This is a genomic window from Bacteroides sp. NSJ-39 (genome assembly GCF_014287315.1).
In the GTDB taxonomy this organism is placed as follows: Bacteria; Bacteroidota; Bacteroidia; order Bacteroidales; family Bacteroidaceae; genus Bacteroides; species Bacteroides finegoldii.
Window position 1 is genome coordinate 1 of record NZ_JACOOB010000020.1, and the last position, 57,671, is coordinate 57,671.

At 43.1% G+C, this 57,671-nt stretch carries 44 protein-coding genes, 1 tRNA gene, 2 pseudogenes and 1 riboswitch (1 of these 48 running past the window's edge); of the genes and pseudogenes, 22 read left to right on the forward strand and 25 right to left on the reverse strand.

The genetic code is table 11. The annotated features are described in order from the left end of the window. Window positions 1–405 precede the first annotated feature (405 nt). The 4 genes and pseudogenes from H8S63_RS17080 to H8S63_RS17095 all read left to right on the forward strand — a co-directional run bounded on the left by H8S63_RS17080 (window position 406) and on the right by H8S63_RS17095 (window position 7,401). Window positions 406–1,722 (forward strand): hypothetical protein, encoded by a 1,317-nt coding sequence (locus H8S63_RS17080; RefSeq protein WP_186927458.1) that lies wholly within the window; start codon window positions 406–408, stop codon window positions 1,720–1,722. A 207-nt stretch (window positions 1,723–1,929) separates the two neighbouring features. Next, window positions 1,930–3,016: pseudogene (locus H8S63_RS17085) on the forward strand (efflux RND transporter periplasmic adaptor subunit). Between the two features lie 12 nt (window positions 3,017–3,028). Then, on the forward strand, window positions 3,029–6,061 hold the full coding sequence (locus H8S63_RS17090) for an efflux RND transporter permease subunit (protein ID WP_022275263.1): 3,033 nt from the start codon (window positions 3,029–3,031) through the stop codon (window positions 6,059–6,061). Then, the gene (locus H8S63_RS17095; protein WP_022275264.1) at window positions 6,058–7,401 is read left to right on the forward strand and encodes a TolC family protein; all 1,344 of its coding nucleotides are present in this window, start codon (window positions 6,058–6,060) and stop codon (window positions 7,399–7,401) included. Before H8S63_RS17090 ends, H8S63_RS17095 begins: the two co-directional genes overlap by 4 nt. A gap of 9 nt (window positions 7,402–7,410) precedes the next feature. Here the strand turns inward: H8S63_RS17095 and H8S63_RS17100 are convergent, their stop codons facing one another. From H8S63_RS17100 to hflX, 4 genes are all read right to left on the reverse strand, one after another. Continuing rightward, a complete protein-coding gene (locus H8S63_RS17100) occupies window positions 7,411–8,571 on the reverse strand; it encodes an acyltransferase (RefSeq protein ID WP_186927459.1) in 1,161 nt (386 codons plus the stop codon). Between the two features lie 102 nt (window positions 8,572–8,673). Then, window positions 8,674–10,311 (reverse strand): fumarate hydratase, encoded by a 1,638-nt coding sequence (locus H8S63_RS17105; RefSeq protein ID WP_007767197.1) that lies wholly within the window; start codon window positions 10,309–10,311, stop codon window positions 8,674–8,676. A 114-nt stretch (window positions 10,312–10,425) separates the two neighbouring features. Continuing rightward, window positions 10,426–12,417 carry a DUF4954 family protein gene (locus tag H8S63_RS17110; RefSeq protein WP_022275266.1) on the reverse strand — a complete coding sequence of 664 codons (1,992 nt, stop codon included), beginning with the start codon at window positions 12,415–12,417 and terminating at the stop codon, window positions 10,426–10,428. A 16-nt stretch (window positions 12,418–12,433) separates the two neighbouring features. Continuing rightward, on the reverse strand, window positions 12,434–13,690 hold the full coding sequence (hflX, locus tag H8S63_RS17115) for a GTPase HflX (RefSeq protein WP_007757909.1): 1,257 nt from the start codon (window positions 13,688–13,690) through the stop codon (window positions 12,434–12,436). Window positions 13,691–13,826: 136 nt separating this feature from the next. On the opposite strand from hflX, the gene H8S63_RS17120 reads away from it, so the two are divergent. Beyond that, window positions 13,827–15,002, forward strand: a complete 1,176-nt coding sequence (locus H8S63_RS17120; RefSeq protein ID WP_007757910.1) for a site-specific integrase — start codon at window positions 13,827–13,829, stop codon at window positions 15,000–15,002. 176 nt (window positions 15,003–15,178) lie between these two features. Here the strand turns inward: H8S63_RS17120 and H8S63_RS17125 are convergent, their stop codons facing one another. From H8S63_RS17125 to H8S63_RS17140, 4 genes are all read right to left on the reverse strand, one after another. Beyond that, complete coding sequence (locus H8S63_RS17125; RefSeq protein ID WP_007757911.1) at window positions 15,179–15,871, reverse strand: YjjG family noncanonical pyrimidine nucleotidase; 693 nt, start codon at window positions 15,869–15,871, stop codon at window positions 15,179–15,181. 99 nt (window positions 15,872–15,970) lie between these two features. Next, complete coding sequence (locus tag H8S63_RS17130) at window positions 15,971–16,828, reverse strand: hypothetical protein (protein ID WP_186927460.1); 858 nt, start codon at window positions 16,826–16,828, stop codon at window positions 15,971–15,973. Between the two features lie 36 nt (window positions 16,829–16,864). After that, window positions 16,865–17,539, reverse strand: coding sequence for a 16S rRNA (cytidine(1402)-2'-O)-methyltransferase (gene rsmI / locus H8S63_RS17135; protein WP_007757915.1), 675 nt, complete (start codon window positions 17,537–17,539; stop codon window positions 16,865–16,867). Between the two features lie 7 nt (window positions 17,540–17,546). After that, window positions 17,547–18,083: a hypothetical protein gene (locus H8S63_RS17140; RefSeq protein ID WP_186927461.1), complete on the reverse strand. Its 537-nt coding sequence runs from the start codon at window positions 18,081–18,083 to the stop codon at window positions 17,547–17,549. A 139-nt stretch (window positions 18,084–18,222) separates the two neighbouring features. Here H8S63_RS17140 and H8S63_RS17145 point away from each other — a divergent pair, with 139 nt between their 5' ends. From H8S63_RS17145 to H8S63_RS17155, 3 genes are all read left to right on the forward strand, one after another. Next, a complete protein-coding gene (locus H8S63_RS17145) occupies window positions 18,223–18,822 on the forward strand; it encodes a thymidine kinase (RefSeq protein ID WP_143865256.1) in 600 nt (199 codons plus the stop codon). Between the two features lie 22 nt (window positions 18,823–18,844). Next, complete coding sequence (locus H8S63_RS17150) at window positions 18,845–19,978, forward strand: AI-2E family transporter (protein WP_186927462.1); 1,134 nt, start codon at window positions 18,845–18,847, stop codon at window positions 19,976–19,978. A gap of 93 nt (window positions 19,979–20,071) precedes the next feature. Next, window positions 20,072–20,144, forward strand: a tRNA-Lys gene (locus tag H8S63_RS17155). A gap of 64 nt (window positions 20,145–20,208) precedes the next feature. Here H8S63_RS17155 and H8S63_RS17160 read toward each other — a convergent pair. The 3 genes from H8S63_RS17160 to H8S63_RS17170 all read right to left on the reverse strand — a co-directional run bounded on the left by H8S63_RS17160 (window position 20,209) and on the right by H8S63_RS17170 (window position 22,924). Then, a complete protein-coding gene (locus tag H8S63_RS17160; RefSeq protein ID WP_186927463.1) occupies window positions 20,209–20,484 on the reverse strand; it encodes a hypothetical protein in 276 nt (91 codons plus the stop codon). Window positions 20,485–20,660: 176 nt separating this feature from the next. After that, window positions 20,661–20,828: a hypothetical protein gene (locus H8S63_RS17165; protein WP_186927464.1), complete on the reverse strand. Its 168-nt coding sequence runs from the start codon at window positions 20,826–20,828 to the stop codon at window positions 20,661–20,663. After that, window positions 20,828–22,924 (reverse strand): BT4734/BF3469 family protein, encoded by a 2,097-nt coding sequence (locus H8S63_RS17170; RefSeq protein ID WP_186927465.1) that lies wholly within the window; start codon window positions 22,922–22,924, stop codon window positions 20,828–20,830. Before H8S63_RS17170 ends, H8S63_RS17165 begins: the two co-directional genes overlap by 1 nt. Window positions 22,925–23,256: 332 nt before the next feature. Here H8S63_RS17170 and H8S63_RS17175 point away from each other — a divergent pair, with 332 nt between their 5' ends. Beyond that, window positions 23,257–23,880 (forward strand): HU family DNA-binding protein, encoded by a 624-nt coding sequence (locus H8S63_RS17175; protein WP_186927466.1) that lies wholly within the window; start codon window positions 23,257–23,259, stop codon window positions 23,878–23,880. Window positions 23,881–24,062: 182 nt separating this feature from the next. Here H8S63_RS17175 and H8S63_RS17180 read toward each other — a convergent pair whose 3' ends face one another. Continuing rightward, a complete protein-coding gene (locus H8S63_RS17180) occupies window positions 24,063–24,686 on the reverse strand; it encodes a hypothetical protein (protein ID WP_007756945.1) in 624 nt (207 codons plus the stop codon). 141 nt (window positions 24,687–24,827) lie between these two features. On the opposite strand from H8S63_RS17180, the gene H8S63_RS17185 reads away from it, so the two are divergent. Beyond that, window positions 24,828–26,960 (forward strand): cation:proton antiporter, encoded by a 2,133-nt coding sequence (locus tag H8S63_RS17185; RefSeq protein ID WP_186927467.1) that lies wholly within the window; start codon window positions 24,828–24,830, stop codon window positions 26,958–26,960. 162 nt (window positions 26,961–27,122) lie between these two features. Here the strand turns inward: H8S63_RS17185 and H8S63_RS17190 are convergent, their stop codons facing one another. The 3 genes and pseudogenes from H8S63_RS17190 to H8S63_RS17195 form a co-directional block, all read right to left on the reverse strand. Then, complete coding sequence (locus H8S63_RS17190) at window positions 27,123–28,496, reverse strand: MATE family efflux transporter (RefSeq protein ID WP_007756950.1); 1,374 nt, start codon at window positions 28,494–28,496, stop codon at window positions 27,123–27,125. A gap of 79 nt (window positions 28,497–28,575) precedes the next feature. Further along, window positions 28,576–28,761: pseudogene (locus H8S63_RS20405) on the reverse strand (alpha/beta hydrolase); the annotation flags it as partial. 32 nt (window positions 28,762–28,793) lie between these two features. Beyond that, window positions 28,794–29,264, reverse strand: a complete 471-nt coding sequence (locus H8S63_RS17195; protein WP_004299136.1) for an Lrp/AsnC family transcriptional regulator — start codon at window positions 29,262–29,264, stop codon at window positions 28,794–28,796. A gap of 177 nt (window positions 29,265–29,441) precedes the next feature. On the opposite strand from H8S63_RS17195, the gene H8S63_RS17200 reads away from it, so the two are divergent. Continuing rightward, a complete protein-coding gene (locus H8S63_RS17200; protein WP_007756953.1) occupies window positions 29,442–30,728 on the forward strand; it encodes an O-acetylhomoserine aminocarboxypropyltransferase/cysteine synthase family protein in 1,287 nt (428 codons plus the stop codon). Between the two features lie 68 nt (window positions 30,729–30,796). Beyond that, the gene (locus H8S63_RS17205) at window positions 30,797–31,036 is read left to right on the forward strand and encodes a hypothetical protein (RefSeq protein ID WP_032839875.1); all 240 of its coding nucleotides are present in this window, start codon (window positions 30,797–30,799) and stop codon (window positions 31,034–31,036) included. A gap of 101 nt (window positions 31,037–31,137) precedes the next feature. On the opposite strand, the gene H8S63_RS17210 is transcribed toward H8S63_RS17205, so the two are convergent. Continuing rightward, the gene (locus H8S63_RS17210) at window positions 31,138–32,040 is read right to left on the reverse strand and encodes a mechanosensitive ion channel family protein (RefSeq protein ID WP_007756958.1); all 903 of its coding nucleotides are present in this window, start codon (window positions 32,038–32,040) and stop codon (window positions 31,138–31,140) included. A gap of 127 nt (window positions 32,041–32,167) precedes the next feature. Continuing rightward, a riboswitch (TPP riboswitch) is annotated at window positions 32,168–32,264 on the forward strand. Between H8S63_RS17210 and H8S63_RS17215 the strand changes: the two genes are divergently transcribed. The 3 genes from H8S63_RS17215 to H8S63_RS17225 are packed head-to-tail and all read left to right on the forward strand — an operon-like array spanning window position 32,265 to window position 35,802. Next, on the forward strand, window positions 32,265–34,553 hold the full coding sequence (locus tag H8S63_RS17215; protein WP_186927468.1) for a TonB-dependent receptor: 2,289 nt from the start codon (window positions 32,265–32,267) through the stop codon (window positions 34,551–34,553). It abuts the riboswitch before it with no gap. Between the two features lie 20 nt (window positions 34,554–34,573). Beyond that, the gene (gene pnuC, locus H8S63_RS17220; RefSeq protein WP_032839886.1) at window positions 34,574–35,182 is read left to right on the forward strand and encodes a nicotinamide riboside transporter PnuC; all 609 of its coding nucleotides are present in this window, start codon (window positions 34,574–34,576) and stop codon (window positions 35,180–35,182) included. Further along, window positions 35,179–35,802 (forward strand): thiamine diphosphokinase, encoded by a 624-nt coding sequence (locus tag H8S63_RS17225; protein ID WP_186927482.1) that lies wholly within the window; start codon window positions 35,179–35,181, stop codon window positions 35,800–35,802. The genes pnuC and H8S63_RS17225 overlap by 4 nt, the downstream gene beginning before the upstream one ends. Window positions 35,803–36,016: 214 nt before the next feature. On the opposite strand, the gene thrC is transcribed toward H8S63_RS17225, so the two are convergent. The 3 genes from thrC to thrA form a co-directional block, all read right to left on the reverse strand. Continuing rightward, window positions 36,017–37,318, reverse strand: coding sequence for a threonine synthase (gene thrC, locus H8S63_RS17230; RefSeq protein WP_186927469.1), 1,302 nt, complete (start codon window positions 37,316–37,318; stop codon window positions 36,017–36,019). 72 nt (window positions 37,319–37,390) lie between these two features. Then, window positions 37,391–38,626 (reverse strand): cofactor-independent phosphoglycerate mutase, encoded by a 1,236-nt coding sequence (locus tag H8S63_RS17235; protein ID WP_186927470.1) that lies wholly within the window; start codon window positions 38,624–38,626, stop codon window positions 37,391–37,393. Between the two features lie 27 nt (window positions 38,627–38,653). Then, window positions 38,654–41,089 (reverse strand): bifunctional aspartate kinase/homoserine dehydrogenase I, encoded by a 2,436-nt coding sequence (gene thrA, locus H8S63_RS17240; RefSeq protein WP_186927471.1) that lies wholly within the window; start codon window positions 41,087–41,089, stop codon window positions 38,654–38,656. Between the two features lie 403 nt (window positions 41,090–41,492). Here thrA and H8S63_RS17245 point away from each other — a divergent pair, with 403 nt between their 5' ends. The 6 genes from H8S63_RS17245 (at window position 41,493) to H8S63_RS17270 (ending at window position 49,324) form a co-directional block, all read left to right on the forward strand. Then, window positions 41,493–42,530, forward strand: a complete 1,038-nt coding sequence (locus H8S63_RS17245) for an asparaginase (protein ID WP_186927472.1) — start codon at window positions 41,493–41,495, stop codon at window positions 42,528–42,530. Between the two features lie 88 nt (window positions 42,531–42,618). After that, on the forward strand, window positions 42,619–43,986 hold the full coding sequence (radA, locus tag H8S63_RS17250) for a DNA repair protein RadA (RefSeq protein WP_007756975.1): 1,368 nt from the start codon (window positions 42,619–42,621) through the stop codon (window positions 43,984–43,986). A 59-nt stretch (window positions 43,987–44,045) separates the two neighbouring features. Then, complete coding sequence (locus H8S63_RS17255; RefSeq protein ID WP_032839887.1) at window positions 44,046–44,420, forward strand: GxxExxY protein; 375 nt, start codon at window positions 44,046–44,048, stop codon at window positions 44,418–44,420. 44 nt (window positions 44,421–44,464) lie between these two features. Next, window positions 44,465–46,114 carry an NAD(P)/FAD-dependent oxidoreductase gene (locus H8S63_RS17260; RefSeq protein ID WP_007756977.1) on the forward strand — a complete coding sequence of 550 codons (1,650 nt, stop codon included), beginning with the start codon at window positions 44,465–44,467 and terminating at the stop codon, window positions 46,112–46,114. An 18-nt stretch (window positions 46,115–46,132) separates the two neighbouring features. Beyond that, on the forward strand, window positions 46,133–46,735 hold the full coding sequence (locus H8S63_RS17265) for a LuxR C-terminal-related transcriptional regulator (protein ID WP_007756979.1): 603 nt from the start codon (window positions 46,133–46,135) through the stop codon (window positions 46,733–46,735). 153 nt (window positions 46,736–46,888) lie between these two features. After that, complete coding sequence (locus H8S63_RS17270) at window positions 46,889–49,324, forward strand: TonB-dependent receptor (protein ID WP_186927473.1); 2,436 nt, start codon at window positions 46,889–46,891, stop codon at window positions 49,322–49,324. Window positions 49,325–49,804: 480 nt separating this feature from the next. Here H8S63_RS17270 and H8S63_RS17275 read toward each other — a convergent pair whose 3' ends face one another. Genes H8S63_RS17275 through metA form a run of 3 tightly spaced genes read right to left on the reverse strand, consistent with a single transcriptional unit; the run spans window position 49,805 to window position 53,669 of the window. Continuing rightward, window positions 49,805–50,929, reverse strand: a complete 1,125-nt coding sequence (locus tag H8S63_RS17275) for a zinc ribbon domain-containing protein (RefSeq protein WP_186927474.1) — start codon at window positions 50,927–50,929, stop codon at window positions 49,805–49,807. Beyond that, on the reverse strand, window positions 50,926–52,755 hold the full coding sequence (locus H8S63_RS17280; protein ID WP_186927475.1) for a U32 family peptidase: 1,830 nt from the start codon (window positions 52,753–52,755) through the stop codon (window positions 50,926–50,928). Before H8S63_RS17280 ends, H8S63_RS17275 begins: the two co-directional genes overlap by 4 nt. Next, window positions 52,752–53,669, reverse strand: a complete 918-nt coding sequence (metA, locus tag H8S63_RS17285; RefSeq protein ID WP_007756985.1) for a homoserine O-succinyltransferase — start codon at window positions 53,667–53,669, stop codon at window positions 52,752–52,754. Before metA ends, H8S63_RS17280 begins: the two co-directional genes overlap by 4 nt. A 181-nt stretch (window positions 53,670–53,850) precedes the next feature. Here metA and H8S63_RS17290 point away from each other — a divergent pair, with 181 nt between their 5' ends. Continuing rightward, window positions 53,851–54,021: a DUF362 domain-containing protein gene (locus H8S63_RS17290; protein ID WP_002559159.1), complete on the forward strand. Its 171-nt coding sequence runs from the start codon at window positions 53,851–53,853 to the stop codon at window positions 54,019–54,021. A 242-nt stretch (window positions 54,022–54,263) separates the two neighbouring features. Here the strand turns inward: H8S63_RS17290 and H8S63_RS17295 are convergent, their stop codons facing one another. The 3 genes from H8S63_RS17295 to H8S63_RS17305 all read right to left on the reverse strand — a co-directional run. After that, a complete protein-coding gene (locus H8S63_RS17295) occupies window positions 54,264–55,457 on the reverse strand; it encodes a pyridoxal phosphate-dependent aminotransferase (protein ID WP_032839876.1) in 1,194 nt (397 codons plus the stop codon). Between the two features lie 82 nt (window positions 55,458–55,539). Continuing rightward, window positions 55,540–56,754 (reverse strand): bifunctional 3,4-dihydroxy-2-butanone-4-phosphate synthase/GTP cyclohydrolase II, encoded by a 1,215-nt coding sequence (locus H8S63_RS17300; RefSeq protein ID WP_007756988.1) that lies wholly within the window; start codon window positions 56,752–56,754, stop codon window positions 55,540–55,542. Window positions 56,755–56,759: 5 nt separating this feature from the next. After that, window positions 56,760–57,671: the final stretch of an LptF/LptG family permease gene (locus tag H8S63_RS17305; protein ID WP_186927476.1), read on the reverse strand. 987 nt of this gene lie beyond the right edge of the window; only the last 912 of its 1,899 coding nucleotides appear in the window; its start codon lies beyond the right edge, outside the window; its stop codon occupies window positions 56,760–56,762.

Here is a 57,671-nt window from a genome sequence, read left to right on the forward strand (position 1 = left end):
TATTCTACAAAAAAGATAGAAGACTGGGAGAGTTGAACGAAAAAATCAAGAGAAAAGCTCACGTAAAGCAAAGCTTTTCTCTTGATTTTTTAGAAAGAGGAACATTTACTGAATATCCCAAATGTACTGACAACGTCTGCATTATTCGTCGGTGGATTCATTCTAAATTCCGAAGAACAAGAATCCGACAAACAAAATTCAACAGAATCCTCACCATCCAAAGATAGTTTATCACCCAAAGATAATTTATCATACTTAAAAGATGAAACACACTTTGTTGCCCAAGAAAAACAAAAAGGAAAACTTAAGACAGATGTCACCTATTATTTAGCAGAGAAAGGATATACACTTTCAAAAAATACAGAAATAACGGTTATTTGCCAAACAGACGAACAAAACACGTTAATGGAAGATAAGGATGGAAATCGCTTTACCATACCAAGTAGAAGCGTGGAAACACAGCGTCCCCTTAAAATGATTAATCCTAATTATCATTATTATATGGGTGGTACTTGGCTCCACACTTTCGATCCTTATAAACGCCCCATTACAGAAATCATATCCAAATGGGGAGACTATACATTATGCAATAAGCAAGAAGGCTCTTACACATTTCCATATCTGACTCATGTTTCAGGAATCAGTAGAGGACACTCTGTCACTCTGCTCACAGATGAAAAAGGAATTGTCACCGGAAGCCGATGTTCCAATGAGAGTTCGAACCTTTTCGGTTTTTTGTTCTTCTACTCTGATATTCTTTCACTAAATGTATATGAGCCACAAGGCACATTACTAATAGAACCAGGAACCGATACTGACAACAGTGGATCTATCATCGAAGGAATTTATATGTATGTGTTATATACAATACCAGCAGCAATACTATTGTTCGTAATTCTTTGGGGTATGATGATTGTCCGGATTGTCCCTAACAATATTATCAACTTCACACTTCGCGCAGGAACATTTCTTATTATATATGTTCTTTCCATCATCTTCTTAGAACACTATCATAGTGTGTGGCTGATTCTTTTCCCATGTTATATGGGAGTGGGATATATGCTAATTAGAGGATTAAAAAATTACTTAAATTTAGAAGCGCGCTGCACACGCTGCCATGCCATCAACAGCATTAACCGCCATAAGGAAGAAACCGGACGGGAAAGAACTATAAGAAAATGTAACATTCATTTCCATTTAGAAGCCAATGGAGATATTACACATAGCGCCTATGTATATAACGAAACAACCGTACATTATCATCACAAAGATGTGTGTGAAAAGTGTAAATATACACAGGAATATAACAGTGACACAGTATTAAAAAAAAGTATAGAAGAATGCCCGCATTGTGGTAGCACAGACATCAGTAAAGAAATGGATATCGACAACATTAAATATAAAGGAGGGAAAATAACCTTTGACTATGCATATCAAGAGTACTGTACCCTATGCAACGAATCGATATGGGAAGGAAATGGATCGTATTATTTCAATGCCCCAAAACCTGCAAATACACCAAAGAGACGCACTCCAGTTTCTAACGCAACTCCTCAGTCTCAAGATAATACTTTTAGACACGGATATGAATGTCGTTACTTTGATAGTGGACTTTCTAATCAAATGGGCACAGGAATATGTATCAAAACAGGGTGTGACCAAAATGGAGATAAATGTAACAAAGAAGGAGGTTACTGCCCATGGTTTGAATTACGAAATTAAACATATTTAGACCTAATAAGGTATTGCAAAAAATTATCAGTCAGAGGATGTCTGAGAATAAACTATCCCCAGAAAGTCGGACATCCTCTAATTAATAAAAGAGGGAAGATTACTTCTATTTTGTCATTATTCAATTAAACCTTTTCTATCAAAAACAATCTAACCTACTGAAGATACAATGTAATATGCTATATACTATACTAAACCATGAATAAGAAGACTAAATGGGGGATTATCATCCTTGTTGGTACCGGAATTATCGGTGGAGGAATTTATTCACAATTACCCAAAAAGAACGACGAACTAACAGCTGCCGACAAAATAATGAGCGGCAAATCTAAAAAAGGGAGACAAGTTTTAAATGTAAACGCCAAAATTATAAAACCGCAATCCCTGACAGACGAATTTACAACTACCGGTGTATTGCTACCCGATGAAGAAGTAGATTTATCTTTTGAAACTTCCGGAAAGATTGTTGAAATCAATTTCGAAGAAGGAACATCGGTGAAAAAAAGGACAGTTGCTTGCCAAAGTAAACGACCGACAGTTGCAGGCACAACTACAACGCCTCGTCTCACAGTTGAAACTGGCAGAAGACCGTGTATTCCGTCAAGACGCATTGCTGAAGCGAGATGCTGTCAGTAAAGAAGCGTATGAACAAGTAAAAACAGATTTGGCAACCTTGAATGCCGATATCGAAATTATAAAAGCAAATATTGAACTGACCGAACTGCGCGCTCCGTTCGACGGAGTTATCGGACTTCGCCAAGTCAGTATCGGTACTTATGCTTCACCGACAACAGTGGTTGCCAAACTAACCAAAATCGCTCCGCTAAAAGTCGAATTTTCCGTACCGGAACGTTACGCCAAGCAAATAAAGAAAGGAACAAACCTGAATTTCAGTGTTGAAGGCAATCTGGACGCTTTCGGTGCGCAGGTATATGCCGTTGAATCAGCTATTGACCCTAATCTGCACCAATTTACAGCACGTGCACTCTATCCGAATGTGAAGCATATTTTATTACCCGGCCGCTATGCGAGTGTATTATTGAAGAAAGACGAGATTGAAAACGCAATCGCTATCCCCACAGAAGCAATTGTACCGGAAATGGGTAAAGATAAGGTCTATTTATATAAATCGGGAAAAGCCGAACCGGTGGATATCATAACCGGTATTCGTACCGCATCCGAAGTACAAGTAATAAGGGGATTGCACATGGGAGATACCATCATCACCTCAGGAACACTGCAACTCCGTACCGGACTTGCCGTAACGCTTGACAAAATTGATTAATACCTGCGCCCTATGAACATATCCGAATTAAGCATACGCCGCCCGGTATTAGCCACCGTACTAACCATCATTATCTTACTTTTCGGATTTATCGGATATAACTATCTGGGTGTCCGTGAATATCCGTCAGTGGATAATCCGATCATCTCTGTCAGTTGCTCTTATCCGGGAGCAAACGCCGACGTTATCGAGAACCAGATTACCGAGCCGTTGGAACAGAATATTAACGGTATTCCGGGTATCCGCTCTTTATCCAGTGTCAGCCAACAAGGACAGAGCCGTATCACTGTAGAATTTGAATTGTCCGTCGATCTGGAAACCGCTGCAAACGACGTGCGTGATAAGGTATCACGTGCACAACGGTATTTACCGCGTGACTGTGACCCTCCTACCGTATCAAAAGCTGATGCGGATGCACAACCTATCTTAATGGTTGCTTTACAGAGCGACAAACGCTCGCTATTGGAGTTAAGCGAAATCGCAGACCTGACAGTCAAGGAGCAGTTGCAGACCATCTCCGATGTAAGTAGCGTTTCTATCTGGGGAGAGAAACGTTATTCCATGCGCCTTTGGCTGGATCCGGTAAAAATGGCCGGTTATGGCATCAGCCCTATTGACGTAAAAAATGCGGTAGACAATGAGAACGTGGAACTTCCGTCAGGTAGTATCGAGGGAAATACCACCGAACTGACAATCCGAACACTTGGATTGATGCATACAGCTGATGAATTTAACGACTTGATTATCAAGGAATCGGATAACCGCATCGTACGTTTCAGTGACATAGGTCGGGCTGAACTAGGTCCTGCCGACATCAAAAGTTACATGAAGATGAATGGCGTACCAATGGTAGGTGTCGTAGTCATTCCGCAACCGGGTGCCAACCATATCGAAATTGCCGACGCAGTATATCAGCGTATGGAGCAAATGAAAAAGGATTTGCCGGAAGATGTACATTATAATTACGGATTCGACAACACTAAATTTATCCGTGCATCTATCAATGAAGTAAAGTCCACCGTATATGAAGCTTTCGTACTCGTTATCATCATTATCTTCCTCTTCCTGCGCGATTGGCGTGTTACGCTGGTACCTTGTATTGTGATTCCCGTCTCCCTTATCGGTGCATTCTTCGTCATGTACCTGGCCGGTTTCTCCATCAACGTACTTTCTATGCTTGCCATCGTATTGTCTGTGGGATTGGTGGTGGATGACGCTATCGTAATGACGGAAAACATCTATATCCGGATAGAAAAAGGAATGAGCCCGAAAGAGGCGGGAATAGAAGGAGCTAAAGAAATTTTCTTTGCTGTCATCTCGACAACCATTACACTGGTTGCCGTATTCTTCCCCATCGTCTTTATGGATGGTATGACCGGACGATTATTCCGTGAATTCAGTATTGTGATTTCCGGTTCGGTTATCATTTCTTCATTTGCCGCACTGACTTTCACGCCTATGCTGGCAACCAAATTACTGATAAAACGAGAGAAACAGAGTTGGTTCTATGCGAAAACAGAACCTTTCTTTGAGGGTATGAACCGTCTGTATAGCCGTTCATTGGCTGCTTTCCTTCGCAAACGCTGGATTGCCCTTCCTTTCACGGTCATCACTATATGTCTCATCGGAATTCTGTGGAATATAGTACCGGCCGAAATGGCTCCTTTGGAAGACCGTTCACAAATCAGCATCAACACTCGTGGTGCAGAAGGTGTGACTTATGAATATATCCGGGATTACACAGAAGATATCAACCAACTTGTCGATTCCATTCTTCCTGACGCCGAAGCCGTGACTGCACGTGTTTCCAGTGGTAGCGGTAACGTGCGTATTACTTTGAAAGATATGCAGGACCGTAACTACACCCAGATGGAAGTAGCCGAGAAAATATCGAAAGCGGTACAGAAAAAGACGATGGCACGTTCGTTTGTGCAGCAACAGTCTTCTTTCGGCGGTCGTCGCGGAAGTATGCCGGTTCAATACGTTCTTCAAGCTACCAATCTGGAAAAACTGGAAGAGGTATTGCCCAAATTCATGACAAAAGTGTATGAAAACCCGGTCTTTCAGATGGCAGACGTTGACTTGAAGTTCAGTAAACCGGAAGCCCGTATTCAAATCAACCGTGATAAAGCCAGCATTATGGGAGTAAGTACTAAAAACATTGCCCAAACTTTGCAGTATGGATTAAGCGGACAACGTATGGGGTATTTCTATATGAATGGAAAACAATACGAGATCTTGGGAGAAATCAACCGGCAACAGCGAAATAAGCCGGCCGATCTGAAAGCGATCTATATCCGCAGCAATAATGGAGACATGATACAGCTAGACAACCTGATCGAATTGGAAGATGGTATTGCTCCTCCTAAATTGTACCGTTACAATCGTTTTGTGTCGGCTACCATTTCTGCAGGCTTAGCCGATGGAAAAACAATCGGTCAAGGTTTGGACGAAATGGACAAGATAGCAAAAGAAACATTGGATGATACTTTCCGTACAGCTCTGTCCGGAGACTCAAAGGAATACCGTGAAAGTTCTTCCAGTCTGATGTTTGCCTTTATCCTGGCTATTCTCCTAATTTACCTGATTCTGGCAGCACAGTTCGAAAGTTTCAAAGACCCGTTGGTTATCATGCTGACAGTGCCTTTAGCCATTGCCGGAGCATTAGTATTCATGTATTTCAGTGGTATCACAATGAATATATTTAGTCAGATCGGTATCATCATGTTGATTGGTCTAGTAGCTAAAAACGGTATCCTCATTGTAGAATTTGCCAATCAGAAACAGGAAACCGGAGAAGATAAAATGACTGCAATCAAGGATGCGGCCTTACAACGTCTCCGTCCGATCCTAATGACAAGCGCTTCTACAGTTTTGGGACTTATCCCGCTTGCCTTTGCCACCGGAGAAGGTTGTAACCAACGTATTGCTATGGGTACGGCAGTAGTAGGAGGTATGGTAGTCTCTACTCTTCTCACGATGTACATCGTACCGGCCATTTACAGTTATATTTCGACTAACCGAATCAAAAAACTAAAAGAATGAAACCGAAAGATATTTGTATGAAACGTATCGTATATATAATCACTGCATGTGCCTTTTCCGTTTCTGCAGTCAAAGCACAGCAAGTACTTACTTTAAAGGAGTGTCTGGAGGAAGGATTGCAGAACAATTACTCTTTGCGTATTGTCCACAACGAGGAACAGATCAGCAAAAATAATGCGACGCCAGGTAATGCAGGCTACTTACCTACTTTGGACTTCTCTGCCGGTTATGTAGGGAATCTGGACAATATTGAAAGCAAAGCACGTGAAACCGGAGAAATAACCAAAAACAAGGGTGTCTACGATCAGACTGTCAACGTAGGCCTCAACCTGAATTGGACTATTTTCGACGGATTCAATATCAGCACGACTTACAAACAACTTAAAGAGTTGGAACGACAAGGGGAAACGAATACCCGTATTGCCATCGAGGACTTTATAGCCGACTTGACAGCCGAGTACTACAACTTTATCCAACAAAAGATTCGTCTGAAAAACTTCCATTATGCAATGTCGCTCTCAAAAGAACGCCTGCGTATAGCAGAAGCGAGCCATCTTGTCGGTAAGTTTTCAGGGTTGGATTACCAGCAAGCAAAAGTGGACTTCAATGCGGATAGCGCTCAATACATCAAACAACAGGAATTACTGCACTCATCACGTATCCAATTGAATGAGTTAATGGCTAATAACGATGTCAATCAAATTGTTATTATCAAAGATTCCACTATCGAAGTGCATAGCGACCTGAGATTTGAAGATCTATGGAGTTCTACGTTGGCAACCAATGCTTCTTTATTGAAAGCTGACCAGAATACGACTTTAGCCCAATTGGACTACAAGAAAGTGAATTCACGCAACTATCCATATCTCAAATTAAATACCGGATATGGCTATACTTTCAATAAGTATGACATCAATGCCACTAGTAGAAGAGGAAATCTGGGATTTAACGCAGGAGTAACTGTCGGCTTCAACATATTCGACGGTAATCGCCGCCGTGAAAAGCGGAATGCAACTCTTACTTTTAAGAACCGTCAACTGGAACGACAGAATCTTGAATTAGCACTACGTTCCGACCTCAGTAATTTATGGCAAGCTTATCGTAACAATCTTCAGTTATTGAATCTGGAACGACAGAATCTTATAACAGCTAAAGACAATCACGATATTGCAATGGATCGTTATATACAGGGAGACCTTTCCGGTTTTGAGGTACGTGAAGCACAAAAAAGTTTGTTGGATGCGGAAGAACGTATCCTTTCCGCTGAATATAACACCAAAATCTGCGAGATCTCATTGTTACAAATCAGCGGAAAGATAACAAAATATTTAGAGGAATAAGAGAGGGATTTATCCCATTATGTATTTTGCCGGTTTACCAATACGGTGTACCAGACTCACAATCAACCAGGAGACAGCAAATGCCATTACTGCCGCTACCGGTATTTGCAAAGGAATGGGTATACCAATAGCCCGCGTCAACATTACAGCCGGTCCGGTAAAGAAATAATGAATCATATAAACTCCGAAACCACATACGGTAAGGTTTGCTAATGCCTTCCGTATTCTTTCTGAACGGATATTGACTTTTTTTGCCAGCATAAATACAGGAATGGTCATCATTACCACATTAAGGGAACAATAGGTAAAGAACAGCTCTAACATCTCATCCGTATAATCCGGTAAAGCTGTCATATGGCGGAAGCCGAAGAACGTCACAACGTATCCGATCACAAACATCGGGATACCGGTTGCCAATGTCTTTTTCATGCTCCAATCAAGATTCTTCAAATAGTGGCCTAACAGCAGATATCCGTTGAATCCGGCAAAGGCATATAACATTCCAAATGAGTTCCATGAGCAAGTTCCCCATAAATAACCGTCAACAAACTGATAATAGTAAGGCAACAGCAAGGTGACTCCCCAAGCTAGCAGAAACATCTGTTTGGCACGTTCCGAAGCCTTCTCTACCCATGCCGAAAATATAGGCAAATAAAGATAAAGTCCGATAAGCAGATAAATATACCACATATGTACTGCCAATATAGAAAAGTTGAATGGGATATTCAAGATATATTTGACAGCAACCGAGAAAGATTGCCTCATTACTTCTTCACCGGCATAAGGAAAGAAATCAAGAATAATCTGGGGACTGAATCCTAGCCAGCCCGTTATCCAGGGAAAAAGATTATAAATAACAGACCAGATAAAGAACGGATACAGGACACGGGCAATCCGTTTCTTGTAAAAAGCGGAAGTATCACCTCGCACAGGTAAAAGCAAAGCTCCTGTTATCATCACAAACAACGGCACACATGGACGAAGGACAGATCCGTATATAGCCCCCCATAATTTAATCTCTCCGATATTGGGAGCAGTGCCCGGATAAAAATTAAAAGGATCGGCGCAATGGCAGCAAACGACTGTAAACATTGCGATAAAACGTACAACGTCCAGCCATACAATATGCCGGTTCTTCTGATTAGGTAGTTCAACTGTCGATGTTTTCATTATGGCTAGTAATAGAAAAGGAAATTAGTAAAAAAGGGATACCTATACGAAACAGACAGGTATCCCTCCAATAATGGTTTATATAAAAGAATTATAGACTAATTATTTAGTACAATTCCAAGGTTTCAGTTGCTTAAAGAAGTCATTCCCCTTATCATCTACCAGAATGAATGCCGGGAAATCTTCCACTTCAATTTTCCAGATCGCTTCCATTCCCAATTCTGGATATTCCACGCACTCAATGCTCTTGATATTATTCTGAGCGAGAATAGCCGCAGGACCTCCGATAGAACCAAGATAGAAACCACCGTACTTCTTACAAGCATCTGTCACCTGCTGGCTACGGTTACCTTTTGCCAACATAATCATGCTGCCGCCATGACTTTGGAACAAGTCAACATATGGGTCCATACGTCCGGCAGTAGTCGGTCCCATAGAACCACATGCCATACCTTCCGGTGTTTTTGCCGGACCGGCATAGTAAATAGGATGATCTTTGATATACTGAGGCAAATCTTCTCCACGATCCAAACGCTCTTTCAGTTTGGCGTGAGCGATATCACGGCCCACAATAATAGTCCCATTCAATGACAGACGGGTAGCCACCGGATACTTAGTCAGTTCCTTCAAGATTTCAGGCATCGGACGGTTCAGGTCGATTTTAACCACATCACCTTCTCCTGCCTTACGCAATTCTGCAGGAATCAGTTCGCCCGGATTTGAATCCAGTTTCTCAATCCAAATACCATCTTTATTGATTTTACACTTGATATTACGGTCGGCTGAACAAGAAACGCCCAAACCTACCGGACAAGAAGCACCGTGACGGGGCAGACGGATGATACGCACATCGTGGGCCAAATACTTACCGCCAAACTGCGCACCCAGACCAATCTTATGCGCTTCTGCCAATACTTCTTTTTCCAGTTCAATATCACGGAACGCACGGCCATATTCGTTTCCTGTTGTCGGCAAGTTATCATAAAAATGAGTAGAAGCCAATTTCACAGTCAGCAGATTCTTCTCTGCAGAAGTACCGCCAATTACGAAAGCGATATGATAAGGAGGACAAGCAGCTGTCCCCAATGTTTTCATCTTTTCAACCAAGAACGGAACCAGTGTGCCGGGATTCAAGATAGCTTTAGTCTCTTGATAGAGATAAGTTTTATTGGCTGAGCCACCACCTTTGGTCACACAAAGGAATTCATATTCCATACCTTCGGTAGCTTCGATATCAATCTGTGCAGGCAGGTTACATTTCGTATTCACCTCATCATACATATTCAGAGGCGCATTCTGAGAATAACGCAGATTCTCTTCGGTATATGTTTTATAGACTCCCAATGACAGAGCTTCTTCGTCAGAATAGCCCGTCCACACCTGTTGTCCTTTTTCTCCATGAATGATGGCAGTACCGGTATCCTGGCAGAATGGAAGAACTCCCTTTGAAGCAACTTCCGCATTGCGCAGGAAAGTCAATGCCACATACTTATCATTCTCACTTGCTTCCGGATCACTCAGAATCTTAGCAACTTGTTCGTTGTGCGAACGACGAAGCATGAATGATACATCACGAAAAGCCGCATTAGCCATCGCAGTCAAACCTTCTTTCTCAATTTTCAGGATAGGATGTCCTTCAAACTCGCCTACCGACACATAATCTTTGGTAAGCAGATAATACTCAGTTGTATCTTTTCCCTTTTCAAACATGGGCTGATACTTAAACGGAGGTGTTGCCATAAGTTTCTTATTTTATTACGTAATGTTAGTTAGTGTTGCAAAGGTAGCAATTAAGAATGAAGAATGGCGAATGATGAATAAAGAATTAAGAATGAATAACGGAGAATATTTCGATTATTCTACGATAGTCTCAATTCGCTTGATAAGCTCATTCCCCAAGGCTGTCTTCTCCTCAATATGTTTCAACACAGCCGTCACAAATGTATTGCTTTCAAAATCCCCGCGCACCTGTTCGAAATCTTGTCGCATCTCGTCGTGCGAGCCATCCGCACCAAATCCGGTCATAGAAGAGAGCGAGAATTCCTTCTTTGCATCTTCATACACCATTTTATCCAGTCCCACTACGGATTCCTGCCAGGATTTTACAATACGAATCACATCCTGAGCAGTGATGATTTCCGGATTTATACCATAAAATTCCTGAATCTTATTGTAAGCCCATGTCCATTCGTAGGTGTAATAATTCTCGTGCATCTCCGCAAAGCAGGCATTGATGGATTTCAAACGGTTGACAGTACCATTCTCAATTCCATCCAACAGACGGTCTATCTCACTCTTCGGAGCAATGAGTCCGGAAACGTCCACCCATTCTCCCACTCCGATTTCCGTATCGGGCTTCAAACGTTGACGAATTTCCTCATTGCTTTGGAAATTGATACCCTCCAATCGTTTAATAATCGAATTACCCAAGAACTTATGAATGGCTATCTCATAAAAACGGATACCGTTATTTAAAGAAGTGTTTTTGATCTTGGCACTCTGATAAGAGTAAATCTCTGAAGTTTCACCGGACACCCGTCGCAATTCTTTCAAAATGGAACGTCCCTTAAACATCTTTTGGATGGTATAAGGGCTCAAAAGGTTATAATTGATATAATCCAGACGATTCGGGTCTTGTCGTTTATCACGTCTCGGCCATTTCTGCGCATCACGGATAGTACCGACACTTCTCAAATTGACACCCGGAACCAAATAGGTCGTATTTCTCTGCTCTATCAGATAAGAGAAGGGAAGATTGGAAGTATCGGCATGATTGACATGGCGTCCCATCACCAAAGAAAAAGCCCCGACACGAGCCGGCCACAAGATATAGGAATCAGAAGTCGTTTTGGCTCCTCTCTCCATTGTTCCTTGATGAATCGGACCGAGTTTATACATATGATTGCTCTGATTGGAACCCGATCCTGCATTCATAAATGAGAACATTCCGGCAATCAGCAAGGTAGATTTGTGATGTGTCACCGTGAAAGGACCTGCAAAGATGGCACAGGCCTCACCGTTCTCTCCTTGGCAATTACTAAAGAATAAAGAATCGGAAGCAGAATAGTTATGTCCCAATTTACAGGACTGCCCTACAAAGCAACGGCTCAACATAGTGCCGTCATCCACTTTAGAACCGGAGGAGATGATGAAATCATCACAAATCACTCCGTGTCCGATATGTACGGGAGCTGTCACATTGCTGTTTATACTACCATTAGACAAACGGCACGTTCCGCAAATATGACAATAGTCGCCAATCCGGACATTCTTAATAGACCCCGTATTGAGAATCATAACATGCTCTCCGATACTCCCGGTAGCGGAAGCATGCTTGTTGGAATAATAATCCGCAATCGACTTCATGCGGTTTATCAACTCAGGACGATGGCGGTACAATGCCAGTATATAAGCTTGATGCGCAGACAATTTATCATTAATCAGCACCTCACGTCCCCCTGTTTCATTAAGAACCGCTACTTCTACCCCGTTGCCGAAAGTCGTCAACTTGTCCACCAGAATAATATCTACATTTTCGATGAAGGTATCACTGCCAATTTCGTAATTAGCTATATAATTCTGGATATTTTCAATGCAGCAGTTATCCCCCACTGTTACATTGTGCAGTGTCACATGGCGCAATCCCGAATGTTTTTTGATACCTCCCGGCAATGTAAACTCAGACTCGAATACGCCCAACTTCACTTCTCCCGAAAAGCGGGTATGGTGAACGAACTCACAATTAAAGCCTTCGGCAACCAAAACATTTCCCCAATCATCAGCCAAACACGATTGGCTCTTCAACTGAAGTACCTCATCTTCAGTCAATCTACGATAGTCTTTCATATAAATAAAGTGTTATTTATTCTTCCTCTTCGTAGGTCTGATAAAGAAAATCGTTATAAGGGTATTTCTGAACGTGCAATTCTTTCACTCGTTGATAAACTACATTTTTCAGTTCGTCCATATTGATTCGCTCGCGGGCGGAAATAAAGAGGCAATTATCCTCCATCTTTGCCATCCACGTCTTCATCAGCTCTTCGAGTGTCAAGTTTTCTTTTGTTCGGGGGGTAAGGTCGTCCGATGCTTTCTCTATGTAAGTGTAAGCATCTATTTTATTAAATACAAGTATCATGGGTTTGCCACCGCCGCCAATCTCGGCCAGTGTCTTATTTACCACTTCAATCTGTTCTTCAAATCCGGGATGGGAAATATCCACTACATGCACCAACAGGTCGGCTTCGCGCACCTCATCCAATGTTGATTTGAAAGAGTCCACCAAATCGGTAGGTAACTTACGGATAAATCCGACCGTATCTGACAAAAGGAACGGTAGATTCTCGATAATTACCTTACGGACAGTGGTATCCAGCGTTGCAAACAACTTATTCTCCGCAAATACCTCGCTCTTGGACAGGAGGTTCATAATGGTCGATTTACCAACATTGGTATAACCTACTAAAGCAACACGAATCATGCGTCCGCGATTTTTACGCTGGGTAGCCTTCTGCTTATCAATGTCTGCCAGACGTTCTTTCAGCAACGACATACGGTTCAGGATAATACGACGGTCCATTTCAAGCTGTGTTTCACCCGGACCACGAAGTCCCACTGAGCCCTTACCGCCACCTGCACCGGAGCCACCTCCCTGGCGCTCCAAGTGAGTCCAAAGGCGTTGCAAGCGTGGCAGCATATATTTATATTGCGCCAATTCCACCTGTGTTTTAGCATTGGCAGTCTGGGCACGCATGGCAAATATATCAAGAATCAGCGAAGTACGGTCAAGTATCTTCACCTTCAATTCGGCTTCGATATTACGGATTTGTTTCGCGGAAAGCTCATCATCAAAGATAACCATTCCCACTTCACGTTCTTCCTCCTCTTCGTTACGGATATATGTTCTTATCTCTTCCAGTTTTCCTTTCCCTACATAAGTCACCGAGTTAGCCGTCGGCAACTTTTGTGTAAATCGTTTCACTACTTCCGCCCCAGCCGTCTCGGCAAGGAATGCCAATTCATCCAGATACTCGTTCGTTTTGCGCTCATCCTGCGTCTGAGTGATGAGTCCGACCAGTATTGCTGTCTCTACTTTGGCTTCGGATATTACAAATTCTTTCATTCTTTATTTTTAATAATAATATGGGTGCAAATATAGCAAAAAAAGATAATCTTTTTAGAGATATTAATGCATATTCATCACCGATGTAGCACAGAACTACATCTAAATTGTTCTAACATCAATAAAAAACAGAAGTATGGAAAAGATTAGTTACAACCTTGTGTTTAACAGAAAAAAGAATTTGAATAAGAGAGGAATGGCATTAATACAAGTGGAAGCTTACCTTAATAAGAAAAAAATGTATCTCTCCACTAAAATCTATATTAAACCAAACCAATGGGACGACAAACGGAAAATGGTAAAGAACCATCCTAATGCAGACATCCTAAACTGTATGTTATACGAATATATATCTACAATAGAGCAAACAGAACTCGGATTGTGGCAACAGGGAAAAGAGATTTCATTGAGTTTATTAAAGAACTTACTTAAGAAACCTGTAAGCAACGAAAAGTCTTTTTTAGATTTCTATAAAGAAGAACTAGCAACCTCTTCTTTGAAAGAAAGTACCAAGCACAATCATCTTTCCACCCTCGAGTTACTTCAAGCGTTCAAGAAAGAGATCTTCTTTACAGACCTCACATTTGAATTTGTTTCTTCATTCGATTCTTACCTGCAATCTCGTGGATATCATCTTAATACAATTGCCAAGCACATGAAACATCTAAAACGTTATGTCAATATTGCTATTAATAAAGAATATATGGATATACAGAAATATGCCTTCAGAAAATATAGAATCAAAAGTGTAGAAGGCAGACATACCCATTTGTCTCCCGAAGAATTGCATAAACTGGAAGAAGTTCAACTCACAGAGAAGTTTGCAAAATTACAAAAGCCCAAAGATGCCTTTTTATTTTGTTGTTACGCAGGGTTACGATATTCTGATTTCACTCACCTGACCTCCGAGAATATCATTGAGTTTCATAAGGAATTTTGGCTTATCTATAAATCTGTCAAAACAGGCACTGAGGTACGCCTTCCACTATACCTGTTATTCGAGGGCAAAGGTATTCATATACTCCACCGCTACAAGAATGACCTCAATAGTTTTTTCAAGTTAAAAGATAATTCCAATCTTAACAAGGAACTGAATGTACTAGCCAAATTGGCAGGAATCAGCAAACACATTTCTTTCCACACAGCCCGCCACACGAATGCTACCTTATTAATATATAACGGTGCAAATATAACTACCGTACAAAAATTGTTGGGACACAAAAGTGTAAAAACCACTCAGGTATATGCCAATATAATGGACATCACAATCGTACGTGACCTCGAAAAAGCTGCTTCACAAAAGAATGAGTGACACTACCCACACACAAACATAGCATAATTCACCACATTACCACAGATTACACGGATTAACACAGATGATAAATGCAGATTATCAATGCACGGATTTTAATCTGTGTTAATCCGTATAATCTGTGGTGAAAAACGAGTTCTGGCACAAATCATGAAGTATAGTTCACACTAACAAGCCTATAGCAAAGTCATTAATTCCTTCAAAGAGTGGATGTGGTAAGTAGGAAGAAAAGGGAAAGTAGTCCGCTCCGTCACATTGTAGAAAACCTGATGCATTCCAACTCCATAAGCTCCGGTAATATCAGCTTCCCAGCTGTCACCAATCATTAATGATTCCCGCAACTCAGACTGAGTGGCCGACAGAGCAAAATTAAATATTTCAGGGTAAGGCTTCAACACCCCGAGATCTTCCGAAAGAATCACCTTCTTAAAATAACCATCCACACCTGCCGAACGCATCTTGCGTGATTGCAATTCACGAAAACCGTTGGAAAGTATATAAAGATTATACTTCGGAGCAAGATATTCCAACACCTCTTTTGCGTATGGCATTAAGCCTCTTTTAGTAGGAATAATAGAAAAGAAATCTTTCGAAAATTGTTCCGCCAATGCTTCATCCTCCACCCCTACCGACATCAAAGGATAAAAAAAACGTTGGCGGTTCAATTCATCTTTCGTGATCTTTCCTTCACCATATTCAACCCAGAGTTCAGTATTTCTCTTTTGATAAATTGCATAAAAATGATCGAACGAATCAAAATAGCGTTCGTATGAATATTTCTGGTACACTTCTTCAAAAGTGTCACGGGCATTTTGAGAAAAGGCCCAAATAGTATCGTCAAGATCAAAAAAAAGATTTTTATATTTCATCAGTAGTTAGTGAGTATATAATAAGAAACAAAAAAGCCAATGTGCCGATTTCTTAAATTCAGGAATCAGCACACCGGCCATTCAAAAGTGATATCTACTCTATTTTACCTGGATGACCAAGTATCTGGATACACTCCAGAATTCAGTAGGATTAGTAATTTTCAATGTCAACTGACCTTTATCGTCTTTCACCAATTCGTATGAACCTGCCGGATGAGTAGTCAACAGTTCGGCACGCTTAGAGTACAACTTAATTTCTTTAGTTGTACGGATATCGATTTGAGTGAAATAATCCTTGTTGAAATCAGCACTTTTCAGCACATCTCCGCTTTGAAGAATCTTCTGAGCTTTCAACTCTGATTTTGTACCGAATACAAACCATGCGGCGTTCAGGCTCTTTTCCTGTTCGGCAACGGTTTTAGCTTTTGCCTCGTTTTCGGCAGTCAATGTTTCTTTTTCTGCAGAAAGATCGCTAACGGCAGCATCCAACTCCTGAATACGTATATTCTTAGAAGCCAATTCAGTCTGGAGTTCTTCAATACGCTGTTGTTTTGCATTTAACTCAGCTGTCAAAGCCTCAACCGCTTTCTTCAGTTGAGTAGAATTATACTTACTATTCTTCAGTTGAGCCTGCAACTTGGCAATCTGTGCTTTGTTCTCTTCCATCTGTTTAGATATAAACTCGATGTCGGAAGCAATCTGCTGTTTCGCACTGGCTGAATTCTCAGTGATCGTTCCGCGTTGTAAATCCACACGGCTTTCGGCAGCGTTGATCTTACGGAACCCTTCCTGTACTTCATTGAAAGTCCCCATCATATCATCCAGTTCAGCATTGCGTTGGGTAAGTTCCATCAAAAGAGAATCATTTTCAGCCTTCAAGTCTTTATTTCCACCTTTAAAGCTATCACACGAAGCCAACATGGCTGCGCACACAAATAAAACTGTTAACTTTTTCATACGTCTACGTTTTACGTTTTTTTTAATGAAGTTATTTTAATCGTCTATTCCTGCTAATACTATCACAATCTCGCCACGCGGTTCGGTAGCGGTAAAGTGTTCTATCAATTCAGCCAAACTACCCCGAACTGTTTCTTCATGGAGTTTGGATATTTCTCGCGACACGGTTGCCTGACGCTCCATACCGAAATATTCGGCAAACTGCGTCAACGTCTTCAACAGACGGTGGGGCGATTCATAAAACACCATAGTACGGCGTTCTTCCGCCAATGCCTTCAATCGTGTCTGTCGTCCTTTCTTCTGAGGAAGGAATCCCTCAAAACAGAACTTCTCATTCGGCAATCCCGATGCAACAAGCGCCGGAACAAAAGCGGTCGCTCCCGGCAGGCACTGCACTTCAATGCCGTTGCGCACGCATTCACGAACAACCAAAAATCCGGGATCTGAGATTCCGGGTGTTCCGGCGTCCGAAATTAATGCCACCGTTTCACCTGCCTTTATTCTATTAACAACACTTTCCACCGTTTTATGTTCATTAAATTTATGGTGGGATTGCATTGCGTTCTTTATTTCAAAATGTTTCAGCAAGATTCCGGAAGTGCGTGTGTCTTCCGCCAAAATCAGATCGACCTCTTTCAAGACTTTGACAGCCCGAAAGGTCATGTCTTCCAGATTCCCTACCGGCGTCGGCACTACATATAGCTTTCCCATTCTTCTCTTATGCTGATTGGTTAAAATACTTCTTTAATAACTCAAGGAAGTCACTTAATGTTTCGTTTTCCTCGTTGAAATTAACTTTTGAAGAAAGGAATGCAACGGCTGTTTTATAAGAGCTCATAGCTGACAGTTGCTCCACAACACGATTCATCAACTCAACATCCCCTCCGAATAATTCACGTGAGAAACGAAAAGAGTCATTCAGACTGATAGAATGACGCAAGCCGACAGAGGTCTTTATACTTTCGCCCAATACAGAAGAAGGCTTAACTTCCTCCGTCTCAGTATCGGCCGACACTTTTGTCTCTACTATCTCCTCTTCCACCACAGGTTCAGAAGCATTCTCGCAAGGAACAGAAGCATTTTCCCGAACAGGTTCCAATTCCTGCAATACCTCATCCAAACATCCCTGCATATGAAGAATGTTCTGTTTCAACAGTTCCAACACAGCCTTAGCCGGTTCTTTAGAATATAAATCCATCAGATACTTCAACCCATGAACATCCAACTCAATATCCGTTAACAACTTCTGTTTCATGCTAGTCTATTGTTAATATGATGCGAATGTAGGAATAAATTATGCAATAACTTAAAATAATGGATAATTTAACAGTTCTTGCACATTGAATTGCTTACCTTTGTCCGCATATTATTTAATCAAGAAAACACAAAATTACATGGTATTATTTTCAGAAGACCACATACAGGAGACGAGAAGAAGAGGTAGAATCGAAGTAATCTGCGGCTCCATGTTCTCCGGAAAGACAGAGGAGTTAATCCGTAGAATGAAAAGAGCAAAGTTTGCCAAACAACGTGTAGAGATATTCAAACCGGCTATCGATACACGTTACTCGGAAGAAGACGTAGTCTCTCACGACAGTCATTCCATCGCCTCCACTCCTATTGATTCATCAGCCAGTATCCTGCTGTTTACTTCCGAGATAGATGTAGTAGGTATCGATGAAGCACAATTTTTCGACAGTGGGCTGGTCGATGTATGCAATCAGCTTGCTAATAACGGTATACGCGTCATTGTAGCCGGACTGGATATGGACTTCAAAGGTAATCCATTCGGACCAATGCCTCAATTATGCGCCATAGCCGACGAAGTTTCCAAAGTTCATGCAATCTGTGTAAAATGCGGACAGTTGGCCTCTTTCTCTCATCGTACAGTGAAGAATGAAAAACAGGTTCTTTTGGGTGAAACGTCCGAATACGAGCCTTTGTGCAGGGAATGTTATCTCCGTGCGCGCGAAGAAGACGAAAAGCAAATATAAACTCTATAAATAAAAACAGATTATGGAAAGAAAGAAGATAACATTCGACAGTTTCATACGCGGTTCTATCGGATGTGTATTAGTAGTAGGAATATTGATGCTTGTAGAACGTCTCAGCGGAGTGTTACTGCCTTTCTTCATTGCCTGGTTGATTGCTTATATGATTTATCCGCTAGTCAAACTCTTCCAATATAAGCTACGGTTGAAAAGCCGTATCCTTTCCATTTTCTGTGCTTTGTTTCTGATTAGCGCTATCGGAGTCACCGTATTTTATTTGCTAGTACCGCCCATGATTTCCGAAATGAGCAGAATGAACGATTTATTAGTAACTTATCTCACCAATGGAGCCGGAAACAATGTACCTAAGAATCTCTCCGAGTTCATTCACGAATATGTTGATCTTCAAGCATTGAACCGTATATTAAGTGAGGAGAATATCCTGGCGGCAATCAAGGATACCGTACCCAGACTGTGGACATTGCTTGCAGAATCCCTCAATATCTTATTCAGTATCTTTACCTCCTTTATCATATTATTATATGTAGTCTTTATATTGTTGGATTATGAAGCAATAGCCGAAGGATGGTTGCATCTGTTGCCGAATAAGTACCGTACATTTGCATCTAATCTGGTACGTGACGTACAGGATGGCATGAATAAGTATTTCCGTGGTCAGGCACTAGTTGCTTTTTGCGTAGGTATTCTTTTTAGCATAGGTTTCTTGATTATCGACTTCCCGATGGCTATCGCTTTGGGACTCTTCATCGGCGCTCTGAATATGGTTCCCTACTTGCAGATTATCGGTTTCTTTCCTACCGTCCTACTAGCTATTCTCAAAGCTGCGGATACCGGAGAGAATTTCTGGATCATCATCGCATGTGCATTGGCTGTCTTCGCCGTTGTTCAAATCATACAAGATACTTTCCTCGTCCCCAAAATCATGGGAAAGATCACCGGCCTAAACCCTGCCATCATTCTCTTGTCTCTCTCTATCTGGGGTTCATTGATGGGAATGCTCGGCATGATTATCGCTCTGCCGCTAACGACTTTAATGCTTTCCTACTACCAACGTTTTATTATCAATAAAGAAAAGATAAAATATGAAGAAGCAGAAATAACTGATAATCAAGAAATAAGCCATAAAGAGATAAAATAATTAAAACTTTTTTCTACAGAATACTTGCAAATTAAATAAAAGTAGCTACCTTTGCACCCGCAATCAGGAAATAACTGATTTGCAATAAGGATTGATTCGCTAGCTCAGCAGGTAGAGCACAACACTTTTAATGTTGGGGTCCTGGGTTCGAGCCCCAGGCGGATCACAGAAACAACAAGAAAAGCCAAGCAAATCCCTGATAATCAAGTATTATTGGGGATTTCTTTTTTCTAGCAGGTAGCAGAAAATGAACGGCTCCCCATTCCCTCCTTTCCCTTTGCGCCATACTTCCGGAACAAGAGTAAGAATCTGACGTTCCGCAGAATCATACTGAACTGATGAATAAAACCGTGAATAATAGGTGCAGTAACAATTTGGTATGCACCGGCACACACACTCAACTGTTTCAAATATTTTATACCTATAAGTTCCGATTGCTGGTCATTAGGACGTTTTGCCGGAATGACCTGTCCTGACGAGACTGCGGAATATCTTGCTAATACCATTCGCGATTCCGCTTTTTCGGAGAACGACTTCCATATATGGGCTGCCAGTGGTTCGAATGATATCGCATATAATAGGATTTTAGTGCAAATTCAAGCTATGGCACAACTCACGGACGTATTTCCTGTCACAAACTTGACTTTCCATGAACAAGAGGGTGTGCGACATGAATTCCGACCTATAGCGGAATACTTATACAATGCCCTACCGTCATTATTTCCCAACCGATTACCCTCATACTCTCATAACTCCCCCACAACTCCCTATCCATCAGCCTTTCCATCATGACAGCAGCCACACACATCCCCCTGAGAGCAGCTTTTGCTCTCAGGGTATTATTTTCCATCACCCTATTTTCACCAGATGATAAAGTGTTCCCCGATAAGAACGATAAGAAGGAATATTTAATTTCTGAAGCATACGACCGAATTGCGCCACTTTATTGATAGCCAGCTTATCACGTGTTTTCGTCTGCAAATAATTCAGGATTTGCATAGCCGTCATCCATTCGCTCCCCTCTTCCCCCTCCTCTGCAGGACGGAGATAACAATGAAACAACTGTTCCAAAGGACTCGTCTGCTCAAATTCACGGTTCGTCTGTTTCAGGATCTGCTCGTCCTCATCGTCCAGCCAATAACGCTCACCTTTATAAATAGCCTCCATAGCCTGAGCATAAAGTTGCCGGTAATTGATAGTGACATTCGTATTGATGGGAGCAGTCACCTCAATACAGATGAAACGGCGACTTCCGCTGGGATCCGTCAACAAATCTTTCTGATTGCTCGTGCCGATAAAGGAAGCATAACGACGCATCTCGCGGATAGTATTACCATAAGGTTTCCGCAAGTTGGCGACAGGCTTCTGCAATAAATGTTTCAGGAACCCCTGTTGTGTGACACTGATCTGGTCGAACTCATCAATATTGATTAAGAAAAAACGTCCCAGATAGCGTTCGGCCTCCTGTTTGCTTTTGAAGTCGAGGCTGTCCGTATAGCCGAAGCGGAGTTCCGGAGGCAAGAGAATGCGGCAAAACGTTGACTTACGGAAACCTTGCGGACCAACAAGTAAAGGGGAAGTATTATTACCATGCTGGCGGTCGAGTCCGCGCCAATGAGCCACCATGCTGAGAAACCAGCGGTAGAACAGTTCCCGCCAGTGCGGATTGTCACAAGGAACAAGACCGGCCAATGAACGGATACGGTCCTTCCCGTCCCAACGGCCTGTATCATAAAGATACTCCTCAACGGGATTATACAAAGGAACGTATTCCGAATTCAGGAAACGGTCCACATCACGGTCCCACACACTGATACCCTCTTTCAAGGCACTGATGGACACACTGTTACGGACACGTCTGTCCAAAGGTCTGAAACAGAAATGGATGGAATCACGCTGTCGGTATTCCAGATCATCCAAAACTGTGTTATAACGGAATTCATAACGACGGTTCATAAACTCTTCGAGTAAAAAAGCCACCTCCTGCTCCCGGGTCAGACTGCTTTTCTTACCAAACCCCTTACATTCCTGATAAAGATTATGCAGTTCCAGACGGATGGTCTGCTCATCCTCCTCCCGATAATAGTGGATAAGCGTCTGCCGCACAGCCTCTTCCTCGGGAATACCCGCCTTGAAGCAATGTTCGGCAAGATGCACAAGCAAGGGTTGCAGGTCGTCGCCACGTCTCCAGCCCTCCATCTCTTGGAACGCACGATTCAGAGCAGCCTCAAACACTTTCTTAAAAGTCCGTGAAGACTCGTAGCAAGGCTCCAGCCTCAGCAGAGGATTCTTCTCCCCCTGTTTCCGTTCCCGGAAGGTCTCCTCACCCGGCATAACAAGCGGCTGTTCCAGACAGAAAGGGACAGCGTCGGGGTTATAATAAGGAGAATCATCCAACGTCATACGGCACTTTTGCATCAGTACCGGCTCTTTCAATTCGATAGAAAAAGGAAACATCGGCTGATAACACTTCACCGCCAGCCAATAGGCATGAACGTGGAACAGTTCCGCTTCCGATTCCTTCACGGGAAGTCCCCGATCGTCCGGCAAGGCAAAACGTACCCATATCTTCACGCTACGACCGCTGGAGCCGCAAAAGGCGGCAAAAGTCTGGGGCAACAGTGCCGCCTGCCGTTTCACATATTCCATTTCGGACAGGCCGGCAAGATGTTTCACTTCCAACTGTACCAGCCCGTTATACCGTTTCATCTTCCGTTCCCCCTCTTTGGTTCGGGTATACTCTACAGCGGAGTAGATACACGGCAGTTTGTCAATATGCTCATACTGACCGTAAGTACCCTCCAATTCCGGTATAAGATTTCGCAAAGCCGTGATATGTCCCGATTTTGTTTCAGTCTTCATTTTTTCGAACAATATGGCGGTATCGCAAACGCTTAGAGTTTCCTTTCCGCTCCCGTTGTCCTTCCTGATCAATGTTATTTTCATGTTGTTTGTCCTTTAAATACGGCTTGCCGTCAAATTCCTGTAAAGATACGGTATATATCGCTTGGATACAAGCTTTTCTTATGATTTATGTCCGGCTTTTATTTGCATTCTTCTTATAGTTTATGTATCTTTGCTTACTAGTTAGTAAAGGCTCACTACTGTGGACAATAAAGCTATCATCTGTGAACAAAAGTGTTTACAGACGTGAACAAAAATGTCCACAGTAGTGAGCCTTTCCGTTTCATTAATAGATAATAAAAGAACGATAAGGTATTAACATAAGACAGTATAAGAGATAACATAACAACAGCAGGTATTTAAAAACAAAAACTATGGCAATATTATTTGATTGGTATGAAGATCCGAGACCTTCGGACAAGCAACAGGGAAAAAGAACGCTGCATCCGCGCATAAGATATAACGGCACGATAGGAACCGACTTGGTACGCCAACGTATCCAAGAGCGTTGCTCGCTGACCGAAACGGATGTCACTGCCGTACTCGACGCCCTTTCACATATTCTGGGAGAGGAACTGGCAGACGGGAAACAAGTGCATCTGGATGGAATCGGCTATTTCCATCCTTGCCTGACCAGCACGGAACCGGTAACGATAGCCACAAAGCGAAAAGCAACCAAAGTAAAACTGAAAGCTATCCAGTTTCGTGCCGACCAAGCGTTAAAAAACGAATTCGGTATACTGAAAGTAAAAAGCCTCAGAGGAGAGCTGAATTTCAAGCAGTTGACCAATGAACAGATTGACCGATTATTGACGGGATACTTCAAAACACATCAATTTATGAGAAGATACGACTTCCAGAATCTCTGCGGGATGGCGAGAAGTACAGCCATGCGACATATCCGGCGCTTACGCGATGAAGGAAAGCTGAAAAATGAAGGCAGTGTGATGCAACCGATTTATGTACCCGGAGACGGATATTATGGTAATAATGAATAGATTACATAAGAAACGACCAGACCGGAAGTATGAGGGCAACCATTTACCCTCATACTTCCGGTCTAGCTGCCATCATAGTTGGAAGTACTATGAATAAAGGGTTTGAAGTGATTTATGAGAGTATGACAGCAAAATCAATAAAAAAAGAATTGGTAGTCATACCGATACTCTTCCTCCGCTGATTATTTGTTCTCAGCTTTCTGGGTATAAATCAAATCACCTCTTTGACTGATTGTCCATAAGCCGTCCACCAGTCGCACATTCTTTGTATCATCGTCTTCTACATTCCACGCATAGCCACCCGACGGCAAACTACGTCTTTCCAATATTTCATTGGGTTGCTTATCCGAGAAGAAGAGTTCAGCACGTGTAGAATCGGGACTGAAAACGATAAAAGCAGAAGTCTCGCCTCCGTTAACAGCCTCTGTACGAATACCTTTTTCAAATAAACGGATGCAGTCTTTTTGTACTTCACACCATACGTATCCGGCAGAACCGATACAACCGTGCTCATCACGGTCACCGCCCAATCGGGGAGCCTGCGGATATTGAACCAATTTGGAAGCCTGCATTCCCGGTGTATATTTCCCTGCATAAAATACTTCCAATGTATCATTCAAAAGCAAACCGTCAACTTGTTCCTTGTTCGCATCCATCGTACTAAACGAAAGCGTGTCATTCTTATCCGTAACAATGGATACCGTATTCATTGACGCATCGCAAACAATCCCTTTGGAACTTTTCATCTCCGACGAGCAACTGCCCATAATACACAAAACTCCTAATGCCAATAACGCTGTTTTCATTTTTCTAAATTGTTAGTTGGTTTAAATCAGAAGCAAAGATACAGATTATATGGTACAAAGGAGTATTTTATCAACGAATGCTTTTTTAAAAGACTTTTTTTAAGTTATTTTGCGCGAAGAATATTACGAACTTATCAACTTATGGATTGGATTGGCCTTGATTTAACACTCCCTATCACCGACCCTACATGGATATTTCTCCTTGTACTCCTTATTATATTATTTGCCCCTATCCTATTGAACAAACTGCGTATCCCGCATATTATAGGAATGATCCTAGCAGGACTGGCAATTGGTGAGCACGGCTTCAATATTCTGGCACGCGACAGCAGTTTCGAGCTATTCGGGAAAGTCGGTCTCTATTACATCATGTTTCTGGCAGGCCTTGAAATGAATATGGGAGATTTCAAGGAGACACGAAACAAAGCGTTAGTACTGGGATTACTGGCTTTTATCGTACCCATAGGAATAGGATTTGTAGCAAATGTATCGTACCTGAAATACGGTGTAATCACTTCCGTACTGCTGGCCAGTATGTACGCGTCACATACCCTTGTAGCCTATCCCATCGTCACACGCTTTGGCGTATCACGCCATCGCAGCGTAAGTATCGCAGTAGGAGGAACTGCAGTGACGGACACACTCACACTGTTGGTTCTCGCCGTTGTAGGCGGACTATTCAAAGGGGAGACAGGGGGGCTGTTCTGGATTTGGCTGGTAATAAAAGTCATCTTTCTAGGTACGTTTATCATCTACGTTTTTCCACGTGTCGGGCGCTGGTTCTTCCATCGGTACAATGATAATGTAATGCAATTCATTTTCGTCCTGGCTATGGTCTTTTTGGGAGCAGGACTAATGGAGTTCGTAGGTATGGAAGGGATTCTAGGAGCTTTCCTGGCAGGCCTGGTATTAAACCGGCTCATTCCGCACGTCTCCCCCTTAATGAATCATCTGGAATTTGTCGGCAATGCGCTTTTCATTCCTTATTTCCTTATCGGAGTGGGAATGTTGATTAACCTTCGCGTCATCTTCGGGCACGGAGATGCGCTGAAAGTGGCTGCCGTAATGATTATAATGGCTCTGACCGGCAAATGGATCGCTTGTTGGCTGACACAGAAGATCTACAAGATGTCTGCTCTTGAACGAAAGCTAATGTACGGGCTGAGTACCGCACAAGCGGCGGCTACATTGGCGGCCGTGCTGGTGGGATATAACATTATCCTGCCCGGAGGAGAACGCCTGCTGAATGACGATGTACTGAACGGAACGGTACTACTGATTCTGGTAACCTGTGTGGTAAGTTCGCTGATAACGGAACGGGCAGCCAAGAAGGTTGCCATAGACGACTCTGAACCGGAGAAAACCTCTTCGGCAACAGAAACGGAAAAGATCTTAGTGGCTCTTAACAATCCGAACACCATCGAAGATATGGTAAATCTTTCTTTAGTTATACGTGACCCGAAATTGAAAGATAATCTATTGGCAATCAATGTAATCAATAATGATAACACTTCCGACAATCTGAGAATGCGGAGCAAACGTTATCTGGAAAAAGCGGCTATGATGACAACAGCGGTCAACGTCCCGTTGAGACAAATTACCCGTTATGACTTAAATATCGCTTCCGGCATTATCCATTCCGCCAAAGAGAATGAGATAACAAGCATTATCACCGGGTTGCACCACAAGGCAAACATCACGGATTCATTTTTCGGTGTACTTGCCGGACACCTGCTGAAAAGATTGAACTGTGAGCTTATTATTTCCAAATTCCTGATACCGGTTCACACGCTTAAACGGATTGTCGTTGCCGTCCCACCGAAAGCAGAATATGAATCCGGCTTTCCCCGTTGGATGGAACATTTCTGCCGGATGGGAAGCACGCTCGGTTGCCGGGTACATTTCTTTGCAAATGAAAAGACAACCGCCCACCTGCAAACATTGATAAAGAAAAAGCATAAACAGGTGCTAACCGATTTCTCTCTTTTAGAAGATTGGAATGACTTGCTGGTATTAACAGGACAAGTAAGCTATGACCATTTATTAGTCATTATCAGCGCACGACCGGGAACTCTCTCTTACGACAGTTCTTTTGAGAAACTACCGAGACAGCTTAGCAAATACTTCTCCAACAATAGCTTAATCGTATTATATCCTAACCAATCGGGAGAACCATTAGATACGTCATTCTTTTCTAAGCTATACACTGATACCGAAACCCGGCATTATGAAAAGGTGGGTAAATGGTTTTACAGGTGGTTTAAGAAAGACTGATATTTCATAGTGTTTCTCTTGTTAAATAATGATGAGACGACCACTTTCCATGAGAGATACTTTGGAAATACATTAGCTTTTTATAATATGAACAAACATTTTTCGCAAAAATACGTAAGCAGTTACATAATTAGTTCTATTTATGGATAAACATCAGGAAATTTAGCTTATGCGCAAAGCGCTCCTTTGGATTTTTCCCAATATTTTTGGGAACTGCCAGAAGAACAACAAAGTACAACAAATTGCCGCTGTCGCATCGGATATTGCTTCAGCCGCATATACACCGGCTACTCCCATAAGGTGTGGCAATATCAATGCCAATGGGATCAGCAGAATTACTTTGCGCAGCAAGGCTATGAAAATAGAAATTTTTGCTTGTCCCAAGGCTACAAACATATTTTGGCAGGCTCGTTGCAATCCGAAAATAGTCATACCACCCAAGAAAACAGGCATTGTCCAGCGGACTGTTTCTATCAGTCTTTCATCACTCGTAAAGGCGGAAGCTACTGTTGAGGGGAAAAGAATCATAAACAACATCAGCAGTAAGTTGAATGAGAACATGGTTATCAATGCGACGCGGAAACAGTCTTTGACACGTTGTTTATCGCCGTGCCCATAATTATAACTCACAATAGGAACGAAACCTTGCGCAAATCCTGTTAAAGGGACACTTGCAAATTGCATCGCACTTTGCAAGATGGTCAATGCGCTGACATAAATATCTCCAAAATCTTTCAGGCTGCTGTTCAGAACAAAGCCAACCAGGCTTTCGGTACTTGCCATAATAAACGGTGATACGCCCAAAGCAAATATAGAAAGTATTATCTTCCGGTTCAACGCCATGTAACGTTTTTCCAAAGGGAGAGAGGCGTGTCGGGAGAAAAGGAAAGTTAAAACCCATACTGCACTACATGCCTGTGAAAGTACTGTAGCCAGGGCTGCGCCTTTTACTCCCATATCGAGCCAAAAGATGAAAATCGGGTCGAGAACGATATTCAACAGCGCTCCTATTAATACCGAGTACATGGCGATAGCAGGACGCCCTTGTGCATTGATAAAGGAATTTAATCCTGTGGATATTTCTACGAAGATAGTTCCTAATAAATAGATGGAAAGATAGTCGACTGCATACTCCAATGTATTTTCCGAAGCTCCTGTAAAAAGTAAAATCGGCTCCATAAAGATATATGCGATGAGAGAAGTAAACAAGGTGAATAATATCAGCAGGATAAAACCATTACCCAGAATTTTTCCGGCACGTGAACGATCCCCCTGCCCGAGTGCAATAGCCGCTAACGGCGCACCGCCACCTCCTACTATCGCTGAAAAAGAAGAAATCAGTATAACAAGAGAAGTCGTTACTCCTACACCCGCCAATGCATCCGTACCAATCCCAGGGATATGACCAATATAAATACGGTCGACCATGCTATAAAGCAAATTAACAAATTGCGCTGCCACAGCCGGAAGTGCCATCTTAAAAACAAGCGGTAACATGCGCTCTGTCCCCAGTCGTTCTTCATATTTATTTATCATCCCAAACTCCTTTTTCTAAAATCTGTTGCAAAGTTATAAGAAAAACAGGCTTCCGGTTTAAAACCATTGAATAAAATAAAACTTTTACAACCTGCATCCGGAATTGTTCCTGCTCCTTTTCAGTAGGTAACACTCCAGAACCTGCATCATAACCGCATCCTCTTAGTGTACAGAGTCAAGGATTCTGTATTCCGGGCATTATCATTCTGCGATGATCCATAGATATAGCTTTACTTATCAACTGCGGATATCGGGTAGCAAATATACAAGATAAATTTCAGACTATCACACAACGAACTAAATATGTATCCCATATTGATGCTTCACTTCAGCCATCACAAACGTGCTTTCCAGTGATCCCAAGCTATCAATCGTCCCCAACACATTCAGAATAAACTCCTGATAGTATTTCATATTGGGAGCATGAATCTTCAACAGGTAATCATAACTTCCTGATATGTTATAACATTCGGTTACTTCAGGAATATCCTGTATGATCCGTGTAAACTCGGCTGCTATATCCCTGTTCAGACGTCTAAGCTTCACACTGCAGAATACGACAAATCCCTGATTCAGCTTTTCCGCATCCAACACGGCAATATACTTCTTTATATATCCTCCACTCTCCAACCGTTTAAGACGTTCAAAAACAGGAGTTGAAGAAAGGCTCACCCGTGCAGCCAACTCTTTTGTCGTCAATCGGGCGTTTTCCTGCAAAGTACGGAGTATTTGCAAATCGACTCTATCCAGTTTATCAAAAGTATCCATAAGAAAAATATTCTTCTAAAAGGTGATTTTTAGGAATAACGCAGATACATTATTCCATATAACGGAACAAAAATAGCATTATTTTCTATATTTAAGCTATATATTGTTCGATATATCTACATCCCATAACTTTGCAAGAAAATAAAGAAAGAATATAAACTTAAAAAACATACGATTATGGCAACAAAGAAATTACACTTCGAGACTTTACAAGTTCATGTAGGACAAGAACAAGCAGATCCGGCAACAGATGCCCGCGCAGTACCTATTTATCAGACTACCTCTTATGTATTTCACAACTCCGCCCACGCAGCCGCACGTTTTGGTCTGCAGGATCCGGGAAACATCTACGGTCGTCTGACCAACTCCACTCAAGGAGTTTTTGAACAACGCGTAGCCGCTCTTGAAGGAGGAGTAGCAGGACTGGCAGTCGCTTCGGGTGCCGCTGCCATCACTTATGCTTTCGAGAACATCACTCGTGCAGGCGACCATATTGTAGCAGCCAAAACTATTTATGGAGGAAGCTATAACTTACTGGCTCATACCTTACCCAGTTATGGCATCACAACAACATTCGTTGATCCAAGTGATTTATCGAACTTTGAAAAAGCCATTCAGGAAAATACGAAAGCCGTATTTATAGAGACATTGGGAAATCCGAACTCAAATATCATTGATATAGAGGCAGTAGCTGAAATAGCCCACCGCCACAAAATACCTTTGATTATTGACAACACATTTGGTACCCCGTATTTAATCCGCCCTATCGAACACGGAGCAGATATCGTAGTACATTCTGCAACAAAATTCATTGGCGGACACGGTTCTTCATTAGGAGGAGTTATTGTAGATTCGGGCAAATTCGACTGGGTAGCTTCCGGCAAATTTCCACAACTAACCGAACCTGATCCATGCTATCATGGCGTACGCTTCGTTGATGCAGCCGGTCCGGCTGCCTATGCCATCCGTATCCGTGCTATTCTGCTGCGCGACACAGGTGCCACCATCAGTCCCTTCAACGCTTTTATCCTGCTGCAAGGCCTGGAAACTCTTTCCTTGCGCGTAGAACGCCATGTAGAAAATGCATTGAAGGTAGTGAATTTCTTAAACAATCACCCGAAAGTGAAGAAAGTGAACCATCCGTCATTATCCAATCATCCTGACCATGCACTGTATCAACGTTACTTCCCGAACGGTGCCGGTTCCATTTTTACTTTCGAGGTAAAAGGCGGACAAGAAGAAGCACACCGCTTCATCGACAGTCTGGAGATTTTCTCCCTGCTTGCCAATGTTGCCGATGTGAAATCATTGGTGATCCACCCAGCAAGCACTACCCATTCACAGCTCAATGCACAGGAGCTAGCCGAACAGGAGATTTATCCGGGCACCGTACGTCTATCCATTGGAACGGAACATATCGATGACCTGATTGCGGATCTGGATCAGGCGCTTGCGAAAATCTAACATTCAATCATTGAACTTTCCATGACTGCGGGATGTTATACCTATATAACATTAAAAACATTGCAGTCATGGAAAAATATTTAATACACAGCAACGAACTGCATCTGATAGACGCAGAGAAAATCCATCAAGCCGTAGAAAAGCTAGTGGAGTCACTCGATTTAGCCGCCGGATCTACTACAAACTTTAATCTCTATCAGGTCGTAGAAAATTACTTCAAGGATCTTGAAAAAAGAAGGAAAATCAATCACGTACTGGGGATTAAAGAAGACAGATACGAGCTAGCCGAAGATTTCGGTATTAAATAAAAGTAAATTCATTCAATCACACCAGACTATTGTTCTAAATAAAACGAGAGAGTTCCACAAAAGTGAGACTCTTTCGTTTTCTATTATATACGGTATAATAATCAGCCTTGATGCACTGTAAGCTGCGGGAACGGGAAATTGATACCCTTTTCATTGAAGGTTTCGTAAATAGCCTTGTTGATGTCGAAATAAACTCCCCAATAATCCGAGCTGTTCACCCAAACACGCGCAACTACATTCACACTGCTTGCGTCCAATGCATGAAGAGCTACAAACGGGGCGGGTTCATTCAGGATACGCTTATCGGCAGCAAGAATCTCATAAACGACTTCCTGTACCTTGTCATAATCTTCTCCATAATCGATTCCTACAATCCACTCTACACGACGAGTCACCTGATTGCTATAATTGGTAACCACACCGCTACTCATCGCTCCGTTCGGTACATAAATCACTTTGTTATCCGCAGTAGTTAGAATAGTGTGGAAAATCTGTATTTCTTTTACTGTACCCGAAACGCCCTGACTTTCAATCCAATCACCTACTTTATAAGGTTTGAACAGCAACACGATCAGTCCTCCGGCAAAGTTCTGCAAGTTACCGGATAACGCCATACCGACAGCCACACCAGCAGATGCCAGCAAAGCCGCAAACGAAGTTGTTTCTACTCCCAAAGCACCGACAACCGAAATAATCAACAGGATAGTCAATAGGATATTCACCAAACTCCGGACGAAAGTTTTGATACTTATATCAACCTTTCTCTTATCCATCAAACGCCCTACAAAATTTTTGAGCATCGAAATAAGGAAACGCCCTACAATAAAAACAATGACCGCTATCAGGATACGTTCTCCGGCACGAATACCGAAGTCTATCAGTTGCTGGGTTATCAATGAAAGCTTGTCCAAACCTTCAGCGTTGGCAATCGCCTCTTTCATCAGCTCATCTGCGGCCACTTGCACGGAATCCGCAGCTTGTGTCGCTTGAAATAATAGTAACATAATCTAAATGTATTAAATGAATAAATGATTGTTTGTCCTTTTCAACGAATTGCAAAGTTATATTGTTTTTAGCAAATCTAAAAGTTTTTTTTGCTTTCCTCCTGTAAATGCTGTATTTTTGCATCCGATTCACTAGTAGGGGTGCCTTAACATGACGGGCTGAGAACATACCCATAGAATCTGAACCGGGTAATGCCGGCGTAGAGAACTAACAAATAAGCAAGATGAAAAGAATTGTTATGATGGCCATCGCCTTATCGGGCGCAGGCTTCGCTGTCCATGCACAGACGAGTGCTAAAGCGGACAGTCTGAAAGTTGTAAACCTGCAAGAAGTGCAGGTAGTATCCACGCGTGCTACGGCGAAAACTCCGGTAGCATTCACCAATGTAAGAAAAGAACAGATCAGTAAACAGAATTTCGGACAGGATATCCCATTCCTATTATCTACCACTCCTTCCGTACTGACAACTTCAGATGCCGGGGCGGGAGTAGGATATACTACGATTCGCGTTCGCGGAACGGACGCTACCCGTATTAACGTCACCGCCAACGGTATTCCGATGAACGATGCTGAGAGCCACGCCATCTTCTGGGTAAATACTCCCGATTTCGCCTCTTCTCTGGAAGATATGCAGATTCAACGGGGAGCAGGCACATCGACCAACGGTTCGGGAGCATTCGGCGCCAGTATCAATATGCGTACGCAAAGCATTTCATCCCAACCATACGCCGAAGTTTCCGGTTCTTACGGTTCATTCAACACGCACAAAGAAACGGTCAAAGTCGGGACCGGGCTGATTAACAAATATTGGGCATTCGATGCGCGGCTCTCTAATATCCAGAGTGACGGATACCGCGACCGCGCCTCATCAGACCTGAAATCATATTTCGTGCAAGGCGGTTACTTCGGTGAGAGCACAACGATCAAGTTTATCACTTTCGGTGGAAAGGAGAAGACTTATCATGCTTGGGACGGTATCAGCAAAGAACAACTGGAGAACGACCGGACATATAATCCGAACGGAGTCATTCTGGATGATAATAAAGGAAAAGGTAATCCGATCGGCTTTTATGATGATCAAACGGATAATTACCGACAGACACATTATCAACTTCTATTCAATCATATCTTCTCTCCGGCATGGAATCTGAATATCGCTTTCCATTATACCAATGGCTTCGGTTATTATCAGGAATACAAGAACGGACGTACATTGAAGGAATATGGTTTGAAGCCTTTCTACCTGCCGGATAACAGCGAACCGCAGAAGAAAACAAATCTCGTACGCCAGAAGTTGGTGGATAGTGATTTCGGCGGTGGTATCTTCTCTCTGAATTACCAGAATGAAAGACTGAACGCTTCGCTAGGCGGCGGACTCAACCGATACAGTAACGACCATTATGGAAAAGTTTTGTGGGTAAAGAATTATACCGAACAACTCGACCCGGAACATGAGTATTACCGTAATAACGGCGGAAAGACGGACGGGAATGTCTATTTGAAAGCCAATTACCAACTGACCGGCAGCCTGAGTGCCTACGCAGATCTGCAATACCGTTATATCCGTTATACGATTGATGGGGATAATGATAAATGGGACTTCACCGCTACCCCCGAGCGTTTGCAGCGACTGGATGTGAGAGAACACTTCAGCTTCTTCAATCCGAAAGCCGGACTTTTCTGGCAAATCAATCCGAACCATAGCACATACGCCTCTTTCTCGGTAGCTCAGAAAGAACCTACCCGCAACAATTATACGGATGGAATGTTTAACGAACATCCCACAGCGGAGAAGTTATTGGATTATGAGTTGGGATATACCTACCGTAGTGAATGGTTTACGGCCGGTGTAAACCTGTATTATATGGATTACACAGACCAGTTGGTATTGAACGGAAAGACCAATGATATAGGCGAAGCGATGGCAGAGAACGTAAAAGACAGCTATCGCATGGGGGTCGAGTTGTCATTAGGCGCAAAATTCAATGATTGGCTGCGTTGGGATCTTAACGGCACATGGAGCAAAAACCGTATCAAGAACTACGTAGGTTACGTGTATGATGAAAGCCTGGTGAATGGTGAGATTGTCGATGACTTATATACGCAGACAGCTATCGAGGGTGGAAACACTCCGATCGCCTTCTCTCCTTCTTTCATCGGAAACAGCCTGATTACTCTCGGAAGCAACGGACTGGAAATTGCTCTCCAGTCACAATATGTCAGCCGCCAGTATCTCGACAATTTCGGTACAAAAGAGAATTCACTCGACGCTTATTTCGTCAATCACCTGAGTGCCTCTTACTCCTTTAAAACCCGCCACACAAAGCGAATCACGATAGGAGCTACCGTCTATAACTTGTTCAATACGAAATATGAGACAAATGGATACTCCCAAAGTGTGGCACTTTATGAGAATGGGGATAAGACAAAAACGTATGCGATAAAGCATGATCCACGCTTCTACCCGATGGCAGGTACCAATATTCTGGCACACCTCACCCTCCGTTTTTAAATAAAATACAGGCTCGAATGATGGATATGAATTTCCTTGAAATGTTCGGTACAGTAGTCGGTTTAGTCTACCTTTGGTTGGAATACCGGGCAAGCATCTATCTTTGGATAGCGGGTATCATCATGCCTGCTATCTACATCTTCGTCTATTACAAAGCGGGGCTGTATGCAGACTTCGGTATCAATATCTATTATCTGATAGCAGCGGTCTATGGATGGTTTTTCTGGATGTGGGGACGAAGAAAAGGAAAAAGCCGGGAATCTGCCGACATGGGAGAAAATGATAAATTGCAACAACTTTCTATCGTCCATACTCCGCGTAGATATTATCTCCCTCTTTTCTTTGTATTTATCATTTCATTTTTCGGCATTGCCTGGATACTTATCGAGTACACCGACAGTAACGTGCCGTGGTTGGATAGTTTCACTACGGCACTAAGTATTGTGGGTATGTGGATGTTGGCACGCAAGTATATCGAACAGTGGTTTGCCTGGATTCTTGTCGATATTGTCTGTTGCGGACTTTATATTTATAAAGACCTTTATTTCACCTCTGCTTTATACGGACTTTATTCCATTATCGCTATCTTTGGCTACTTTAAATGGAAAAGATTAATGAGCGTACAATGATAAACGAGCACTATACTCCTGAGGCTGTGATACTTGCCAATGGCGAATATCCTACCCATCCTCTTCCTTTGCGAATGTTGGAAGAGGCTAAATTCGTAGTTTGCTGTGACGGGGCAGCCAATGAATATATTTCACGCGGACATACTCCGGATGTGATTATCGGCGACGGTGACTCCCTTTCACCGGAATATAAGGAATTGTTTGCTCCTATCATCCACCGGATAGCCGACCAAGAGACGAACGACCAGACCAAAGCTGTCCTGTTTCTGCAAAAGAAAGGCTATCGGAAGATTGCCATTGTAGGAGCCACCGGCAAACGGGAAGATCATACATTAGGAAATATCAGTCTGCTCATAGACTATATGAAAGAGAACCTGGAAATCAGGACTATCACCGATTACGGTGTATTTATGCCCGCCAGCGGTACACAGACATTCGAGTCGCATCCCGGTCAGCAAGTTTCCATTATCAATTTCGGAGCAAAAGGATTGAAAGGAGAAGGATTGGTTTATCCTCTCAGTGACTTTAGCAATTGGTGGCAAGGTACACTCAATGAGGCTACAGCCAATCAATTCACAATCCATTGCATAGGAGAGTATCTTGTTTATCTTGCTCATTAAGACAAGACTATGCCCCCAATTTCCGTTTCAACCACACCTTCATTACAGGATCGGGAATAATAACTTGACGCTTTTCAATTTGTCGGACTGTGTCAGACGACACGCTTTCTGCACCAGAGAGGTTTTAGGCCGAAACGCATCGGGATCTCCTACAACCAACAAGTGACAATAAGCCGTATTTTAAATTTCCTCGTAAGACAAAACTTTCATACGATTAAAGCGCTAGTAGATACTTTTTGAAGTCCGCAAAGTCTTTAGACATAGGCAAGCTCTTCTTTTCTCCTTTCATAAACTCCTGCAATTTGGCAGGGATTTCCACAGCCTCGCCAATAATACCTTCTACTGTTTCGAGGAATTTGGCAGGATGAGCTGTTTCCAAGAATACTCCGGTTTCACCCGGTTGCAAGCCGTCCATCAACGCACGATAACCGCAAGCACCGTGAGGGTCAAGCAGGTAATGATGATCTTTCCAAGTCTCTTTCACTGTCTCGCGAATTTGCACGTCGGTATAAGTAGTTCCCGAAATCTCGGCTGAGATAGCCGCATGAGAACCTCCGTACAAATCGAGCACACGGGCAAAGTTACTCGGATCGCCCACGTCCATGGCGTTGGCAATGGTAGCAATGGAAGGACGGGGACTGTATTTACCGGTTTGCAGATATTGATAGAAAATATCATTACGGTTGTTGGCGGCAATAAAACGCTTCACAGGCAAGCCCATCTTTTTGCCAAACAATCCGGCTGTGATATTTCCGAAGTTTCCGCTAGGTACACAGATCACTGCATTGTCCGCCTTTCCGGCACGTTTCAACTGGGCGTATGCATAGAAATAATAAAACGCCTGCGGAAGAAAACGGGCTACATTGATGGAATTAGCGGAAGTCAAAGAAAGATGTTCATTCAACTCCTTATCCATGAAAGCCGATTTTACCAATGCCTGACAGTCGTCGAATGTTCCGTCTACTTCGAGCGCAGTAATATTCTGTCCCAACGTAGTAAATTGCTTTTCCTGAATCTCACTGACCTTCCCTTTCGGGTAAAGCACATACACATGGATACCTTCCACTCCTAAGAATCCATTAGCCACCGCACTTCCCGTATCACCGGAAGTCGCCACCAGCACATTTACGTTCTTCTGTCCTTCTTTCTTTATAAAGTATCCCAGCAGACGTGCCATAAAACGACCGCCTACATCTTTGAACGCCAAAGTGGGACCGTGGAAGAGTTCGAGGGAATAAATATTCTCCGATACCTTTACCAACGGTACATCAAAACTCAAAGTATCATATACAATCTGCTTCAACGTTTCTGCCGGAATGTCTTCTCCAAAGAAAGCATCGGCCACACGATACGCTATCTCTTGAAAAGACAATGTATCAATCGTATCGTAAAACTCTTGCGGAAGAGGTTTGATGGACATCGGCATGAACAAACCTTTGTCTGCGGCAAGGCCTTTAACGACTGCTTCTTGCAAAGAAGCGATCGGAGCCTGTTTATTGGTACTATAATATTTCATTGTTATTATTTTAAGTTCACCACGGATTACACGGATTCACACAGATTAGAAATTATGAGAAAATAATCTGTGTTAATCCGTGTAATCTGCGGTGAGTGTGAAATTCATGAATGCTTTTATAAACTCGTCTTCTTTCAGCAAACCGTAACTACCGTTACAAGCAGCCACCTCATCGAACGTCTGCACCTCATCCGGCTCAATGCCCGGATACCAGATAAAGAACGGAACAGGCTCGGAGGTATGCGTACGAAGCTCGCAAGGAGTAGGATGATCGGGCAACACAGCGATTGCTACGGGTTCGTCCCAATCTTTCACAGCTTCGTAAATAGGACCTACGGCACGCTTATCAAGATTCTCGATCGTCAGGAGTTTCAAGTCGATGTCTCCTTCATGTCCGGCCTCATCGCTGGCTTCGATATGCAGATAAACAAAATCGTCAGTTTTCAGAGCTTCGAGGGCAGCGGCTACTTTATTTTCATAATTCGTATTATAAAGTCCGGTAGCTCCTTCTACGGCAATACGGCGCAAACCGGCATAGTAACCGATTCCGTTAATCAAATCGACTGCTGAAATCACAGCCCCTCTCTTGACTTGCGGGAAAGTCTCGGAGAAGGTAGGCATCTGAGGACGGTAACCGGGACTCCAAGGCCAGATACTGTTTGCCGGATCTTTGCCTTCGGCTATACGTTTCAAGTTCAAAGGATGATTCTTGAGCAGTTCCTGCGATTTCAAAATCAAGTCATTAATCAGATCCGCCGTTTCCTGTGCTTCCGGCACCAACGGTTTCACCATCAACGGCCGGAAAGGCTTCAAAGGCACATCATGCGGAGGCGTGCAGTCCAATTCCTTATTACCGCCTTTAATAACGAGCAAGTGGCGGTACTGAACTCCCGTATGGAAACGTACGCGGTCATCCCCCAAATTTTCTTGCAGGTATTTTATCAACACGTCGGCTTCCTCAGTAGAAATATGTCCTGAAGAGTGATTCTTCAAGATTTCTCCCTCTACACAAATTAAGTTGCAACGCATTGCTATCTCACCCGGTTGCAAGTCCACACCGATACTGGCAGCTTCCAGCGGTCCGCGACCTTCGTACACTTTCGGAAGGTCATATCCCAATACGGACATATTGGCAACCTCACTACCCGGATGGAAACCTTCGGCTACGGTAATCAACCGTCCGTTACGTCCCATGCAGGCTAACTTATCCATATAAGGCGTCTTTGCATATTGCAGGAGCGTCTTGTTCCCTAATGACTTCACCGGCCAATCGGCCATTCCGTCTCCCAATATGATAATATGTTTCATTTTAATAAGTCTCAACTCTCAACTGAATTAAACGTTTGCGATACTCATGATGTCGGCAAAAACTCCGGCGGCAGTCACACCGGCACCGGCACCGTATCCCTGAATCATCATCGGATATTCTTTATAACGTTCCGTAGTCAGCAGAATGATATTGTTGCTGCCCTCCAGACCGTAGAACGGATGGTTGGCTCCGACTTCCTGCAGGCCGACAGAGGCTTTTCCATTCTCCAGTTTTGCCACAAAACGCCAATGTTTGTTCTCCTTCTCCAAGACTTGACGACGGGCTTCAAAGTCCGCATCCAGACTCGGCACTTTCTTCCAGAAGTCATCCAAAGAACCTTCAAAGAAATCGTTCGGCACAAAAAGATTCTTTTCCACATCTTCCTGTTCGATACGATAGCCCGCTTCACGCGCCAGAATCACCAATTTACGGATTACATCTTTTCCACTGAGGTCGATACGCGGATCCGGTTCGGAATAACGCTCTTCTTGCGCCATCTTGATGGTACGGCTGAAAGGTATATCAGCACTGATCTTATTAAAGATATAATTCAATGTACCCGAAAGCACCGCCTCAATCTTCAATATCTTGTCACCACTGTGAATCAAGTCGTTGATTGTGTTGATAATCGGAAGTCCCGCACCTACATTGGTTTCAAACAGATACTTCACTCCACGCTGACGGGCGATTGTCTTCAATTCACGGTAATTCTCGTAAGCCGACGAAGCGGCAATCTTATTGGCAGCAACGACAGAGACGTTATGCTGCAACAAATCCTTATACAACGATGCAATATCCGCACTTGCCGTACAGTCAACAAATACGGAATTGAAAATATTCATGCCTACTATCTCTTCACGAATCGTTTGCAAGTTGCTGTCTTTTCCTTTCTGCTTCAGTTCCTCGCGGAAATTGGAGAGGTCGAAACCGTCACGGCTGAACATCGCTTTAGCCGCATCAATGATACCTACCACATGAAGTTTCAGTCCGTTTTCCATCATCAACTTCTGTTGCTGACAACGAATCTGCTCTACCAGACTGCCGCCTACCGTACCGATACCGCAGATAAAGAGATTCAGTACCTGGTATTCGGACAAGAAGAAAGAGTCGTGAATAACGTTGAGAGACTTACGCAAAGATTTTGCATCCACCACAAAAGAGATATTTGTTTCCGAAGCACCCTGTGCACAAGCTATTACATTGATACCGTTACGTCCCAATGTGCCGAACAGCTTGCCGGCGATACCCGGTGTATGTTTCATGTTTTCACCTACGATAGCCACCGTAGCCAAGTCTCTTTCTGCAAGAATCGGGGAAATCTCTCCCATCTCGATCTCTTTTGCAAACTCCTCATTCAGCACTTCGCAAGCCAAGTCCGCATCGGCATTACGCACACCGATAGAAGTACTGTTCTCGGAAGAAGCCTGCGATACAAGGAACACGCTGATTCCGTTCTTTGCCAATGCCTTAAAGATACGGTAGTTAACACCGATCACCCCTACCATACCAAGTCCTTGAACAGTAATGAGGCTCGTATCATTGATAGAGGAAATACCCTTAATGGCTTTGCTTTGCGGATTGGAAACCTCTTGTTTGATAACCGTTCCCACGCCATCGGGATTAAACGTATTCTTTATTATAATAGGTATATTCTTATGGCATACCGGATAAATCGTAGGCGGATAAACTACTTTCGCACCGAAGTTACAAAGTTCTGTCGCTTCTACATAGCTCAGTTCGGTAATTGTGTAAGCAGTTGAAATGACACGCGGATCAGCCGTCATGAAACCGTCTACATCCGTCCAGATTTCCAGACTATTCGCATCCAGCGCAGCAGCGATAATGGCAGCCGTATAGTCCGAACCGCCACGTCCCAAGTTTGTCACATCTCCTGTCGTCTTATCAGAAGAGATAAATCCAGGCACCAATGCAACCTTCGGCACTGAGCTGAAAGCCTTTTTCACCAGTTCATTAGTCAGTTCCGCATCCAGAATATGTTTATTATGTTTCTTTTCAGTCTTGATAAAAGTGCGCGAATCGAACCATTGCGCCCCCTCAATCAGTTCGGTAACTATGATAGAGGAAAGACGTTCTCCATAACTTACAATGGTATCCGATGTCTTCGGAGAAAGGTCTTTAATCAGATAGATTCCTTGAAAGATGTCTTTCAACTCATTCAGCAGTTCTCCGATCTGACGTTGCAATGATGTCTGCTTTTCACCGGCAGGAACCACTTCTTTAATCATTTCCACATGACGATAAACGATTTCACGAAACTCGCCTTCGTATGCCGAATCTCCCATTGCCGCCATCTTCGACGTGTTTATCAATTTGTCAGTGATGCCTCCCAATGCGGAAACAACTACAATTACCGGCTCAGCAGCCGACTCTACAATTCTCTTTACGCTTAAAATGCTGTTCACGGAACCTACGGATGTTCCGCCGAATTTCATTACTTTCATGAAGATACTTATTTAAATGCAATGTCCTGTGCGTATATGTTATAACAGAACGATTGGTTATTTACGAATAAAATTGAATTTGAATTTTGCCTGCTTATACAGGCGTGAATCACGTAGATACACAAAAACTATCCATCAACCCCTAAGGGTCATGGTACACATGGATGTGACTGTATGTGGATAGTACTTCATCATAGTCCTTGTTTCTACTCTTGTTTTTGATAAGTGTCGCAAAAGTAATAATAAAAACGTTCAATCTATCACTTTTTTCGGTTTTTTTCTGATAAAAAGAATATTTCATAGTAATCCCTTATTGCAGCAGAGATTCACTTTTATATCATTTTGCTATAAATATATCATTTATATTAGTATATTTGCGAATATAAATACGCAAAATCAGCTTATGAACCCTATAAATACTTCCGTATTGCTAATATACACCGGTGGAACAATTGGAATGATTGAGAACGCCGCAACAGGTGCATTGGAGAATTTCAATTTTGAACAACTCCAAAAGCACATCCCCGAATTGCAGAAATTCAACTTTCCGATAGACACCTATCAGTTTGATCCGCCGATGGATTCTTCGGATATGGAACCGGATATGTGGCAAAAGCTGGTTCATGTTATTCATGACAACTATGAACGCTATCAAGGGTTTGTAATCTTGCACGGCACGGATACGATGGCATATACCGCTTCCGCACTCAGTTTTATGCTGGAAGAGTTGGACAAGCCTGTCATCCTGACGGGTTCTCAACTTCCGATAGGGGTACTTCGCACGGATGGGAAAGAGAATCTGATGACAAGTATCGAGATTGCCATCGCACGGAACAAGGAGGGAAAGGCGCTCGTACCGGAAGTCTGCATCTTCTTTGAAAACCACTTGATGCGAGGTAACCGCACAACGAAAATCAATGCGGAGAATTTCAACGCGTTCCGGTCATTCAATTATCCGGTACTGGCGGAGGCGGGAATTCATATCAAATATAATAATGTACAGATCCATGCGAACGGAGAGGAACATAAGTTGAAACCACACTATCTGCTGGATACGAACGTGGCTGTACTGAAACTATTCCCGGGAATTCAGGAAAATGTAATTGCTACTGTTCTAGGAATCGAAGGGCTGAAAGCGATTGTACTCGAAACATACGGTTCCGGCAATGCTCCCCGTAAAGAGTGGTTTATCCGAAGACTTTGCCAGGCCAGCGCACAAGGGATTGTAATCGTCAATGTGACACAATGCAGTGCGGGAATGGTGGAGATGGAACGCTATGAAACGGGATATCAACTATTGCAGGCAGGTGTTGTCTCCGGTTACGACAGCACGATGGAGTCCGCCGTCACCAAATTAATGTTCTTATTAGGACACGGATATACCCCGGATGAAGTGCGTGACCGGATGAACCGTTCGATAGCCGGAGAGATAACTATATAGGCATACATCTATTTCTATTAGGCAGGGATAACTTATTTCTAATAAATTATCCCTATTTTTGTACCCTACAACGAAGAAAGGAAGTTCGATGGCAAAAGAGAAAACCGTATATGTATGCAGTAATTGCGGACAGGATTCACCGAAATGGGTAGGTAAATGTCCGTCCTGTGGGGAGTGGAATACGTATGTAGAAGAAATTGTGAGAAAAGAGCCGGTCAACCGCCGTCCTGTGTCGGGGATTGAAACGCAAAAGCCCAAACCGCTTGCGCTTGCCGATATAGTGGCGGATGACGAACCGCGTATCAATATGCACGATGACGAATTGAATCGTGTATTGGGCGGGGGGCTGGTACCGGGTTCTCTGGTCCTGATAGGCGGTGAACCGGGAATCGGCAAATCTACGCTCGTCATGCAGACTGTATTGCATATGCCGGAAAAGAAGATTCTTTATGTCTCGGGCGAAGAGAGTGCACGTCAACTAAAGCTCCGTGCCGACCGTCTCTCTTCTATTTCCAGTGACTGTCTCATTGTTTGCGAGACTTCCCTCGAGCAGATTTATGTACATATCAAGAATACGAATCCCGATCTGGTGATCATCGACTCCATACAGACTATTTCTACCGAGAGTATCGAATCGTCTCCCGGAAGCATCGCACAGGTCAGAGAGTGTTCGGCGTCTATTCTTCGTTTTGCGAAAGAAACGCATACACCTGTGTTGCTGATCGGGCATATTAATAAGGAAGGAAGCATTGCAGGACCTAAAGTGCTGGAGCACATCGTAGATACAGTTCTTCAATTTGAAGGTGACCAACATTATATGTACCGTATTCTACGCAGTATCAAGAATCGTTTCGGTAGTACGGCAGAGTTAGGTATTTATGAGATGCGTCAGGATGGGTTGCGCCAAGTCAGCAATCCTTCCGAGCTTTTGCTAAGTCAGGATCATGAGGGGATGAGCGGGGTAGCCATTGCTTCCGCCATTGAGGGAATTCGCCCGTTCTTGATTGAGACGCAGGCTTTGGTGAGTTCTGCTGTCTATGGAAATCCGCAACGCTCGGCAACCGGTTTTGATTTAAGAAGGATGAATATGCTGCTGGCTGTTCTCGAAAAGCGCGTAGGATTTAAGTTGGCTCAGAAAGATGTATTCCTGAATATCGCCGGAGGATTGAAAGTTAATGATCCGGCCATTGATTTGTCTGTTATCAGCGCCATCCTTTCTTCGAATATGGATGCGGCTATCGAACCGGAAGTTTGCATGGCAGGAGAAATCGGCCTGTCGGGGGAGATACGTCCCGTGAATCGAATTGAACAACGTATCGGTGAGGCTGAAAAGTTAGGTTTCAAACGTTTCTTGCTGCCTAAATATAACTTGCAAGGAATCGACACCCAAAAACTGAAGATAGAACTAGTACCGGTGAGGAAAGTGGAAGAGGCGTTCAGGGCTTTATTCGGTTAGGTTCACCACAGAGGACGCAGAGGACACGGAGGAGTGATTAATCAAGTAAATAAATAATGATAGAAGATATTAATAATTTAACGAGTAAAGTGCTGGGATTAGCTTTTGAGGTGCATACTCAATTGGGAGCGGGTTTACTTGAAAGTACATACGAAAGCTGCTTATTCTATGAATTGAGAGCAAACGATATAGATGTAGAAAGACAAAAGAAATTACCTATAATCTATAAAGGAACCCAATTAGATACAGATTACAGAATAGATTTGTTGATAGACAACCAACTCATTATAGAATTGAAAAGTGTGGAAATGCTACAACCGGTACATTCTGCCCAACTATTGACATATATGAAACTTGGCCATCTAAAATATGGACTATTAATAAATTTCAATGTTCCTCATTTAAAACAAGGAATCAAACGTTTTATTATCTAAAAATTTAAACTCTGTGACCTCTGTGTCCTCTGTGGTGAAAAAATATGATACAAGAATACCAACTCCGCATCCTCCCCGAAATTGCTGTAAACGGACAGAAATTAAAGGAATACCTTTCTAAAGAAAAAGGTTTGAATCTGCGTGACATCACTGCTACCCGAATCTTGAAACGGAGTATTGATGCACGCCAACGGACAATCTTCGTCAATTTGAAGGTGAGGGCATACATCAATGAGATGCCTCAAGAAGATGAGTACGAACATACTATATATAATAGTGTAGAGGGAAAACCGCAAGTGGTGGTTGTCGGTGCCGGTCCCGGCGGACTGTTTGCAGCCTTACGCCTCATAGAACTCGGATTACGTCCCATCGTTATCGAACGCGGAAAAGATGTGCGTGAGCGTAAAAAAGATCTTGCACAAATCAGCAGAGAACACACTGTTGATCCGGAATCAAATTACAGTTTCGGAGAAGGAGGTGCAGGAGCTTATTCGGATGGAAAGCTCTATACCCGGAGCAAAAAAAGAGGAAATGTAGATAAGATTCTGAATGTATTTTGCCAACATGGAGCTTCGACCTCGATATTAGTAGATGCGCATCCGCATATTGGAACAGACAAGTTGCCACGCGTCATTGAAAATATGCGGAATAGCATCATCGAATGTGGTGGAGAGGTGCATTTTCAAACTCGAATGGATGCACTGATTATCGACAACAATGAAGTGAAAGGTATCGAGACGAATACAGGAAAGACGTTTCTCGGACCGGTCATCTTGGCAACCGGACATTCGGCAAGAGATGTGTATCGTTGGCTGGCCGCCAATAATGTGACGGTTGAAGCGAAAGGGATTGCTGTCGGTGTCCGCCTGGAACATCCTGCAATGTTGATTGACCAAATACAATATCATAATAAAAACGGACGGGGCAAATACCTGCCTGCCGCCGAATACAGTTTTGTGACACAGGTAGAAGGCAGAGGAGTATACAGCTTCTGTATGTGTCCCGGTGGCTTCATCGTTCCTGCCGCCAGCGGACCGGAACAGGTGGTAGTAAACGGCATGTCTCCATCCAATCGTGGCTCACGTTGGAGCAACTCTGGAATGGTGGTGGAAATTCAACCGGAAGATTTAAGAAGTGGAGAGTTGAGAATTGAGAGTGGAGAGTTGGCTGCGCAACAGAATGAGCGGCTGCTCGCTATCAATCCATCTCTCAATCATTCTCAACTTTCAACTCTCAACTCTCAACTTCTCCCCCTTCACTTTCAAGAGGAGCTGGAACGTCAATGCTGGTTGCAAGGAGGAAGACGACAGACTGCTCCGGCACAACGTATGATGGATTTTACCCGTAAGAAATTGAGCTACGATTTACCCGAATCTTCTTATAGTCCGGGAATTATTTCTTCTCCGCTTCATTTTTGGTTGCCGCCATTCATCAGTAAAAGGTTATCTCTCGGTTTCCAGCAATTCGGACGTAGCAGTCACGGATTTCTGACTAATGAAGCGGTAATGATTGGTGTCGAGACACGGACTTCTTCGCCTGTACGCATTGTACGCGACAAGGAAACATTACAGCATATAACCGTCCGCGGTCTATTTCCTTGCGGAGAAGGAGCGGGTTATGCCGGAGGTATTGTTTCTGCCGGAATAGACGGAGAACGGTGTGCGGAAGCCGCTGCTAATTATTTACATCATTAATCAAAACCCAGCAAACTGATGACTACCCAACCCGAAATAGCAATCATTGAACCCAATACACTCAGTAGTTTAGGACTCAAATCCATATTGGAAGAAATCATCCCAATGGCTACCATTCGTACTTTCCACCGTTTCAATGAATTAATGGATGACACACCGGATATGTATGCCCATTATTTCATATCGGCACAAATCTATGTGGAACACAATGCTTTCTTTCTTCCCCGAAAACGAAAAACAATTGTTCTGGCCAGTGACAGTCCGCAGTTTCAACTTTCCGGCGTACCGGTTCTCAATATTTATGAGCCGGAAGAGGAACTGGTGAAAAACATCCTGAAACTCCATCAACATGCCCATCACAAAGGATACCCGGTAAAGGATATGCCGCCAATGATTCCGCCAGCGCATCATCAGGAACTTTTATCTGCCCGCGAAATCGAAGTACTCGTACTGATTACCAAAGGACTGATCAATAAAGAAATTGCAGACAAACTGAATATCAGCCTAACTACCGTCATTACACACCGAAAGAACATTACGGAGAAATTAGGAATCAAGTCCGTTTCAGGACTGACTATTTATGCTGTAATGAACGGATATATCGAAGCCGACCGCATCTAATTCACCACAGAGGACACAGAGGATACAGAATTTTTAGAATCCTATTATACCTCTGTGTCCTCAGTGTCCTCTGTGGTGAATCAAATCCTAATAAATGAGGATTGCCTGCCAACTATATTTGCCGTTACTTTGCACCGGACAAATAAACTGCGAATGAAGACAAAGATTATGATGCTTGCCCTCACCCTCCTGACGTCAGGAACTGTATGGGGCGAAGATTTCCCAAAAGACTCACTGAAAGTAGTGGATATGGAAGAGGTGGTAGTAATAGCCACTCCGAAAGAGAATCGCAAACTACGTGAATTGCCTATAGCCGCCACCGTATTATCACAGGAAAATATGTGTGCCAATCAGGTTCATTCCGTGAAGAACCTTACAGGTATTGTTCCCAACCTGTTCATCCCTGATTATGGCTCGAAATTAACGACTTCCATCTATATTCGTGGAATCGGTTCACGTATCAACACACCGTCCGTAGGACTTTATGTAGATAATATCCCTTATATAGACAAATCCGCCTTCGATTTCAATTACTGCGACATCGAACGTATCGACGTACTTCGCGGACCTCAAGGAACACTTTACGGGCGTAACACGATGGGCGGACTTATCAAGGTACACACAAAATCTCCTTTCACCTATCAAGGGACCGACATCCGCATGGGAGCGGCGACGTACAATAATTATAATGTTTCGCTTACCCATTATCACCGTATATCCGAACGGTTCGCCTTTTCTACCGGAGGATTTTACGAACATACCGGAGGATTCTTTGAGAACACAGCACGAAATAATGAGAAGGTTGACCGAAGCAATGCCGGAGGTGGACGATTTCGTGGGGTTTACATACCGACCTCCAATCTGAAAGTAGATATAAACCTGAACTATGAATATAGCGATCAGGGTGGATACCCCTATTACTATACCGGAATCGCTCCCAGCGCAAAAGAAAGGGAAGAACCTCTCACAGAAGACCGTGCAGACTACATTGGTAAGATTTCATATAACGAGCGCAGCAGTTATCGTCGGGGATTAATGAATGCCGGCGTCAATCTGGAATATCAAGCAAGAAATTTCATCCTCAGTGCAGTTACCGGCTATCAGAATCTGAATGACCGTATGTTCCTCGACCAAGACTTTACAGAACGAGCGGTTTATACACTGGAACAGAAGCAAAAGTCGAATACAGTTTCCGAAGAGATCGTGTTTAAATCAAAATCCAACAAAAGATGGCAATGGGCAACAGGAGCTTTCGGACTGTATCAGTCCTTGAACACCAAAGGTCCGGTGACTTTTTGGGAAGACGGGGTGAAAGATGTTATCGAAGGAAGTGCAAATACAGCCTTTGCCGGTATGCCTGCAAACGCCCCGAAATTACATTTAGCAATCAACAATCCTACTCTGTTGGTAGGAGGAGACTTTGATACTCCTGTTTGGAATGCAGCTGTTTTCCATCAGTCTACATTGAATGACCTTTTTGTGAAAGGCTTGTCTCTTACTGTCGGAGTACGTCTGGATTATGAGAAGATGAGCATGAAGTATAAATCGATCAGTGACCCTACAGACTTCAACTTCAGTATGAAGATGGCGTCACGGCCACCAATGCCATCTGTATCAGTAGAAGCCAAGAACCTGATTGCCAATGCCGGTTATGACGGTAAAATATCAGATGATTATGTTCAACTGTTACCTAAGTTTGCTCTGCAATATGAATGGAAAAAGGGCAATAATGTATACGCAACCGTGTCGAAGGGGTATCGGTCGGGCGGCTACAACGTACAAATGTTCTCCGATCTTATTAGTGGAGATTTACAGAACTCCATGATAAATGCTATAAAAGAGAGCGAGCAGTTCGCCAGATTTGCTGCAATGATTGACAAATATGCCAAGAAAGCGGATGTACCCGAAGTAAAAGAGGCGACACGCTACAAACCCGAATATTCATGGAACTACGAAGTAGGAAGCCATCTTACCCTTTGGGAGGGTAAGCTTTGGGCAGATCTTTCCGCTTTCTATATGGATATGCGCGACCAACAAATTTCCCAATTCACCGGAAGCGGCTTGGGACGTACCACCGTCAATGCAGGGAAAAGCCGCAGCTATGGTGCCGAAATGTCTCTTCGTGCAAGTCTGACTAATGAATTAAGTCTGAACGCAAGCTACGGATATGCCTACGCTACCTTTACAGACTATATCGAATATGAGAGAGAAGATGAAGAAACGCTCAAAGTTAGAGCCGATTACAATGGCAAGTATGTCCCTTTTGTCCCCAAGCATACATTAAATATCGGTGGAGAATATGCCATCACCTGCAGCCCACGTTCTATCTTCGACCGGGTTGTATTCCAGGCGAACTATAACGCTGCCGGACGTATCTACTGGACTGAACTGAACGACGTCAGCCAATCCTTCTACGGCACGCTCAACTGGAGAACGAATCTGGAAATCGGTGATGCAATGATTAGTTTTTGGGCACGCAACTTCTTGAATAAAGACTATGCCGCCTTCTATTTCGAAACAATGAACAAAGGTTTCATGCAGAAAGGACGTCCAATGCAATTGGGGATAGATCTTCGCTGCCGCTTCTAATCATTTTTACTCATAAGGATATTATTTAGTCTTTTTATTGTCAGCTAAAGATTTTATCCACACAAAACAATGGTTTTCAACAGATTAACAACTGACAATAAACGCTGACAATAACTAAAAACAGGCTGACAATAAAAGTTCCGGACTTTTATTGTCAGCCTGTCTCTTTGTAGATCAACAGCATGGAATACGGGATAAAAGGACGTATGTCCCTATAAAGTTTGCATTATAAAGCCGTTATACTTTATTTACCCAATCGGTATTGTTCCATTAGACTTACGCTATTCTTAACTCTCCACAGCCGTGGTAGCTTCTCTTCATGGCCGTGGAGAGATCTCATCACGGCTGTGGGAAGAAGTCACCACGGCCGTGGAAAGGTAAAGGTATCGGTACCTTCCCGCAACTATACCAGCACTTTAACGGAACTTTATCAATGCTTTGACATTAGTTTACCTACTGCTTAATGATAACCGCCAATCATCACTCGTTAATTGCCCCGCAATAAGGACATATACCTTTCTCTTTCAGTTTCTCCCCGCAATGTCCGCAGCGATACTTATACCCGATGTTCCGATAAACCTTCTTCGTAAAGACCAGTATAAAAAAGATCAGGAATAAATAACCGATATAGATATGTGTCATCAAGATAAAAAAGAAATAACAGAAAATACAGCAGGACATTAGCCCCAGCAGATAAAAGATAGCTGCAGCGGGAGTCAATTGCCGAAACAAATCATCCAGCACCGCCAAAGCGACTATCAGAAACAACCAGATACTAAACAGGAAAACAGAGAGTATGAAAGGTACTGTGAATGGAGATAAAGTTGGATTGAAATAAAAATGTTCCCACGTTTCCGGCACAAAGACCTGCATAGACTCATAAATCGTTGCACTGAACGCCATCAGCAGGCAGAGAAATAATGGATAAATGCTGTCTATATCATTAAAATAAACCATCTGCAACTGCTTCTTCCGGAAAGCACGAAGTAAATAAACGCCTACAAACAGGGCAAAAATAACAACAAAATAAGAAGCGTGCGTGTCACTGAAAAGATGAATGGCCTGTGAAATACTGTCGGTCGGAACGAACGACCTCTTCAAATCCACCTCACGTATCCAACCCTGTTCATCCTGCGTATGCGCCAATTTAACCCAAACGCTATCCACACTATCGGCCGGATGAATCGCAAACTCTGCGACGACTACCTTATCTCCTTTATTCAATTGAATAAAAGTGTCCTTTATCGGAAGACGTTCCAGAGCTATGGAATCATCCACTACTTCCAGATTCGTATCCCACGTGTAGTGACGTTCATAAAGATAGGCCAATGAATCTTTTGTTTTCTCTGACAATTCCTCCGAATCCAGTAGCGGAGCCTTATAATAACAGGAAGATAGCAAAAATAAACATAATAGCAGGTTCATCACATTTTTTACCACAGAGGACGCAGAGGACACAGAGGATAAAAAGAGGAAAGAGAAAAAATCTCCACACTTTTTCTGCCCAACATTCAAACGATCGGTGTCAGAAGCATGAGTGAAGATGCTACCTTCACTATATCCTCTGTGTCCTCCGCGTCCTCTGTGGTAGAAAATAGTCTTCATTGCGCCGCCTTTACTTTCATTTGACAATTTTTGCAGTCGAACTCCAAACGGAAACGTTTACCATCATTGGACATCAGATAATAGGGTTCTTTGAAAGGTGAACGAACCCGTTGGTGAATAGGACACCATCCCATACTGTAACGTAGACAGTGTTTGCAGAACATCAGTACCGCATTCTCCACTGCTTCTTTTTCGTACGCCATAGCAATACGCTGTACCCCATGTTCCTCATAGAAAGAAACTGCATGAGTGTTCATAACATTTCCCAAATACGTCAATGTTGTTTGCGGGAAAGCATGATTCGTTTGTTTCCATACTGACAATTCCTGGCGGTAGTTTATCCGGCGGGCAGCTATTAATTTTTCAACTGCCTGACGACGGTAATCGGCTAGGACCGAAACCGGGAGAAACCAATTATCAGCAAATCCAACTTCTATCACTTTTGCTTCGAAAGGTGTATTTCCCAATTTAGCAAGTTGCGTTTTCAGATTTTCCGTCTGCGGTGTACGTGCCAATTCCTTTTCACGGGGAAAAGCCAGTGTGACACTGTTATCATCTTCATCGGTCAATCGTAACGAAAAGCCAAATTCGTTATCAGTAAGCGAGATGCGCACTTCTATCTTCCTTTCAGCGGACTTCCGTGAAAGTACACGCTCAAACTCTTGGTCAAAATTACGGTACAACACAGTACGGGGCTTGATACGGGGCATTTCCTGTGGATACAGTTTATTACCATCTACACGATTGATACGGAATCCCTGCAAACGTCCTTGTTCGTCGAGATAGCAAACTCCATCGCCATTGTTAAATGACTTCAATCCGGCAACTGTCAGATAATTACCGCGAGCCTCCTTCATTGTTCCCATCTCCTCACCCAGCGACTTAGGGGTATCAAAGGAAAAAATCTCCTTATCACGACCGTGCAGGAAATAATGTGTAAAACCACGACTGAAACTCTTATCCAATTGCGGCTTAAATTCGAATCTGCACATTCCCGAAGAAGCCCGGACATATTCCGGACGACGGGCAAAAATCGCATCCAATTTCTGACGATAGGCCGCTGTCACGTTCTTCACGTATGATACATCTTTCAACCGGCCTTCTATCTTCAACGAAGAAGTTCCGGCATCCAACAACTGCTCCAGCTCGTCGCTCTGATTCATATCTTTCAGAGAAAGCAAATGCTTGTCCTTCACAATGACTTTCCCATCGGAATCTACAAGGCTAAAAGGTAAACGACAGAATTGTGCACATTCCCCCCTGTTTGCGCTACGCCCGAAACAGGACTGACTGACATAGCATTGCCCGCTATAGCTAACGCAAAGCGCTCCGTGTACAAATACCTCCAAAGGAGTCTCCGGACAAGCGGTATGAATATTTTTTATTTCACGCAATGATAATTCGCGCGCCAAAACGACTTGTCGGAAACCTGCCTCCCAAAGAAATCGCACCTTTTCCGGAGTACGGTTGTCCATCTGCGTACTGGCATGGAGAGGTATCGGGGGGAGATTCAGTTTCGTGATTCCCATATCCTGAACAATCAGTGCGTCCACTCCAATCCGATACAGGGCATGAATCATCTCCTCCGTCTCTTTCAGCTCTTCTTCTTTCAGGATAGTGTTGACCGTGACATAAATACGCGCATTATACAAATGGGCATATTGTACCAGTGCCTCAATATCCTCCAAAGAATTTACAGCCGCCGCACGGGCACCGAACTTGGGAGCACCGATATATACCGCATCCGCACCGTGATTAATGGCCTCAATACCACATTCCAGGTTCTTCGCCGGAGCGAGAAGTTCTATTTTACGCTGCTTTATCATTTGATGTCATTTACATTATAAGGTGTTTCCTGATAAACAAAGTAGTTTAACCAATTGGAGAACAAAAGGTTTGCATGAGCACGCCAACGCACCAACGGTCCCTTATCAGGATCATCATCTACATAATAATTACGAGGTATTTCTATCGGCAAGCCTTTACCCAAGTCACGACGATATTCCGTATCCAATGTCAACGGAGAATATTCCGAATGTCCGGTTACAAAGAACTCACGTCCGCCACGTGCCATTACCATATACACTCCCGCATCTTTCGACTCGGAAAGCAATGTCAGTTCCGGCACCTTCAAGATATCCTCCCTACGTACCTCCGTATGACGGCTGTGCGGCACATAAAAACAATCATCAAAGCCACGAAAAATAGAATGGTAAGGTTCCAATACCCGATGCTCGAAGATACCGAACATCTTCTTTTCCAACGGATATTTAGGAATCCCATAATGATGATAGAGCCCGGCCTGCGCCGCCCAACATATATACAAAGTAGAAGTCACATGCGTACGTGCCCAATCAAAAATTTCCGTAATCTCATTCCAATAAGTCACTTCCTCGAAATCCATCTGTTCCACAGGTGCTCCCGTAATAATCATACCATCATACTTCTCATGACGCATCTGGTCGAAATCCGTATAGAATGCCTTCATGTGTTCTATCGGTGTATTCTTGGAGGTATGACATTTGATCTTCATAAACGAGATCTCCACCTGAAGCGGAGTATTTGAAAGTAAACGCACCAAGTCCGTCTCCGTCGTAATCTTCAACGGCATCAGGTTCAGAATGACAATCCGTAGCGGACGAATGTCCTGCTGCGTAGCACGGGAAGTATCAATTACAAAAATATTTTCTTCCTTCAATAGCTCTATCGCAGGTAGTTTATCGGGTAAATTTAAAGGCATAATCGCTATATATTAGTAATTTGAGTGCAAAAATACGAAAAATATAGCAGATTATAGGGAGGTTGCTTATTTAGAAGACGTACAAATTAAGTCAATTTAATCATAGAAGCATAACAACTAATCAATAAAAGCTTTACTTTTGCGGAATAAAATTAGTACTAATAATTTAAATCTTAGAAAAATGGCTTACGTAATTAGTGACGATTGTATTGCTTGCGGAACTTGTATTGACGAGTGTCCGGTAGAAGCTATCTCTGAAGGTGATATCTATTCTATCAACCCGGATGTATGTACTGACTGTGGAACTTGTGCAGATGTTTGCCCGTCTGAAGCTATCCACCCAGCTGAATAATACAATCTACAACAAAAAGTATAGGCTGCTTTCTCTTGAAGGCAGCCTTTTTTTTCACCACAGAGGACGCAGAGGACACAGAGTAAAATAGCTTGGGAGATGTGTTGCAACTCTCCTTTTAGTGGAATCCCCCTTGCTACAAATCATTTGTGGCAAGGGGGATTTCTAATTTATAAGGAGGCGACACATCATTCCTTTCATTTTTTCTTCTCTGTGTCCTCTGCGTCCTCTGTGGTGGACTCTTATTTCAATTTAGCCAACGCTTCCTTGATTCGGCGGATAGCCTCCGTTATATTTTCATCACTTGTTGCATAACTCATGCGGATACATTCGGGAGCGCCGAATGAAGTACCGCCTACACAAGCCACGTGCGCTTCTTCAAGCAGATACATTGCCAAATCATCCGAGTTTTCAATCTTACGGTCCTCTTTGCTCTTTCCAAAGAAATAGCTACATTTCGGGAACAAGTAGAAAGCGCCTTGCGGAACATTCACTTCAAATCCCGGAACATCTTTCGCCAACTTCACAATCAAATCACGGCGACGCTCGAATGCTTTCTGCATTTCTTTCACCGGTTCTTGTGTTCCTGTATATGCAGCTTCGGCAGCTTTTTGAGAAACGGAGCAAGGACCTGAAGTGTACTGACCTTGCAATTTATTGCAGGCCTTTACAATCCATTCCGGTCCGGCAATAAATCCGATTCTCCATCCGGTCATAGCATATGCCTTAGACACACCGTTTACAATCACCGTACGCTCCTTCATTTCCGGGAACTGGGCAATACTCTGATGTGCACCGATATAATTAATATGTTCGTAGATTTCGTCAGCAATAACAATGACTTGCGGATGTTTAGCCAATACAGCTGCCAAACCGGCCAATTCTTCCTTGCTATATACAGAACCTGTCGGATTGGACGGAGAACAAAGAATCAATGCTTTTGTTTTCGGAGTGATAGCAGCTTCCAATTGTTCTGGAGTAATCTTGAAATCTTGTTCGATACCTGCCGAAACGATAACAGGAGTACCTTCCGCCATTTTCACCATTTCCGGATAGCTCACCCAGTAAGGAGCAGGCACAATTACTTCATCACCCGGATTTACTAATACAAGAATTGTATTACAAACAGATTGTTTCGCACCATTTGCACAAGAAACTTGAGCGGCTGTATATTCAAGACCATTTTCTTTTTTCAGCTTCTCAACAATAGCATTGCGCAAAGCCGGATAACCCGGTACCGGAGAATAACGGGAAAAGTTATCATCTATGGCTTTTTTCGCAGCTTCTTTGATGTGGTCGGGAGTATTGAAGTCTGGTTCTCCTACACTTAAATTAATAACATCAACGCCTTGTGCCTTGAGCTCGTTGCTCTTCTGCGACATAGCAAGTGTCGCCGACGGCGACAAGCTGTTCAAACGATCTGATAATTGATTCATTTTGTATCTATTTTATTGTTGTTGAGTGAAAATCGTTGCAAAATAAGCGATAATATTCGACATATGAAAACAAATAGGCAATTTACTTATTAAAATGTAAAGTATGCCCCATTCTTTCCTTTTTCGTTCTTAGATATCGTTCATTATATGGATTGGGAACAGTTTCAACAGGTACATTTTCTACAATCTCCAAGCCGTATGCTTCCAAGCCAACACGTTTCACCGGATTATTTGTCAAAAGCTTCATTTTGTGCACTCCCAACTCACGAAGAATCTGCGCTCCTACCCCATAATCACGCTCGTCAGCAAGATGTCCCAAACATACATTCGCATCTACCGTATCCAAGCCGTCTTCCTGAAGTTTATATGCTTTCATCTTTTCCATCAAGCCGATTCCACGTCCTTCCTGGTTCAGATAAACGACTACACCTTTTCCTGCCGCTTCAATCATTTCCATAGCCTTATGCAACTGTTCTCCGCAATCACAACGCCTGGAACCAAAAATATCACCGGTGGCACAAGAAGAATGTACACGTACCAAAATAGGTTCGTCTTCATTCCACGTACCTTTAAACAAAGCGACATGCTCCAATCCATTTGACTTTTGACGGAAAGGAATCAGACGAAACATTCCATGTTCAGTAGGCATATTCACTTCCACCCCACGCTCTACAATGGATTCCTGTTTCAAACGATAAGCAATCAAGTCATGAATAGAAATCAGTTTCAGATCATATTCATCAGCCATTTTACGGAGTTCGGGCAAGCGTGCCATCGTGCCATCCTCACTCATGATTTCCATCAAAGCACCCGCCGGATAAAGACCGGCCAGACGTGCCATATCGATAGTCGCCTCTGTATGTCCGGCACGGCGTAACACTCCTTTTTCTTGTGCGTACAACGGGTTGATATGACCGGGACGACCGAACGTAGCCGGTGTAGAAGACGGATCAGCCAATGCCTGAATAGTGGCAGCACGGTCGGCAGCAGAGACTCCGGTCGAACAACCGTCCAGTTTATCTATCGTAATTGTAAAAGGAGTTCCCAACACAGAAGTGTTATCACTTACTTGATGCGGCAAATCCAGTTCCTTGCAACGAGACACTGTAATAGGTGCACAAAGCACCCCACGTGCGTGTTTCAACATGAAATTAACTTTCTCAGGAGTTATTTTTTCAGCAGCAATAATCAAATCTCCCTCATTTTCGCGGTCTTCATCATCCACTACTATGACAAACTTGCCTTCTTTAAAATCGGCAATTGCATCCTCTATTTTATCCATTTTAATCTCTTCCATAACAATTATTTATTAATTTTCTGTATGATGAATTGAACTTGTTCGTTGTTCTTTATAATCCGTTCCATATCCTTAGCCAGACGAATACGGAATGCCCAGATACGGAAATAGAAAAACAGCCCGATGGGGAAAATCACTCCAGCTGCCAGATTCAGCCAATATATATGGAACGGGCGCACATGAGCAGAAACGGGAATCATCGGATAATTGTTTAACAAACCTATCAAAGAAGCTGATTTCGTATTTGACATTTCCTCCACCAACGCTTCCAGTTTATCATTGACAGCCACCACCTCATCATCCTTTTCACCCGACATCCACAGTTTGAAATAGTTCGGTGCTTTCGTCAACTGATTTTGAGCAATGTAAGCTTTACAATCCTCTGTAAGCTGCTCCAAATCGCCCGGGATACGTTCATAGTCAGGATCATTTATAATAACTTCTTTCTTGAATATATGCCGTACACTACGTATTCCGGCCACCTTCTTAAACCAATTAATGTACGCATCGGCATTAAGCACCACAGAATCTTTATTCGATTTGTAAGTAAGGAAGATACCCAACGGAGCAAGGACAGCACTACTCGTCCACATACCCATCCATACAATCCACTTACCGTCACGGGCCATTTTATAGCCGGTGTTATCAATGATATAATAGATAATAAACACCAGTACCGACACAATTACCGGCATTCCCAAACCACCTTTACGAATAATACCTCCTAAAGGAGCACCGATAAAGAAAAACAACAAGCATGAGAGGGAAATTGTAATCTTCTTATGCCATTCCGTCTTATGTTTCCGAATGCTATAATCATTACTCTCCATCGTATAACTCTTGAAAGTAAGGTCGCTTGCCATATTTTCCGCACGGCTAAGAGCAGCGGAAATAACTTTCTGCTTTTGCGTCAAAGG

Excerpts from the sequence above, each read along its gene's own strand:
- H8S63_RS17080 (WP_186927458.1), top strand. The coding sequence starts at position 406 with ATGGAAGATAAGGATGGAAATCGCTTTACCATACCAAGTAGAAGCGTG.
- H8S63_RS17090 (WP_022275263.1), top strand. The coding sequence starts at position 3,029 with ATGAACATATCCGAATTAAGCATACGCCGCCCGGTATTAGCCACCGTA.
- H8S63_RS17095 (WP_022275264.1), top strand. The coding sequence starts at position 6,058 with ATGAAACCGAAAGATATTTGTATGAAACGTATCGTATATATAATCACT.
- H8S63_RS17100 (WP_186927459.1), bottom strand. The coding sequence starts at position 8,571 with ATGAAAACATCGACAGTTGAACTACCTAATCAGAAGAACCGGCATATT.
- H8S63_RS17105 (WP_007767197.1), bottom strand. The coding sequence starts at position 10,311 with ATGGCAACACCTCCGTTTAAGTATCAGCCCATGTTTGAAAAGGGAAAA.
- H8S63_RS17110 (WP_022275266.1), bottom strand. The coding sequence starts at position 12,417 with ATGAAAGACTATCGTAGATTGACTGAAGATGAGGTACTTCAGTTGAAG.
- hflX (WP_007757909.1), bottom strand. The coding sequence starts at position 13,690 with ATGAAAGAATTTGTAATATCCGAAGCCAAAGTAGAGACAGCAATACTG.
- H8S63_RS17120 (WP_007757910.1), top strand. The coding sequence starts at position 13,827 with ATGGAAAAGATTAGTTACAACCTTGTGTTTAACAGAAAAAAGAATTTG.
- H8S63_RS17125 (WP_007757911.1), bottom strand. The coding sequence starts at position 15,871 with ATGAAATATAAAAATCTTTTTTTTGATCTTGACGATACTATTTGGGCC.
- H8S63_RS17130 (WP_186927460.1), bottom strand. The coding sequence starts at position 16,828 with ATGAAAAAGTTAACAGTTTTATTTGTGTGCGCAGCCATGTTGGCTTCG.
- rsmI (WP_007757915.1), bottom strand. The coding sequence starts at position 17,539 with ATGGGAAAGCTATATGTAGTGCCGACGCCGGTAGGGAATCTGGAAGAC.
- H8S63_RS17140 (WP_186927461.1), bottom strand. The coding sequence starts at position 18,083 with ATGAAACAGAAGTTGTTAACGGATATTGAGTTGGATGTTCATGGGTTG.
- H8S63_RS17145 (WP_143865256.1), top strand. The coding sequence starts at position 18,223 with ATGGTATTATTTTCAGAAGACCACATACAGGAGACGAGAAGAAGAGGT.
- H8S63_RS17150 (WP_186927462.1), top strand. The coding sequence starts at position 18,845 with ATGGAAAGAAAGAAGATAACATTCGACAGTTTCATACGCGGTTCTATC.
- H8S63_RS17160 (WP_186927463.1), bottom strand. The coding sequence starts at position 20,484 with ATGGTATTAGCAAGATATTCCGCAGTCTCGTCAGGACAGGTCATTCCG.
- H8S63_RS17165 (WP_186927464.1), bottom strand. The coding sequence starts at position 20,828 with ATGGAAAATAATACCCTGAGAGCAAAAGCTGCTCTCAGGGGGATGTGT.
- H8S63_RS17170 (WP_186927465.1), bottom strand. The coding sequence starts at position 22,924 with ATGAAAATAACATTGATCAGGAAGGACAACGGGAGCGGAAAGGAAACT.
- H8S63_RS17175 (WP_186927466.1), top strand. The coding sequence starts at position 23,257 with ATGGCAATATTATTTGATTGGTATGAAGATCCGAGACCTTCGGACAAG.
- H8S63_RS17180 (WP_007756945.1), bottom strand. The coding sequence starts at position 24,686 with ATGAAAACAGCGTTATTGGCATTAGGAGTTTTGTGTATTATGGGCAGT.
- H8S63_RS17185 (WP_186927467.1), top strand. The coding sequence starts at position 24,828 with ATGGATTGGATTGGCCTTGATTTAACACTCCCTATCACCGACCCTACA.
- H8S63_RS17190 (WP_007756950.1), bottom strand. The coding sequence starts at position 28,496 with ATGATAAATAAATATGAAGAACGACTGGGGACAGAGCGCATGTTACCG.
- H8S63_RS17195 (WP_004299136.1), bottom strand. The coding sequence starts at position 29,264 with ATGGATACTTTTGATAAACTGGATAGAGTCGATTTGCAAATACTCCGT.
- H8S63_RS17200 (WP_007756953.1), top strand. The coding sequence starts at position 29,442 with ATGGCAACAAAGAAATTACACTTCGAGACTTTACAAGTTCATGTAGGA.
- H8S63_RS17205 (WP_032839875.1), top strand. The coding sequence starts at position 30,797 with ATGGAAAAATATTTAATACACAGCAACGAACTGCATCTGATAGACGCA.
- H8S63_RS17210 (WP_007756958.1), bottom strand. The coding sequence starts at position 32,040 with ATGTTACTATTATTTCAAGCGACACAAGCTGCGGATTCCGTGCAAGTG.
- H8S63_RS17215 (WP_186927468.1), top strand. The coding sequence starts at position 32,265 with ATGAAAAGAATTGTTATGATGGCCATCGCCTTATCGGGCGCAGGCTTC.
- pnuC (WP_032839886.1), top strand. The coding sequence starts at position 34,574 with ATGGATATGAATTTCCTTGAAATGTTCGGTACAGTAGTCGGTTTAGTC.
- H8S63_RS17225 (WP_186927482.1), top strand. The coding sequence starts at position 35,179 with ATGATAAACGAGCACTATACTCCTGAGGCTGTGATACTTGCCAATGGC.
- thrC (WP_186927469.1), bottom strand. The coding sequence starts at position 37,318 with ATGAAATATTATAGTACCAATAAACAGGCTCCGATCGCTTCTTTGCAA.
- H8S63_RS17235 (WP_186927470.1), bottom strand. The coding sequence starts at position 38,626 with ATGAAACATATTATCATATTGGGAGACGGAATGGCCGATTGGCCGGTG.
- thrA (WP_186927471.1), bottom strand. The coding sequence starts at position 41,089 with ATGAAAGTAATGAAATTCGGCGGAACATCCGTAGGTTCCGTGAACAGC.
- H8S63_RS17245 (WP_186927472.1), top strand. The coding sequence starts at position 41,493 with ATGAACCCTATAAATACTTCCGTATTGCTAATATACACCGGTGGAACA.
- radA (WP_007756975.1), top strand. The coding sequence starts at position 42,619 with ATGGCAAAAGAGAAAACCGTATATGTATGCAGTAATTGCGGACAGGAT.
- H8S63_RS17260 (WP_007756977.1), top strand. The coding sequence starts at position 44,465 with ATGATACAAGAATACCAACTCCGCATCCTCCCCGAAATTGCTGTAAAC.
- H8S63_RS17265 (WP_007756979.1), top strand. The coding sequence starts at position 46,133 with ATGACTACCCAACCCGAAATAGCAATCATTGAACCCAATACACTCAGT.
- H8S63_RS17270 (WP_186927473.1), top strand. The coding sequence starts at position 46,889 with ATGAAGACAAAGATTATGATGCTTGCCCTCACCCTCCTGACGTCAGGA.
- H8S63_RS17275 (WP_186927474.1), bottom strand. The coding sequence starts at position 50,929 with ATGAAGACTATTTTCTACCACAGAGGACGCGGAGGACACAGAGGATAT.
- H8S63_RS17280 (WP_186927475.1), bottom strand. The coding sequence starts at position 52,755 with ATGATAAAGCAGCGTAAAATAGAACTTCTCGCTCCGGCGAAGAACCTG.
- metA (WP_007756985.1), bottom strand. The coding sequence starts at position 53,669 with ATGCCTTTAAATTTACCCGATAAACTACCTGCGATAGAGCTATTGAAG.
- H8S63_RS17290 (WP_002559159.1), top strand. The coding sequence starts at position 53,851 with ATGGCTTACGTAATTAGTGACGATTGTATTGCTTGCGGAACTTGTATT.
- H8S63_RS17295 (WP_032839876.1), bottom strand. The coding sequence starts at position 55,457 with ATGAATCAATTATCAGATCGTTTGAACAGCTTGTCGCCGTCGGCGACA.
- H8S63_RS17300 (WP_007756988.1), bottom strand. The coding sequence starts at position 56,754 with ATGGAAGAGATTAAAATGGATAAAATAGAGGATGCAATTGCCGATTTT.